The following is a 57,671-nucleotide window of genomic DNA, read 5'->3' on the forward strand; positions in this document are numbered from 1 at the left end:
ACGTGTTACTCACCCGTCCGCCGCTAATCTCAGGGAGCAAGCTCCCATCGATTCGCTCGACTTGCATGTATTAGGCACGCCGCCAGCGTTCGTCCTGAGCCAGGATCAAACTCTCCGAAGAAATGTTTGACTTGCTCATTTGCTTTTTTGATAGTGTGTGCTCACTTAAAATTTAACGTTGGCGCTTTGTTTTGTTCAGTTTTCAAAGAGCAATTTCACATTCGTTCTTTCGAACGGCTGTTTATTCATCATAACACCTTATTGATTAGTTGTCAACTTCTGCGAAGTTTTTAACTTATTTTAAATCGCTGTGTTTTTCAGCGACCATTTCATCTTATCATTTTCATAGTAAGAAGTCAATAGTTATTATTTCTTTCAGCAATCAGCCAAAAGGCGATGAAGTTTTTCGTTTGTCTTAGTTGGTGCTTATTTATATTAATCCCATTTCAGTTTAAAGTCAACTCTTTTTTCCTTTTCTTTTATTTATACCCTGCAACCGGTTATTTTAGCTTCTTCTGTTTATCAACAATGCAAGGACAGTACTTATATAATGGGAAGAATGGCAACAAACACGGGATAGACCTAATAAGTATCTTTGTATCTTTTTTTAATGCCTGTTTATAATGAAATTTGGCATATAACCAAGTTGACTTCATAATTTTCATTATGATATTATATAACCAAGTAAAATAATCGGAATAGTTAATTTAAATTTTAGCATAGCTAATTAAAGGAGATGGGATTATGACAGCAGCAATGGTAATACCAGGTGCGGAACCTTTTTTCTTACCCGGCAATTCTATCGGCATTCTTATTTGCCATGGCTTTAACGGAACGCCACAAAGCGTAAGATATTTAGGTGAAAAATTTGCCGCCAAAGGCTTTACTGTCTTCGCTCCTCGACTGGCGGGCCACGGGACGGATGAATATGAAATGGAAACGAGTACTTATCAGGAATGGATACAAGATGTTGAAATGGCTTATGCAAAATTAAAACGAACCTGCACCCATGTATTCGCCATCGGACAATCAATGGGAGGCGCCCTTGTTCTCGATTTAGCTACAAAAGTGGCTTGTGATGGAATTCTCACCATCAATGCCGCTCTCGAAGTTCCTGAATATGAAATATACCGTAACCAATCGGTTCCACGCTTCGTTCCTGAGGGCAAACCTGACATAAAAGACGATACAACTAAAGAAATCACAAATGACCAGGTTCCGTTAAAAGCGATTAATCAATTGCTTGATATAATGGAACATACCAGTCAAAAACTAATAGACGTTTCGTGCCCGATTCTTATCTTCCATTCTCCAGAAGATCACGTTGTACCAGACTCATGTTCCTACCAGATTTACGATACGGTCATGTCCGGGGATAAAGAGATGGTGCCCCTTGAAAATTCATATCATGTTGCCTCGTTGGATCATGACAAGGATCATATCATTGAACGGTCATATCAGTTCATTCAAAGGTTAAGCAAAAGGGCTATAATCGCTTCTTAAACTCCTTTTTCTCCATATAAAACAGGTTTATCCGTACACTTCATGGGTATATACAGTATATAAAGAAAAAGGAGGTAACATGATGAGCGGTTTATCAGACAAAGTAAAAGGTGCTGTAAATAAAGTTAAAGGTGAAACGAAAGACCAAGTCGGAAACGCGAAAAATGATCCTCACTTACAAGCAGAAGGTAAAGTCGATAAATTAAAAGGCAATCTCCAAGATGGCATTGGTAAATTAAAAAATGACCGTTAATTGCAAATAGCCGAATATATGATTCACTCTCTTAACATATCCCCCCCCTTTTATAGAGAAGAGGCGGCAGATAATCTGCCGCCTCTTCCTTGTTCAATTTGCTTGAATAACAACAACACACATATCATCCGGTTGATCTTGCTGCATTTCCGGGGACATCAAAAAATCGATAGGGGGAGATTCTTTACAATCGAACCATCTCGTCGAGACCGCTTCTTTTATTTGGCCGAGTCCTTCCGTCCCTTCTCGATCTATCGCTTCCATGACTCCATCCGTAAATAGCATGAGCTGAATCTTCTCTTCATAATGAATGACTGACTTCTCTATTTTCATTTCGGTGAAGAACCCAACAGGGCATGTCCCTTTTGAAAGCGAGGCCACTTTTCCATCGTCCATTAAAGCAAAGCCCGGAGGATGTCCGGCATTCACATATTCCACAGTCTTTTGCTCTGTATCAATGACCATATAAATCGCGGTAAAATAATAATGCACTGGATTATCTTCTTTATTAAGGGTACTCATCCAGCGATTCATTTCGTTTATTACTGCCACCGGATCAGTATGTATCCTGATGGCATCCCTCAATACGGAGGAAATGAACATGCACACAAGTGAGGCGGATATGCCATGCCCCATCATATCCAGCAGGATGATCCCATACCGACTTTCATCGATGCGATGCCAATAGTACATATCCCCTGCCAATTTATTCGCAGGTAAGTATGATGCCCTTATGGTTAAGTGATCATTTATAATGGGTTCACTTAATAAACCGCTTTGAACCTGCATGGAAAGATCCAATTCATTGCGGATTTTTTCATCCTGCATTTTATGCCAATCTTTTTCATATTTAAGTCTTAACCCCACGCGAATCCTCGCAAGTAAATCTATTTTATTGATAGGCTTCATAATATAATCAATTCCGCCAACATCAAGTGCCTCGGCAACCTTGTTTGAATCTTCAAGGGCGGTCACAAAAATTACGGGTATATCTCTAAGGTGAGGAATGCTTTGAAGTCTCCTGCACGCCTCTATCCCATCGATCTCCGGCATCATGATATCGAGCAGAATGATATCAACTGAAGTCTCTTTAGGTTGCGGACTATCCACCTGTAAATATTCAAACATCTCAACAGCTGAAGTTAATGATAGAAAATCCGTATAGCCAGCTCGTTTTAGAATTTTCTCTATAACGAAAAGGTTAACCTGGTTATCATCTACGATTAAAATCGTCATTCTTTCATTCCCCTTTTGGCTTATATCGAGCGGCAACATTTATCTTTTTGATATGGATCAGTACTTTCATAAAGCTCCCTTAATAGGGATTTTCCTATTATATTATAACGAAGTTCAGTCTCTTTTAATAATAATAAACAACGGCAGTTATTCTATTTGGAGACCAACTCATTATTTATACCCCTTCTTCCGTTACCTTAAACATAGAAATGAAAAAAAACCGAAAAATAATGCACTAAATTAAAAAGAAAGAGTCCGCTTATATGCGGACTCCTTCTTTTTACAATTTCCGATAAATTCGTTCCTTTGAGTCAAAGTCCTCATAATCTTCCGAAAAGGATGATGTATGAAGTGTTTCCTTGCTGCCAACCGCAAGAAAGCCGTCTTTACAAAGGCTGTCATAAAACAACTGATTAACATAGGTCTGCAATTCACCGGTAAAGTAAATCATCACATTCCGGCACATGATGATATGAAACTCATTGAACGAACCATCAGTAACTAAATTATGCTGGAAAAATACAATGTTTTTAAGGAGATTCGAATCAAGATAAGCGTTTTGATAATCGGTTGTATAATACTCCGAAAATTCCTGGTTGCCTCCAGCTTGCAAATAGTTTTTCGTATAAGACTGCATTCTATTTAAAGGCAATATTCCTTTTTCCGCATGACGGAGGACTTCATCATTCATATCAGTGGCATAAATCCTCGCCTTATCATAAAGTCCTTCCTCCTTGAGGATGATCGCCATGGAAAAGGCTTCTTCACCGGTTGAACATCCCGCATGCCAAATTCTAATTTCCGGAAGTTTTTTCAGGAGCGGTACAATATTTAAACGAAAGGCTTTAAAGAAATCCGGATCGCGAAACATTTCAGTGACATTTATTGAAAAATCTCTCAAAAGCTTCTCGACATACCCTTTTTCATATAAAACCATTTCAATCATTCCGCTGATCCTGCGAACATGGTCCAGTCTCATTCTATTTTCAACTCTTCTTTTTATTGAAGAACGCATATATTTGCGAAAGTCAAAGCCCGAAACGGAATAGACGGCCTCTAACAATAATTCGATTTCCAAGTCTTCTCTTTCTTCAATCGTTAATGTATCCTTCATGCAAAACCTTCCTTACCCGTACTATCAATCAATTAGTCAGCCATACCCTTAGGACTGATAGCAACTGATCCAATTTTAACGGCTTGCTGACATAGTCGGAAGCGCCGGCCTTCAGGCACTTTTCCCTGTCGCCTTTCATCGCTTTCGCAGTTAGCGCAATGATTGGAAGATCCTCGAACTTACTTTGCTCGCGAATTCTGGTCATCGTTTCGTAACCGTCCATGCCTGGCATCATGATATCCATCAAAATGACATCTATATTGTTTCCTTTTTCAAGGAGTTCCAAACATTCATAGCCGTTTTCAGCTGTAAGGATTTCCATCCCCTCATGCTTCAGCGCATTCTTCAGGGCAAATATATTACGGTGATCATCATCGACGACCAGTACTGTTTTATTGCAGAATGGTTTGGCCTTATCTCGATCTTCTTCATCCACTATAACTACATCCGGTTCTCCCTGACCGTCAAAAGGTGCGGCGGCAGAATCATCGTTGTTGGCTGCTGCCACTTCTGGAGAAGCAGCCATTGCTTCGCCGATATTTTTGAAGCCTTCTGGCATGCTTGGAATAAAGAAAGTAAAGGTACTGCCTTGCCCTTCCTCACTATCTACAATGACCCAGCCTCCCAGAAGTTTGGCGAACTCCCGGCAAATCGATAGCCCTAGTCCTGTACCGCCATATTTTCTCATTGTAGCTCCGTCACCTTGCTGGAACGCTTCAAAGATAAGTTTTTGCTTCTCTTTAGAAATTCCGATGCCCGTATCCGTCACCTTAATTTCAACCCAATTGCTAGCTCCTTTTGTCTGTATCCATTGTGCTACATTTTCTTCATCAGCTTTTTTGATTTGGACAGTCACAGAACCTTTTTCCGTGAATTTAAATGCATTGGATAATAGGTTTTTCAGAATTTGCTGGAAGCGCTGTTCATCCGTAAAGAAAATATCCGGAACGTTTTTACTTTTTTCTATTATAAAGTCAATGTTCTTTTTCTTCGCTACATGATCGAAATTACGGTGCAATTGCTCTGGAAGCTCACTCAAATTCATTTCGTCAAAGACTACTTCAAGCTTTCCGACTTCGACTTTCGATAAATCCAAAATGTCATTGATCAACGTTAATAAATCTTGACCTGATGAGTTAATGACCCGAGCGAATTCCTGTTGCTCTTCGTTTAATTTACTATCATTCGGATCTGAAAGCATTTCTGATAAAATCAGGATACTATTGAGCGGTGTCCGCAATTCATGGGACATATTCGCCATGAACTCCGATTTATATTTGGAACTTAACTTTAATTCCTCCGCTTGTTTTTCAAGATTCAATTTTGCGACTTGAAGCTCTTTCGATTTTTCTTCAGTTTCACGATTTCTTTCTTCTAATTGTTCATTGATCATTCGCAATTCCTCAGCCTGTGTTTGCAGTTCCTCCGATTGGGCTTGCATTTCCTCTGACTGTGATTGCAATTCTTCCGATTGAGCCTGTAACTCTTCGGTCTGTGCTTGTGATTCTTGCAATAAACGCTCTATTTCCATCCGGCCCTCAACATTATTAATCGTGATGCCCAGAGTATCAAGAACCTGGTTCAGGAAAGTTTTTTGCAGCTTCGTAAAGCTCTCCAAACTCGCCAGTTCGACCATCGCCACCACTTCATCCTCAAAAACGACCGGCGCAATGACAATGCTTTTCGGGTTTACCTCCCCTAATCCTGTCGTAACCAATTGAAAATCTTCAGGAATATCTTCAATGACTTTCGATTCCTTTTCAAGGGCGCATTGTCCAATTAAACCTTCGCCAAGACGGAATTCACGCCTGCCTGAATCTTCGCCATCTCCCGCAAAGCTTGCAAGCTTCACAAAACGCATATCCACGCCCTCGCCCCGTTTGACGTAAAAAGCTCCAATTGAAGCTCCCATCATCGGTGCAAGTCTTGTAATGAACCGGTCAGCCAGCACCTCCACATCAACAATGCGCTGATACATCGTAGCTATATCTGCAACACGGGTCTGGATCCAGTTCTGTTCACTGATCTTTTCGGTGAAATCTTTCTCTTTTTGATTATAGATTTCAAGCGATCCCGCCATTTCGTTGAAAGATCTCGCTATATCACCAATTTCATCAGTAGTCCGAACCGGAACTCTCGGTATGACCGATAAATTTTTATAATCGATATTTTTGATGACCTTCGTAATCGATTGTAGATCTTTCGATGTACTGCGAATCATCCAAACAACCGTTACTGAAATAACCAAAATGCTGAGAATAACCGCAAAAATCACAAAACCAATCATATCTTCATAGGTTTGTTTCGAATTGTTTAAGGTATCGTTCATGACACCTTCCTGGTAATCCTTAAATTCATCCATCGTACTGATGACTTTCGTCCGTTTTTCCCTTTGGTCCTCCATCAGGCTTGAAAGATCATCCGAAGAGTTTCCCGATTTTATCTTTTGGATGATTTCAGCCTCCGTTATGGAGTAAGAAGCATATTGAGTCTCGAACTCTTTCAATAATTGCTTTGCTTTCGCCTTATTTAACGAACCTGATAACCCGGCAATTTTTGATTCAATCAAACTATGATTCTCATTGATGATTTCGAGGCTCTCTGCTCTTTCTTCTTTGTTTGCATCATTAGCTGCAAACAGGATCTCACGGTCCGACCTGGAAAAAAGCTGACGGATTTCCATCGAAGCTGAAACTTTTTCATAGCGATTTTCAACTATCTCAGTCATGCTGCTCTTTAAATTGTTAAGCGTAACCATCATGAAAGAAAGTAAAATAGCCAAAAAAAGCAAGATCAAACCAAATCCCAACATTTGCTTCTTCTTAAAACCCATTTTCCCGCCCACCTTCAATACTTATTTATACCAGCCATAAATAAACGGCATGCAAAATAAATCTTAATGCTATCATTAGTATTACTTTTGAAGAATTTCCTTATATTCTTTGAAACTTAAAATGATATATAGATAGATTCATTGCTCAAAGTCAATTTTAACATTTTCCAAGCTAAAATAGTTACCTACAGTGTTATTTTTAATGAATTCATTTTCCAATTAAGTAACAGTCTGCCTTGACCATTGTTCTAAACACCGAATAGACATCTTCGTACATAATAAAAGCCGAAAGTTTCCACTTTCGGCTCTTGTTGTAATCCTGTTTTATTTAATCTTCTTCACTTCAACATATAAAACATGGTGGCCGTCCATTTCCTTTACAGTAAATTCATATCCGGCGTATTCGATTTTATCCCCGACAGCAATCTCGAACCTGCCTGTCAGGAACCAACCTCCCAATGTATCGATATCTTCCTCCGGCAAATCGATCGCAAGGGTATCATTGACATCTTCAACCAATGTTTTTGCGTCGAATACATAATGCCCTTCATCAATCTTTTGTATGAGCGGACGTTCATCCTGGTCAAATTCATCACGGATTTCCCCGACGATTTCTTCAAGTATGTCTTCAACCGTAACAAGACCGGCAGTTCCGCCATATTCATCAGTCAAAACAGCCATATGGATCCGTTCCTTCTGCATTTTCAGCAGCAAATCATGAATGGCGATCGTTTCAAGAACACGGATAATGGGTGTTACAAAGGAATCCACCGTCAAAGCTGTTACATTATCTTCTGTAATCGTCGCTGTATAAAGTCGCTTGATATTGACCATTCCCACGACATTATCTTTATCACCGTCTATGACCGGATACCTTGTGTATTGTTCTTCCTGAATCAGTTCAACAACTTCCAATAATGGCATGCCCTTTTCGATAACGGTCATTTCCGTACGCGGAACCATGATTTCATTGGCAATGCGCTCATCAAATTCAAATATCTGATTGACATATTTATATTCTGATTGGTTGATCTCACCGCTTTTATAGCTTTCCGATAAAATGATGCGCAGCTCTTCTTCGGAATGGGCCATTTCGGACTCGGACGCAGGCTTTAATCCGAACATGCCCGTCAGGAGACGTGCAGAACCATTTAGTAACCAAATGAATGGGTACAGAATGCGGTAAAAGAGGATTAACGGCTTTGCAAATAGCAAGGTTACCTCTTCTGCCTTTTGAATCGCAACAGTTTTCGGTGCAAGTTCGCCGACAACAACATGAAGGAATGTTACAGAACCGAAGGCGATCAGGAACGAGATGATGTGACTTACGGACTCCTCTAATCCCCATTTAGTGAACAATGGTTTTAAGATGGCCTCGACCGTCGGTTCACCCAATACCCCTAAACCTAAGGCGGTTACCGTAATCCCCAATTGACAGGCAGATAAGTATTCATCGATATGTGATGTCACTTTCTTGGCTGCAAGGGCATTTCTATGCCCTTCCTCAATCAATTGATTGATTCGGGAACTTCTGACTTTCACGATTGCAAATTCCGATGCAACGAAAAATGCGGTTAATGCTATTAATACAGCTACTGCTAATAATTTTATAAATATCTCCAATATGTGCGGGTTCGCCATATTGTGCCCATCCTTCTGACCTTCGGATTAGACATGTACGGCTAAATCCCAAGCACCTCCTGTATAAATGGTTATTTTCGTTTCAAAAAGCGATTTTTGCCTAATCAAAACCCTTTAGCCTATTTCGTTAATATGCACCTTTGTGCAAAAAACTATAGGGATAAATTTTAATCATACCAGCAACACTAGCAATGATTGGATTAAGGCCATGCTTTCGCGGGATATCTGTTTTTTTAGAAGAAGCTCACTTTTTCCGTCCTTTTCAATCAAGCTAATGAATTCCTGAAGTTCCTCGTTCAGGCCATCCATTTTATTCTTGAGTTGAAGACCTTTTTCCTCAATTGCTGATGTGTCTTCCTTATCCTTCTTAAGTAATTCTTTAATATCTTCCAATGAAAGGTTTTCTCTTTTGTATCCCTCGATACGGCGAAGTCTTTCAAGTTCACCGACTGAATAATAACGGTAATTAGAGGCGGAACGTTCTGCTTTAAGCAAGCCTAGGTTTGTATAATAATCTACAGTTCGTTTCGTAACATTCGCCATTTCCGCCAACTCGCCAATTTTTAAAGTCTCGTTCCCAACATAACCCCTCCTAACCGTCACGTGATGGTTTGACAAACTGAAAGTATGTCTTGTCTTTTTCCTCCATGACGTTTTATTCTATTCCCTAATCGTACATTATTTTAATTGAAATGGAAAATATTTATTACCTCTTTACCCTTCATTGGAAAAACAAAAACCGATTAATTGAATAATCGGTTCAGACTGTAGACAAACTTGATATTAATTAAGTTTGCCTGCATTTTGAGAGTGTATAAAATATGAACGTTGATTGGAACGTAGGGCACTCGCTTTCCGCGGGCGGTCCGGGAGCCTCTTCGGTTTGCCTGCGGGGTCTCCCTGAGCACGCTTTTCCCGCTGGAGCCTCGAACACCCGCTCCAATCAACTTTGTATGAAAAATTAATATGGAACCCCTTTTGTCTACAAACTCAAACCGATTAATGGTTTAATTTATGATCTATTCCACAGATTTATTTTTTTGTTTTAACTGAGAATTGATTGCTCAATATCTTAGGACCGCATTGGCAAAGGGCAGAATGCTTTAGCTTTTTTATTGGTGTTCCGCATGTTTCACAAACTTTTGCTACCATTTATACTGTCCTCCTCACTTTATTTGCTTGTTATACATATTATACTACTTTATTAATGATAATCAATACTAAATTAAAATTATTATAAATAAGGTTTTATCTTTAATTTGTTAGACTTCACATATGATTAATATAAAGATAAAATATAAACAAAACATATCAGGAAGGTTGGTATTAGTATGACGAGTGAAATCCGTTCCATTCCCCGTCCTTTAGTACGAACGAATCAATGGGTCATTTTGTTAAGCGTAGCCACCGCCTTATTAACGGGACAAATGTGGATATTAGTGATTCCTTTAACTGCAGGACTTTTAGGTCTTCTCTTTAATTTCAATCCAGTGATGCGTCTCGCCAAGCTCTTTCTTAAAAAGAAACCCTCCGATTATATTCCTGAAGATCATTCACAGCAACAGTTCAACCAAGCAATAGCTGTCGTTTGCTTAGGACTTGGATTCATATCTTTTTTGCTGGGTTGGGATGTTACCGGTTATATATTCACCTTGATGGTCGGATTGGCTTCTCTCATAGCCATCCTTGGATTCTGCATCGGCTGCTTTATCCTTTATCAATGGAAGCAATATTCCTATCGCCGATCTATTCGCTAATACCATACACAAATGGGACTGACATGCATCAGTCCCATTATATTATTCGGTTGTACGTAAGGAATTACTCTTTTTGACCCAAATGGTCGCCAAAACAATCAGCAAAATTAATACAGCTTGCGGCACCAGCGTTTCCATTGTTGGATAAAGACCTATCGTTTCTACAAACGGAAAGGAACTGATCGTATTTGTCTGTATCACCTGTGAAACCTGAAGTGAATGAATGGAGACTCCAAGAATCTTGAAAGCCAAGGCATATATGAGTACCGTTGCCGCTTTAAAGAATAGGGTCATCGGTAATTTCACACTATAGCGCAGCATGATGAAACCAATTACCACTAAAATGAGGAAGGCAAGGAAAATCCCGCTCAGCAGCTGCTTTAATTCCATATAAGGAGCCATACCGGCATAAAAGATAATCGTCTCGGCCCCTTCACGGAATATGGATAGAAAACTGATCAAAGCGAAAGAGATGATGCTTCCCGTAGCAATGGCTTGGTTCATTTGCTTGTCGATATACTGGTTCCATGCATGAACATTCGATTTACCATGAAGCCAAAGACCAATTGTCAACATCATCGATACGGCTATTATCCCAGTGATTCCCTCAATATATTCCCGGCTTGACGCAGCCGTGATCTGAGAGAAAACGATATTGATTATGACCGCCAATATGGAACTGGCAACTAAACCCGCACCAACCCCTGTCCAAATCCATTTTTGTTTGTCCGCTTGCCCGATTTTCTTTAGGAAAGACAGCAATGTAGCTACAATTAAGAGTGCTTCCAACCCTTCCCGCAAAAGGATCGAAGCGGCATCCCATGTCGTATATCCCGTATCATTAATTAAAGGGAGTAACCTTGTGTTTAAGTCGGAAACGATTCCCTTCGCTTCCTCCGCCTTTACCTTTTTCGATTCTAATAGGCTGATTGCGGTCGGGACTTTCGTTTCCATATCGCTGTAAAGCTTGCTGTCCCTTGTGGAGACCTCCCCTTCGACATTAGGCCAAATTGTCAAGATCTCATTTAGCTGATCAACGGCAGAATCGATGTCACCCTTTTCAATATCCGTTGCACTTCCTTGTAAAAGTTGCGTTACATCCCCAAGGGAATAGGTATTCTCCTGGCTTCCCTCTTCAACTTTACCAGCAAGGAAATCCTCGATTAGGCCCTTCAATTCAGCTAGATTTTTTTGGGCTTTTTCCGAATCAGGTGGGTCTTGGGTAATCGCTATCCGCACAAAGGCCATTTTCGTTTCAAATTCACCATATGCAGCAACACTTTTCTCCCTGACAATGACCTCTGCTTCGGTCCATTGACTCAGAAGGCTGGTATATTGAACTTTAGCTTGATCAAAGTCACCTTCAGTTATCGAAGCTTCCAACTTATCTATTAAAGGAAGTATTGCTTCTAAGCGTTCTTCATAGTCCGTCTTGTCAACAGGGTTTTCGTTGGTATCATAAATAACAAGAGTACTGGATAATGCCGATAATCGCTTCTTGATTTCATCTGTGGAGGCTTGGTCTCTCACAGCACTTTTTACCGCAGACAGCCTCTCGTCGACTTCCCTCGCACTCTTGCTGTCCGTTTTTATCGTTTGCCAATCTTTCTCGAAAAGATCGATATTTTTCGATACTTCCTCAAGTTCTCCGGATTTTACCTTCATTAAACTATCGCCAATATAAACAAAAAGCTGATCATGGTTTTCACCCGCCGAAACAACCCTTACAGCCGTCGAAAGAAATAAAAGGCTGACGATTAAAACCAATATACCACTCTTCCATTTAGAAACGGTCATACTGGTCCCTCCTTATTCATGAACTAAAATCGCCAACTGGATAATTTCCATGCTGGCGATTTTCACGTCCTCATTTGAGATTATATTTTTCCAAAAAGGGAATCCCCAATATAGCCACCCTTTTTCACACCTGGTAAACAAGCGAACATGGCACTGCCCTTGTGAACGATATATTCGTTGAGCTTATCATTTTTCGCCAGTCGCTCTTGTATGGGAATGAATTGTTTACTTGGATTTCGCTGAAAACAAATGAATAGCAAGCCTGCATTGAAGCTCCCTGTTTTAGGATCCATTCCATCTGCATATGAATATGGACGCCTCAATATCTTTGCTTTTCCGTCCCCCCTGGAGAGACTCATATGCGAATCTTCCGGAATGACCCGATTTCCATTTGGATCTTTAGCTTCAAGGTCCACGGTATCGAACTCATTCTTCATTCCTAATGGAGCTCCACTGTCACGATGACGGCCAAACGTATTTTCTTGTTCTTTCAATATTGTCCGGTCCCAAACTTCAATGTACATCTGGATTCGGCGCACCACCATATAACTGCCCCCAACAAGCCAGTCAGGACCGTCCTCACCCTTCACCCAAACATGCTCATTCATTTCATTGTCATTATTCGTATCCGGATTGACAGTCCCATCCTTAAACCCGAAAAGGTTACGAGGTGTCGTTTTTTGTGAATCGGCTTGCTTAGTCCGTTGAAAACCTGTTTGTGCCCAATGAATGATCGTTTTCCCTCTTCCGATCCTCACTAAGTTCCGGACGGCATGAAAAGCCACTTGGAGATCATCTGCACATGCTTGAATACAAATATCCCCACCGCTCCATTCTTCTTCTAAAGCATCTAAAGGGAATTGAGGCAGATCCTTTAATTCTGCAGGCCTTTTCGATTTCAAACCAAATCGATCTTTGCCATCCTTCGAAAACAGGGTCGGACCCACTCCAAAAGTGATCGTTAAATTGGAGGGTGATAATTCTTTCGCTTCCCCCGTATCCTTTGGGGGCATATTCGTATTATGTGATGCTTCACCAATCAAATTCCCCTCAGTCATCTGAGCCGCAGCCTCTGTCCAATCCTTAAATAACTGGATTAGGTCTGACCTTTTATCTGTGGTTACTTCCAATGATGCGAAGTAAAGGTTATCTTGCGCCTCAGTGGTGATACCGGCTTGATGTGCTCCATAAAAAGGAACGATATCCTTAGTTTGTCCCTTTGCCCTTTGTTCAGAAAGTGTCAGCAGCCCGCCAAATCCAGAAGCCCCTATCACGACTCCGATTCCACCAACTCCTGCCGTTTTCAACATATTTCGACGACTCACTTTTTTTGTAAAAAGTCCGGTTTCATCTTTAGGCGTATGTTCTTTCAATTAAGATTCCTCCGTTACAATCCCTATTTGCGAAAGTGGTTCAGCCAATGCATCAATTGCTTGACTTAACTCCTTGACTTCAGATTTCTTTAAATCCGTATATGAGATGTAGCCATCCCCTTCTTTATGCTTTTCAAGCAAGCCGTATACATCGTCAAAACGTTGTTGGATTTCCTCAGCAAGCTTCGCGTCCTTTTCTTTCAGCGCTGGAGTAAGCAGTTCATAGATCTTTTCTGCACCTTCAACATTTGCAACGAAATCATACAGGTCGGTATGGGAGTATCGGTCTTCTTCTCCTGTCACTTTGCTCGTGGAAACTTCATTCAATAAATCCACCGCACCCGTGATCAACAAATCAGGTGTTACCTCAACCGTTTCAACTTTGGCTCGAAGCAAATTGACGTCACTCATTAATTGTTCTGCATACTTTTCGTAGCCCTTCGTTGTATTTTCTTGCCATAGCCCCATTTCAATCCTATGGTAACCGCCCCAGTCTTCATCTTTGACATCCCCTTCACGCGCATCGATTTTGGGATCAAGATCCCCAAATACTTCAGCGATTGGTTCCGCTCTCTCATAATGCATACGGGCTGGTGCGTATAATTCCTTCGCTTTTTCAATATCACCGGCAGATACGGCCTCAGTGAATTCTTCCGTTGCGTTTACGAACTCTTCTATTTCACCGATGGCATATTCCCGGTACTCGCTAGATACATCATCAAGCTTACTCGCACTTGCTTCTTTGGCATTATCATCTGCCGGCTTGGCTTCTTCCTTTTCCTGCGCACAGCCAAATAATAGGCTGGTTGATAGTAAGACCGCTAATGACGCCTTTGCTTTTTTCATAGTGTATTCTCCCTTTGAAATGATTTGTAGATTCATATTAGCAGATAATGAAAATCATTATCAATATATATTTTACTGGAAACGTGACATTGTTCATTCTTTTTTAAATAAATTTCACTCTACTCCTTTTATTATTGATAAGAAACTGCCAGCTGGCTAAAAATAAAAAAGGCAGCCTGCATACCGGCTACCTTTCCCGCTCACTCATTAATTTGTCATTTTCTTTGTCCATGATTTTTGTGATATCCTCAACAAATTGATTGATCAATATTAGCTCTTGTTCATTATAAGATGAACATAACTCCTTGGTGGCCATAGAAAGCGATTGATAGTGCGATTTGATCTGTTCCTGCCTTTCGGGTATCGGTGCAATCATTACCCGTCTTCCGTCCAATTGATCTCGTTCTCTTTTAACATAACCGGATTTCTCAAGGCGATTGATCAGTGCCGTGACCGATCCCGTGCTCAATCCTGTAATTTTGGATAATTCACCGGCCGTAATCGGTCCAGTTTCATTCAATATTTCAGCACTCTTTAAGTCCGTATGGGATACACCTATTTTGTGGGCCATATTTTGTTGAAATAATACGGATCTCATTCCATACCGCTGCAATCTGTGTGTTAAGCTCTTTAGCAGAGCTCCATTCACCTTATTATCGCTTGACATAAAATGCCACCCCTTTTACACTTAAATTTATCTTGATTTTCAAGATAAATGTTTTGTTTCATCTTAACGTTTACCCTTCAACCATGTAAAGGAAATTCATGAGCTGGTTGATACGAAGGAGGAAAATAAATGAACGCTCAAAAAAAACAAAAATTCATTGTTGCCGGTTTACTATTGGGTATCTTGATGTCAGCAATGGATAATACGATTGTTGCGACTGCAATGGGAACGATCGTTTCTGATTTAGGCGGATTCGATAAGTTTGTATGGGTGACATCTGCCTATATGGTCGCCACGATGGCAAGTATGCCGATATTCGGTAAGCTTTCCGATATGTATGGAAGAAAGAGGTTTTTTATTTTTGGACTTATAGTCTTTTTAATCGGCTCCGCATTATGCGGCATGGCCCAGAGCATAGTGCAGTTAAGTATCTTCCGTGCAATCCAAGGGATAGGCGGAGGCGCTTTGATGCCTATAGCCTTTACGATCATTTTTGATATTTTCCCACCTGAAAAACGGGGAAAATTAACTGGACTTTTCGGTGCTGTGTTTGGGGCATCAAGCGTATTGGGACCACTTTTAGGCGCTTATATCACTGAATATTCCAGCTGGCACTGGATTTTCTACGTCAATGTTCCGATTGGGATCATTTCTTTATTTTTCATCTGGAATTACTACAAGGAGTCACCCAACAACCAAGAGCAAAAAATTGATTGGGGTGGCGCAGCAACACTCGTCATTGCCGTTATCAGCTTAATGTTCGCTCTCGAACTGGGCGGGGAGTATGGCTGGAGTTCCTCTCCCATCATAGGCCTGTTTGCCAGTTTTTTGGTTTTCTTCGTTGCATTTTTCTTTTTCGAAAAAAGGGCAAAAGATCCAATCATTTCATTATGGCTGTTTAAAAGGCGATTATTTGCCACTTCTCAGATCTTAGCCATTCTTTATGGCGGTACATTCATTATATTAACCGTCTATATCCCGATTTTCGTGCAGGCAGTTTACGGTGGTTCTGCAACAAATGCCGGATTGATCCTAACTCCCATGATGCTTGGTTCTGTATTCGGCAGTGCAGTTGGCGGGATATTCAATACAAAGACAAGTTTTCGCAACTTAATGACGGTTTCTGTCATCTGTTATTTTGCAGGAATGCTTCTATTAGGAACCATCACCCCTGATACCAGCAGGACTTTATTAACTTTGTATATGATTCTGACTGGCTTTGGCATGGGCTTTTCCTTCTCCCTTTTGCCTATTGCGTCCATTCACAACTTGGAACCTAGATTCAGGGGGTCGGCCAACTCAACAAACTCATTCCTCCGTTCATTTGGGATGACACTCGGTGTAACGATTTATGGAGCGATTCAGACCAATGTATTCCAAAGTAAAATGACGGATGCATTTAAAGGAATGCAAGGAGGTCCGGATACAGTCGGCTTGATGGATGACCCACGTCAGCTCTTCCAATCGGATGCACGTGCCGAGATTCCGGACTTTATCCTGGATAAAATCGTTCATGCGATGTCCGATTCGATATCATTGATATTCACCTTGGCTCTCATTCCGATCGGTCTTGCAGCAATCACGGTATTCTTCATGGGTAAAACAAGAGTGGAAACACCTTCAAAAAAGGAATACTTACAATAAACAAAAAGCGCTGCGTTTGCAGCGCTTTTTGTTTTTCATCTCCCTTCTATAATAGGAAGTGAAGATAGCCGAAAGATCATACCGAGGTGAGAAGTTTGAAGGACGTATGTTTTGGAGACAGTTAAACCAGAGGCATTTCTTATATTAGGGTATATTATCCGAACTCTTAGCTAAGCTAACAGAACCTTGCCATACTCAGTGATCTGCACAAGCATATGGAAGAGGATATGCTTGTGCAGCCATAAAACAGTAAAAAGGCAAAGCATGTCGCTTTGCCTTTTTGCCTTACAGACTTTTCACTTCCACGTTTTCCGGAAGCTTGAAAGGGTTTTCGGTGTTGATCCGGTCATAAAACATCATCCCGTTTAAATGATCTAACTCATGTTGAAACACGATTGCAGCAAAGCCCTTCAGCCGCATCTCTATTTCCTCACCATTACCATCCAAAGCTTTGATTTTAACCCGTTCATAACGAGGTACATACCCCTTAATGTCACGGTCGACAGAAAGGCAGCCTTCACTTTGCGGTAAATAGATCATTGTGGCAGAATGGCTGATGATTTTCGGATTCACAAGGGCATATTCAAACAGCTTCCCTTTTTCATCGGGAAAATACATGACGAACATGCGTTTATTCAAGCCTATCTGATTTGCAGACAACCCAACTCCTTCACGTAAGTTGTACTTCTTTTGGAGTTTTGGGTCCTGGCTGTTTTTCAGGTATTGCATCATGCATTCCAACGTTTCACGATCTTCATCCGAAATCGGCAGGCTAACTTCATCCGTTACCTGACGCAGAATGGGATCACCTTCTCTAACGATATCCTTCATCGTAATCATATAGTCTTTTATAAATTTACTCATAGAACTTCACACTCTTCTACCATTTTATTTTTTCATGACTTAGACCATTTCACTTTAGCATTTCGCATTTAAAAAGTCTAATATGCCGGTTAGATTAAATATTACTAAATTCCGGACTGTTTAAACTTTCGTAATAAATATTATTTCTTGACTTTAACATTATTTACCTTTAATTTAAGGCATAAAGACCTATAGATAACATGTTTAAAAATTTTATACTGAATATATATACTTAAAGGAGATGAAAAATTGAACTCGAACTCTAAATTAGTTTCGAAATTGCTGCCGTTCCTGACGGCTCTCATTGTGATAATTTCTGGAATCAGTTGGTATGTTGTTACTCAGTCAAAGGATATGGTCATTCCTTTTTCCTCGGTGGAAAAGACGATTAAAGCCCAAGATGGAGCCCTTGTCACCATTGAAGAAAAAAGAAATGGCACTCTTCACATCTCCACACCAGATGGAGAATACGTTTCCAGTATTCCTCCCAACAGTCAAATGATCAATAAACTTGTCGAAACTTATAACGTTCAATATTCTTTTTCATCAACTAATAAATCAGCATTATGGATTTTAGGCGGATTAATGGCGGCTCTCGTCACAACCGCTGTCATTATACAGAAAAAATCAAAGGGCGGATTGCGGATCGGCAGTAAAAAACAAAGCCTTTCCACCCCAAAGCCCCTGCCAGAGATAACTTTGGATGATGTAGGCGGTTTGCAATCCGAAATCAAACAGGAAATCCTGCAGACACTCACTACACTAAAGGAACCTGAGCGTTCAGCTAAAATTGGAATTAAGCCGCCTCAAGGCATTTTATTATACGGCCCCCCTGGAACGGGGAAAACCTTGCTTGCACAGGCAATCGCAAAAGAGCTTGGTGCAAACTTCTTCTCAACGAGCGGTTCAGCCTTCAACGAAATGTTTGTTGGAGTCGGTGCAGCCCGTGTCCGCAGCCTTTTCCAAAATGCACGTAAGCAATCGCCAGCTGTCATTTTCATCGATGAAGTCGACGCATTGGCTGGTAAAAGGAAAGCTCATGGCGGTGAAGAAGGCGAAAAAACGTTAACTGAACTGCTAGTGCAATTGGATGGGGGCCATCCAAATGAAGGGATTTTATTCATTGCAGCGACCAACCGGAAAGATATGCTCGATGAGGCATTTCTACGTCCAGGCAGGATCGATTTCTCTTTCCAAGTTCCACTTCCGGATACACAAGGAAGAAAGGAAATCATCAATATCCATACGAAGGGTAAGCGTCTGGCGACAGATGTCCTTGCTTCCCTGGATGAGTTGGCTGAAAGTACATCCGGTTTCTCCGGTGCTGACTTAAGCTCCCTGTTCGATACTGCATCACGTCATGCCCTGAGGAATGAACAGGATATGATTCGTAAACAGGATCTTGATTACGCCATTGATCGCACGATACTTGGAGCGACATCACGTACCTTGAATGATGTGGATACGAAGCGGCGCGTGGCCATCCATGAAAGTGGACATGCCCTGATCGCAGCTTTGACAAAGCCCGGTTCCGTTCGAAAGGCAACCATCATTCCGCGTGGAGAAGCCCTTGGGTATGTAGCGCCAATACCTAAAGAACTCCATCTGGCAACAGCCAGTGAATTGCTTGATCAAGTCAAAATGATTTTAGCAGGCGGCGTGGCGGAAAGAATGTATTTAGGAGAACATAGCATCGGTGTAGGCGGGGATGTGCAGCAGGCGAAACATCTACTTGAACAAATGGTCGATACCGGAATGCTTCAAGATGGATTTACCCTCACCTTTAATAAAGGCGAGAAGGAGCAAAAGATGCAGGAATTATTCACGAAAGCGATTTCTGAAACGGAAATGTTGATTGACTCGAATCGCCTACAGTATGAAGAGCTTGTTGAAGAGTTATTGAAAAAAGAAACACTTGAGGGATCTGAAGTTCAGCGTATCGTTGATGCAGCAGAAATAACCAGCATATGCTCGAATGCATAATACTCTTTTCCGCTGAGTCTTAAGACCTAATATTTAGAGCCTGTTTTCAATAAAACAGGCTCTTTTTTTCATATGTGGTAGTGAGCCGCAAAACCAATCTTTAATTAATATTTTATGTAGGCATTCCCTATACTGCTAGCAAAATGAAAGGGAGGTCACTGGCAAAAACACATTGGCCTTCCTTTACCAGAAACCTAACCGAATGAGTTACTTATCCGCTTCTGACCTGTTTTACATCAAGGGATTTAGCCATATGCTGTTTCGGTATCTTGGCCTTAAAATCATCCTTTTTCAAACGCATTGCAAATAATAGGGCTATCACGAGCAAAGCCACAGAACCTAGGAGAGCAAATTGATAGGATATTAAATTAACATGCTGCTCACCATTCGTTCCTATCGAGCTAGTGCCCACTTCCCCCAGAATGCTGGCTAGGATGGCCACACCAATGGCAGAGCCAATCCGGTTTTGGACATTGAACAATGTGGCTGCCATTCCCATCGAAGCAGAGTTGATATTGGTGAAAGTGGAAAACTGTACGGCTACAACAGTATGTCCCAAACATATACCTACGCTAAATAATAAGGCACGAAGGAACCAGGGGTTGGCTGTCGGCCCGACAATGCTAATCAATGTATAAATGATGATTGTACCAAGCAGCCCTATCCGGATCACCTGATGTATGCCCAGTTTCTTCGTAGTCCAAGGCATCATCCTGGATGCCACCATCAAACCTATAGCTTCCGGGAAAGTGGTCAGCCCGCTTTCTAAAGCTGAAGCATGAAGCGAACTTTGATACATTAACGGGAACACGAAGAGCATCCCCAATAAGCCCGCCATTGAAAATAATGAAATGATGCCCAATGTCCGAAACAATCGATCGGATAATAAACGCAAATCAAGCATCGGTTCGTTCACACGCAGCTCCAATAGAATAAATGAGAGAACAAGAATTGCACCGATACAACCTGTATACATAATCACTGGGGAGTCCCATCCTTTAGATGGTCCTAAGCTCATTGCATACATCAGCATGGAAAAGCCTGCAGCTGACATTAAGAATCCTGGAAGGTCCAATCTGCCAGCAGTTGGTTCTTTATGTTCTTTTAAAAACCATACACCGAATAACAGGACCATAATTCCGAAAGGGACATTTATATAAAATGCCCAACGCCAAGACAGCTGCTCCGCAAGGAATCCGCCAACGATCGGACCAACAGCTGGTGCGAATGCAATGGGGAGCACAAGGGAACGGGAAACCTTTGGGCGTTCTTCAACAGAGAACGTTCTAAATAATATGGCCATTCCAACTGGTGTCAGGATCCCGCCTCCTGCCCCCTGCAAAACCCTGAACAAATTCAAGGTTTGAAGATTATTAGCGAATCCGCATAAAAAGGAGGCGGCCGTAAAGACACCCAATGCCATCAAGAAGATTTTCTTGGTTCCAAAACGATCCCCAAGCCAACCAGCTACCGGAAGGAATACAGCCAGGCTCACTAAATATCCAACATTAATGCCACTGGCTGAAGAGGGATCGAGGTTAAATTCATTACTGATAGTTGGCAGGATCACATTGACAATCGTCCCGTCCATCGAAACCATGAACATCGCTATGACATAAACGATGCTCACTACTAATTTAGGGTCCATTTGTATCCTTGTTTTCATTTTGTTCCATCAATGCTAGCAACTAGTTTTATGTATTTCCAGCAGTCCTCTCGATATATCAATGATCCGCCTTCTGGAATAACCAAAAAGGCGGGACAAAGGGAATGCCGACCTTCTTCATTTATAAATCCATTGTAGATGCCAGTTTCATTCACGAAAAGGTTGGTCATCAATTATTGTCCTCCTTAATATTTTTTTCAAATTCTAGATATTGGATGTTTGTTAGCAATCTCCTGGCCAATTTCAGCACCCTGCATTCTCCAACTAACAATGATAATCATTATCAATACAAATCTACAGGTAATGATATATACTTATAACTTAATGGTCAAGTGCCCTCCACGGATTTACTGAGAAAGACCTATTTCTTACCAGACACATTTCTCTTCAAAGCAAAACGTAAGGCCCTGTTAATCAAAGGCGGCAAAACAGAAAGATGCCCTTCCCCTTCAAACTCCTTGAATTGAACGTTCACTCCACTATCAATAATGGATAAACGTTTTGATAATTCTAATGCATTTTCATTCATGCCACTTTTATGGGTGCCCTCCAGCTCCCCCACGCCAAGCAATAAGGAAATATCACCATTTCCTTGATTTAATCGGGAAAGAAACCTATCCTCCTCCTCACGGAACCACTTTTTGTTCCAATGGAGAGATGGGCTCCCAGCTATGTATGTTTGGAAAGCATACGGATTTTCAAAAAGAACATATAAAGCGAAAAGACCGCCAAGGGAATGCCCGAAAAGCGTTTGGCTATTGTAATCGACCTTATACCTTTTACCGATTTCCGGTTTTAAATCGTCTTCTATGAATTTCAGAAAGTTTTCCGCCCCTCCATGTGAAGGCCATGGACTTCCGTCTGGTCTTACAGGTAACTCGCTAACCTCAACGGGCAGAGTGAAATCATAATAACGTTCAGAAGAAAATGGTTCATTGGTGGCATATCCAATACCTACAATGATAACCGGTACCACTCCTGACTTTTCCGGCCGGCGTGATTGCAATCGTTCCGCCTCGACCATCGTTCCAAATACAGAATTGGCATCCAGCAAATAAATGACCGGATATCCCGTAGGTGGCGGCACTTCCAAAGGCTTTGATACAAAGATTTGGTATTCACGTTCCCCGGTACTCGAATGCATGAGAAAGTGTTGAGTTCCTTTGATCGTAACCTCTGAACTGGCAACAGTTTTGTCCATTACGCTTTTGTCCATTTTTTTATGCATCATCTAAATGAATTCCCCCAACCTCTAATACTCGTAATCTTATTCATTGTTTACTTCTCAAATAATTTAAGCTCTTTTAATATCAAAAGAATATAATTGTGAAAGATTACCACGATATCGATAATGATAATCTTTCTCAATGGATATATCAACCATACATCAATAATTTCCCCCTATCATTTTACAGAAAAGAGCTTTCCCTTCCCTTTCTGCCCTTATTTCCAAAGCATTTTTGGATGAATTTTAGTTCACCAAAAATACAACTTTGGAAAATTATTCTTGAACTAATAGGAAATTAATTATATATTTAATAGCATGTTAAATTGATAATGATAATCGTTATCAAATAAAATGTAGAAAAGCATATCTTTTTTGGTGGCTATGCTATTTGTTGAAGGAAGTGAAAAAGCATTTACAACGAATAAAGATTTGTCTGTGGAGACCATGAAGAAGCGATAAATTTATATACTATATATCCAAAAGGGGAATCGACTAATGAAAAAGCAATTATTCGTACTTGGAATGGCAACAGTATTCAGTTTAGGACTTGGAGCTTGCGGTAATGCCGAAAAGACTTCCGAGGATGCTTCACAGAAGAGCAAGGTGACAGATACGGCGAAAAAAGAAGCAAAGACCCAAACCGTCACATATCTGGATAAGGAGTATACAATCCCAGCCAAAGTCACCAGTATCGCCACTGCTAGTTTAGAATCAATGGAGGATGCAGCCATATTAGGGATTAAACCTTCTGGTGTTGTTACTGTAGGTGGAGAAATACCTGAATATTTGGCTAAAGACCTCGAAGGTGCTAAGTCGATCGGTGAAAAAATGCAGCCGAACTATGAAACTCTTCTTGGGATGAAACCTGATGTGATCATGTGGTCTTCTAAATCCCCAGCTAATGTGACGGAACAATTGGAAAAAGTGGCACCAACATTCCCTTATTCACATATTTCGACAAATTGGGAAGACAACCTGCGGTTAATGGCCAGCCTAGCCGGAAAAAAAGATCAAGCTGAAAAAATCATCACAACCTATAATGATGACGCCGCAAAAGCAAAACTGGAAATTGGTGAAAAACTGAAGGATAAAAAGGCTTTAGTGGTGAGAATCCGGAACGGCAGCCTATTCCTATATCCTGAGGATGTATATTTCAACCCAGTAATTTATAAAGATCTAGGCTTGGCTGTCCCTGAAGAAATTAAGCCTATTAAAGCACAAGAAATGATTTCAATAGAAAAATTTGCAGAACTGGACCCAGATTATGTCTTCTTGCAATTCTCGGAAAGTGAAAATGCACAAAAACCGGAAGCGTTAAAAGATTTGGAAAACAACTCCATTTGGAAGAGCATCACGGCAGTAAAAGACAAGAAAGTGTTTGTAAACTCGGTTGACCCCCTTGCCCAAGGTGGAACGGCTTGGAGTAAAACAGCTTTCCTGAAGGCTGCAACGGAAGAATTAGCTAAATAAACAGTAAGGTGCGTTGATTGATATGGCAAAAACAAATTCATTACCAATAATAATTCTTTGTATGGCACCTCTATTGATTTGCTTCTCCATCGTATTATCGATTTTATATGGTGCCAAAAATATAGATTCCATAACGGTATGGAATGCCATTTTCCACTATGACTCTAGTAACGTTGACCATACGATCATTATGGCTTCTCGCTTGCCTAGAGTTTTGGGTGCCCTACTCGTCGGGGCATTTTTAGCCATATCAGGAGCACTCATGCAGGGGATGACAAGAAATTATCTTGCATCCCCTTCAATCATGGGAGTGACGGATGGCTCTGCTTTCGTAATTACACTTTGTATGGTATTTGCTCCAGGTATGTCTTCATTCCAAATGATCCTCTTTTCCATGTTAGGTTCTGCATTGGGAGCCGGAATTGTCTTTGGTTTTGGGTCGCTGCTTCCAAATGGATTATCACCCGTTCGATTAGCCATAATCGGAACTGTGATCGGGACATTTTTAAGCAGTATTTCTGCTGCCATAGCATCCTATTTCCAAATTTCCCAAAATGTAAGTTTTTGGTATAACTCAAGATTGCACCAGATCGATCCCAATGTACTAAAATTGGCGATACCGTGTGGAATGGTGGGAATCATCCTCGCCCTATTCATCTCAAAATCCATTACGATATTATCTTTAGGCGAAGAAATTTCCATCAATTTAGGTCAGCGCACAAAAATAGTAAAAGCTGTGGCCCTCCTTTCCGTCATTTGCTTAACGGGAATCGCAGTGGCGCTTGTAGGGAAAATCGGTTTTGTTGGACTTATCATCCCCCACATCACCCGGTTTTTAATTGGGATAGATTATAAGTGGATCGTTCCATGTGCTGGGGTAATCGGTGCGGTTTTTCTAGCTCTTTGCGATGTCTTGAGCCGGTTTGTTAATTATCCATTCGAAACCCCCATAGGAGTCGTTACTTCCCTGATCGGCATTCCTTTCTTCCTGTACTTAATTAGAACGAGAGGAGGAGAAAAGAATGGATAAGAATACTCGGTGGCGCTTCACCATCACGATGACCATCATTTTATGTTTAATCGTTATTACAAGTTATTTTAGTTTGATATCCGGTACATTCGACATGACCGTCAAAGCTGTCCTTCAGACATTATTCAGGGTGAATCCAGTTTCCGATTTTGATTTGGTCATCTTTGATTTCAGGCTCCCCCGCATTGTAATCGCCGGTTTGGTGGGAGTGAGCTTAGGAATTGCAGGGACTGTCATTCAAGGGGTTACGAAAAATGGCCTAGCCGATTCCGGTATTCTCGGTATTAATGCCGGTGCTGGTACGGCCATTGTCATTTTCATGTTTTTCTATCAAGGTCAAAGCAGCGGCTCGGACTGGTTCTCCATTATGAGTTTTCCGCTATTCGGTTTGGTGGGCGGACTTTTGGCAGCCCTATTGATTTTCCTTTTCTCTTGGAAGAATGGCACCCTGGACATGGGCCGCCTTTTACTGACCGGAATCGCCATAGGCTCGGCATTTGGTGCCCTTTCCTTATATTTATCATTAAAAATGAAGTCAACCGATTTTGAAATGGCAACGGTTTGGCTTTCAGGAACGATATATGATGCGAACTGGAAATACATCGCATCGATGTTACCATGGATGATAGTCCTGATTCCGATTATTAAGAAAAAGGCGTATTTACTGGATTTGTATCAGTTGGAAGAATCGAGCGTTAAAAGTTTGGGGGTTTCAGTAGAAAAGGAAACGATCATCCTTTTACTCTGCAGCATCGGATTGGTGGGCGCCTCCGTTTCAGTATCGGGAAATATCGGATTCGTAGGTTTAATGGCTCCCCACATAGCAAAGCACCTTGTAGGTATCCATCACAATCAGGTAATTCCAGTATCGGGAGCAATTGGCGCATTGCTGGTGATCGCATCCGACTTTATCGCAAAAACCGTTTTTGCACCGGCAGAATTGCCAGTTGGGATCGTCATCTCAATTATTGGTGTCCCATATTTTCTTTATTTACTAATTAAAGCTAAAGCGTAGAAGGAGAGATGATCAGTGAGTATTCTCCGCATGGAAAATCTAGAAACGAATTACGAGAAATTCACGGTGTTCAAAGACTTGAACTTGGAAATAAAAGAAGGCCTGGTCACTACCATCATTGGTCCTAATGGCTGTGGTAAATCCACATTACTGAAAACGATAGGCCGCATTCTAAAGCAAAAGAGCGGAAGCGTTTTTTTACAAGGTCAGGATTTACATAAGATCCATACGAAGCAGATTGCCAAGCACTTGGCTCTACTTCCCCAAAACCCGGTTGCTCCAGCCCAATTGAAGGTAGAGGAGCTTATTTCATATGGAAGGTATCCGCACCGCAATAATGTAAATAAATTAACGAAAGAAGATAAAGAAACGATTGAATGGGCCATGGATATCACCAAAACCCTTTCATTTAGAAACCGGGAGATCACAAATCTTTCCGGTGGTCAAAGACAAAAAGTTTGGCTAGCAATGGCTTTAGCACAGAAAACGGAGATTTTATTATTGGATGAGCCGACCACCTACCTTGATATGGCTCATCAACTGGAGGTTTTGCAGATAGTTGAAAAGCTTAATAAAGAACAAAAAATAACGACTGTCATGGTGCTGCATGATATTAACCATGCGTCCCGGTTTTCACATGAAATCATAACGATGAAGGAAGGTGAAATCGTTAAAATCGGTACCCCCACCGAAATCATTACACCTCCCGTTTTAGAAGAAGTCTTTCGTATTCATGCAAGGGTCATGATGGATCCTGCCAATGGGGCACCCGTTTGTTTTGGTTATGACAATTTATCACAGCAAGAAGTATATAAAGAAGCCGTTTCATCCAATTGAAAGGGTGTGCTTTCATCAAATGATATTCCCGAATCAACTGACCCAAACCAACTCCTCAAGTTTGGTTTCCATCTGAATTTTAAAAACATAGTTGATTGGAGCGAATGTGTGAGACTCAGCAGGCGCAAGCCAAGGAGGCTCCACGATCGCCCGCGGAAAGCGAGTTTCTTGAGCGGAAATCAACATCCAAATTGTACAAGCCATAAAAAAAACTGCAGGCAAACTCGCTTTTCTTTGAGTTTGTCCACAGTCTAAAGGGATGTCGACAATGTCGACATCCCTTTTTTGATAAATTTATAGTTTTTCCAACTTGATGATATCAGCTGTATTTTGTTTCTGGATCCCTGACTTTTGCAATTTCACTGCCGTTCCTTCAGGTAAGTTAGTGAATATAATAGGAGTGACCGTTGATGGGGCATTCCGTTTTATGAAATCTAAATCAATTTCCAAAAGAGGTGTTCCTTTTGTTAGTCTTTGACCCTCTTGTACAAGAGATGTAAACCCTTCTCCATTTAATTTAACCGTATCTAAACCAACATGGATCAAAATTTCCAGACCATTATCCATTTTCAATCCCAGTGCATGATTTGTCGGGAAGATACTTAGCACTTCCCCATCGATTGGGGATACTAGTTTTCCGTTGACTGGCTCGATAGCAAAGCCATCCCCCATCATTTTCATAGCAAACACTTGATCGGGAACTTGTTCTATCGGTAAAACCGTTCCTTCAATTGGAAGGACAAAGTCATTTGCACCCAAAGCTTGGTTTTCCTCTACTATATCCTCTGCCACTTGTGCAGATGGAACTGCTTTCACTTGGCTTGGGTCGACGCCATTCTTGACAAGTTGTTTCATTGCATTTGCAACGAATTCAACATTCGTTCCAACAATGACCTGCACACTCGATTTATTCAACTTCATGACACCGCGCGCACCATGCCGTTTTAAGGCTGCTTCATTCACATTTCCTGAATCGGCCACTTGTAAACGCAAGCGTGTTGCACAGTTATCAATTAGCTTTATATTCTCTTTACCGCCAAGATCTTGAATGAAAAGCGATCCCATATCGGTATATTTATCCCCTGTTTTCACAATAGTTTCTTCTTCCACTTCTTCCTCATCGTCTTCACGGCCAGGTGTTTTTAAATCCATGACCTTGATGACAAAATAGAAAATCACGAAGTAAACTGCCGCGTATACTAAGCCAATCGGTATTAACCATAGCGGTTTTTGCGCAATACCAAAGTTCAAGAAATAATCAATGGCTCCTGCGGAGAATCCAAAACCATGATGGATATCCAATATAACAGCAAGTGCCAGGGAGACCCCGGTTAAAAGGGCATGTATTACATATAACACCGGTGCGATGAACATGAACAGAAATTCAATCGGTTCAGTGATTCCTGTAAGGAAAGAAGTGAAAGCTAACCCAACAAGCATCCCCGTCACCAATTTACGTTTCTCTTTCTTTGCAGCTGCAATCATCGCTAATGCCGCAGCTGGAAGACCGAACATCATGATCGGGAAAAAGCCGGTCATGAAGGGCCCAGCAGTCGGGTCCCCTGCGAAGAAACGATTTATATCACCTGTCGCTCCATTGTACTCACCAAAGACGAACCAAACCATACTATTCAAGACATGATGCAGGCCTACTGGAAGCAATAAGCGATTCAAAACGCCGAATACGCCGGCACCCAATGCCCCTGCACCTGTAATCCAGTCACCAACACTATTGATTACATCTTGAATCGGCGGCCAAACAAAACCGAATATTGCCGCAAGTATAATCATCGCAAGCGAAGTGATGATCGGAACGAATCGTTTCCCTGAAAAGAATCCAAGCCATTCAGGGAGTCTTATGTCGGAGTATCTATTATATAGAAGAGCGGCAACTATACCGGATATAATACCGCCTAAAACAGCCATGTTGATATCTTTATTAATCGCTTGTGTACCATTCGTTAAAACAAAGTAACCAACAAGACCTGCCAATGCCGCAGCACCACTTCCATCTTTGGATAATCCAATCGCTATACCTAAAGCGAACAATATGGCAAGATTATCAAAAATGGCTTGTCCCGAGGCAGCCATAAATGGAATATTGAGTAAATCCGGTTGCCCTAAACGAAGCAATAAAGCCGCTGCTGGCAAAACAGCAATCGGTAACATTAAAGCCTTACCTATCTTTTGTAAAAAATTTAACATCGAACTCATCTCCCTTGTTCCTAACTTCTTTTGATTCAGCAGAACGAAAAGACGTATAAAGCGTTTTCATTTTATCAATATAATAACTTTTCTTTGGCTTATACTAGCACAGAAAATATATAGATGTCTATACCAATTCACTTAAAAATATACTATTTTCTTCGAAAAAAAAGCAAAAAATGCTTTTTTAATCCTGATATACCCCAACTGGTCTAGACAACTTTTAATAAAAACGATAAAATGAGGGCAAAATATATTGACTCATTCATTAAGTTTTACTTTCATAAAGGAGATTATGTATGAAAACATTCATTATTAATAATCTAATAGTTCATAGCGAAAAGGAAACATACAAAAATGGGTATATTAAAGTCGTGGATGGAAAAATTGCCGAGGTTGGTCCAGTCAGCCAATACAAACAGGACGATGATGCCGAGGTAATTACTCTTTCACCGGATTATCAGGTAATTCCCGGTGCGATCGACATCCACATTCACGGAGCATCCAATTCCGATGCAATGGATGCCACACATGAAGCATTATCCACAATGGCAGAGACTCTTCCCAAAGAAGGAACCACCAGCTTTCTGGCCACTACAATGACTCAAACTGCCGAAGCCATTGAATCAGCACTTCTTAATGCTGGTAAATATATCGAAAATCAATCACAAGAACACGCTGAAATAATTGGAATCCATTTAGAAGGTCCTTTCATATCACCGGTCCGTAAAGGAGCACAGCCTGAAGAGCATATCGTTGACCCTGATGTCACTCTATTTAAAAGGTGGCAGGAAATGGCCGAAAATCAAATCAAGCTTGTAACGCTTGCTCCTGAACAACCAAACGGATTAGATCTTGCCGCTCACTTAAAGGCAACTGGCGTCGTCGCTTCCATTGGACATTCAGATGCAACATATGACCAAATCGATGAAGCAATCCAAGCAGGGACTACCCACGTTACACATCTTTATAATGGGATGCGGGGACTCCATCACCGTGAACCCGGTGTTTTGGGAGCTGCTTATCTTCGAGAAGAGCTATATGTTGAACTTATTGCTGACGGCATTCATTGCAGGCCGGAAATGATCAAGCTGGCATATAACCAAATTACCAGCGAACGAATGATCTTGATAACGGATTCGCTTCGTGCCAAATGGCTTGAAAAGGGAACCTATGATTTAGGCGGTCAGCCTGTGTATGTTAACGAAACGAAAGCAACGCTTTCAGATGGTACACTAGCCGGCAGTATATTGAAAATGAACGATGCCATCAAGAACACAATGGAATATACCGATTGTTCCATGACTGACATTATAAAAATGACGGCGGAAAACCCTGCCAAACAACTTCGGATTTTTGACAGAAAAGGAAGCATCCAGGTCGGCAAAGACGCCGATCTTGTAATATTGAATGACCGCTTGGACGTTGAAATGACGTTCTGCAGAGGAAATATAGCTTTTAAAAAGGAGAATGTATAATGAATATCATACAAGTGCAGGACTACATGGAAATGAGCCGGACAGCCGCAGAAATAGTGATCGGAAAGGTCAAAGGAAATCCTAATATCAAATTGGGCCTTGCAACAGGCGGTACCCCTAAAGGAATGTACGATAATTTGATTGAAGATCACGTGCGCAATCATACATCTTATGAACATGTAACGTCTTTTAATCTTGACGAGTATATCGGCTTAAAACCAAATGATCCAAACAGTTACCATTATTATATGAATGACTCCCTATTCACTCACATCAATATAAATAAAGAGCGCACTCACCTGCCAAATGGCACAGCAGATGACACGAACGGAGAATGTAAACGGTATGATGAAATGATAGATTCCGTCGGAGGGATCGATCTTCAGATACTTGGCATTGGGCAAAATGGCCATATTGGTTTTAATGAACCTGGAACTTCCTTCACATCAGGAACACATGTCGTGACACTCGAGGATTCAACGCGCCAAGCGAATGCACGTTATTTCGATTCCATAGACGAAGTTCCTACACATGCCGTTACGATGGGCATTTCAACAATCATGAAAAGCAAAGAAATTCTGCTGCTGATATCTGGTGAAGAAAAAGCCGAAACACTGAAGAAATTGATACACGGTGACATTTCAGAGGAATTCCCTGCATCTATCCTAAAAAAACATAATAATGTTACAATTATCGCAGACCAAAAAGCGTTATCCGGAGTATTAATACCCTAAAAGGAGCGAAAGTCGATGATTGATAAAAACTCACCTCTTCCGATTTATTTTCAAATCGAAGAACAAATAAAAAGACAAATAGAAAACGGTGAGTTCCAAGCGCACGATGCCCTTCCATCTGAACGTGAATATGCCGAGCAATTCGGAATTAGCCGGATGACCGTCCGGCAAGCCATAAATAATTTGGTGAATGACGGATACTTATACCGTCAAAAAGGAAGGGGAACCTTTGTCGCCGATAAGAAGTTGGAGCAGCAGCTCAATGGGTTGACCAGTTTTACCGAGGACATGAAAGCCAGGGGTTTGAATCCAAGCAGTAAGCTGCTGAGCTTTGAAATCATTCCGGCCGATAAGAAGATTGCCAGTGAATTGCACATTTCCCTTTATGCTCCCGTTTATGAAATAAAACGCATTCGGTTGGCTGATGATGTTCCAATGGCGCTCGAGACCGTGTACATGTCTGCCAATTTAATTAAAGGATTAACGGAAGAAATCATTAACCTTTCTCTTTACCAATATGTGGAGAACTACGTTAAACTTAAAATAGACTATGCTACACAAACGTTGGAATCATCGATTGCTTCTGAATTAGAAGTCACCCATTTAGCGATTCCAAAGCACTCACCCATATTATTCATTCAAAGGCATACGTTCCTGATAGATGGAACTCCCCTTGAATATGTTAAATCGGCTTATCGTGCAGACAGGTATAAGTTCAGTATCAAAATAAGCAGATAAAATTGAATATTTTCAATCGGAGGGTGTCACATATATGAACTCATACTTTGAAGAAGTGCAGGCTTTACTCACAATTGTGGAAGAACAGGAAAAGCAATCAATTAAGGAATCTGTGGAACATATCGCAAAAGCAGTGATGTCAGATGGAATCATCCATTTATTCGGAAGCGGGCACTCTCATATTTTGACCGAAGAGGTATTCTACCGGGCAGGTGGGTTAGCGGCAATTCGTCCTATTTTCGTTGAAGATTTGATGCTTTTTAAGGGTGCTTCAAGATCATCCCAACTTGAACGGCAGAATCACCTATCAGAGAAATTCATGCATGATGAGGATATCCGTCCTGGTGATGTCTGTATCGTCATTTCATCATCCGGCGTAAATCCCGTTCCCATAGATGTCGCCACTTTCGCAAAAGAAAAAGGGGCCTTCGTCATTGGACTAACATCACCGGAGTATGCAAAAAGTTGTCCTTCACGGCATAAACAGAAGCATTATCTCCACGATGTCGTTGATTTGGTCATAGACAATCATATTGCCAAAGGTGACACATTACTGAAATCAAATAATATACCTTTTGGTTCTGGATCGACCGTGGTCGGGGCCGTTCTCCTCAATATGATTTTCACGCAAGTCATCCAAACTATTATTGAGTCAGGGGAGACCCCTCCCGTATTCCTAAGCAGTAATATCGAAGGGGCAGATGAACACAATCAAAAGATCATCGCGAAATATAAAACAAGAATCCCCCAATTATAAATCGATTTAGCCAAAAAAGAATACATAATTAAAGAAGGCATCCATGCGGATGCCTTCTTACTGTAGACAAACTCGAAGAAAAACGAGATTGTCTGCAGTTTTTTTATTTGAATATGTTTCCGGAGCCGCAGTTATTCGTCATCCGGAGCTTTTTTCGGCCGTCCACGCAGCTTTTCGTCCTTCAACACACTTTTTTTGGCCGTTCACGATTTTATTCGACCTACCCCGCTCTTTATTCGACCGTTCACGATTTTATTCGACCTACCACGCTCTTTATTCGACCGTTCACGATTTTATTCGACCTACCACGCTCTTTATTCGACCGTTCACGATTTTATTCGACCTACCACGCTCTTTATTCGACTGTTCACGATTTTATTCGACCTACCCCGCTCTTTATTCGACCGTTCACGATTTTATTCGACCTACCCCGCTCTTTATTCGACCGTTCACGATTTTATTCGACCTACGCATTCCGAAGCATTTATTTTGCGGAACACTCATTAAATTCGCTCCTTTTCACCAACTGTCTGCCAAGCCCTCATCAAAGCAAGCAATCTAGCGGAGTTATTCGGCCAGGAGTGTCGCAAATTTATTCTATCTAGGGAGGCTCCATCCATTCAAGAACCCCCATTCAGTCGAAAAAACTGAAGGCATCCATTCGGATGCCTTCTTTAATTTAAGTTTATTCCTTATTTTTCAAAAACGGCCACCAATTCGCGTTTCCGAACGTCGCAACCATCACTGGAATAAACAATGGTAATATGACAAACGCATATAAAGCAAGCCCCACCAATATTAAAGTGGCTATCTCCAAGAGCGATAAAACTCCTGCTGGCATCATGGCAGCAAAGGTTCCGCCAAGAATTACGGCTGCCGAGATGATCACCGTTCCCATTTTTCTCATGGACAGTAACATCGCTTCCTTGACCGGTTTATCCTTCCATTCGTTAAAGCGATCCATCAAGAAAATGCTATAGTCAATGCCAAGAGCAATCAAGATGACGAAAGCAAAGAAAGGAACTGCCCAGCCGATGCCGGCGTAACCGAGAATATTAACAAAAAGCAACTCGGTAATGGCTGCCGCTGTATAATAAGTCAAAACGAGCGATACAATCAAATAGATCGGCATGACCAGGGATCGCAGCATGAAAAAGAGAATGATGGCGATACCCGACAGCATCAAAACGACCGTCCGTGAGAAATCCTCCTCAGACATCATGCCCAAGTCATGATGTGTACTTGTGATTCCCCCTATCGCCACTTGCGCATTTTCTAGCTTTGTATCTTTCGTTACTCTTTCAACGGTTGCCTCGATCGAATCAATTTGCTCGATTGCTTCATTGGAATATGGATTCGCCTTGAACACCACATCCATGGTCATGGTTTTACCGTCTTCAGATAAATACGCGTTCAATGCTTCCCCAAATTCTTCGCTTTCGACTACTTCTTTGGGAATATACATGCCTGTTACCGTTTTATCCGTTTTTGCCAGCCCTGATAAATAACCCTGTGCGGACGATAGTCCATCATGGACTTCATTCAGGCCATCGGCACTTTCATTTAAGCCATCTGTCAAATCAGTAAGTTGCCCGCCGAGGCTTGAAAAACCATTTAGGAGTTCTTGCTGCCCATTACTTAAGCTGGTAAGGCCGCCTTTAAATCCTGACAGATTATTTATGACTTCCCCCTGACCATTGGCCATCGTGCTTAGACCTTTTTGTAAAGTGTCAACACCTGAAATCAATTGGTTCAGGCCCTCCCCGAGAGATGTTTGACCGTTTACGATTTGTGCCATATTTTCGTTCGCCGTATTCAAACCGCCGGACACTGAACCAAGATTCCTATTTAGCTCGGCAAGGCCTGCTGCCATGGGCTCCAAGCCACCCTGTGCCCCTTGCACTGTTTGCTTGATCGTTTGATAGGACTGATCCACCTGTAATTCTGGATGAGTGGCTTCCATTTGCTCAAAGGAAGGATTTAAGCCAGCAAGGCTTTGTGATACGCCCGTAATATTAGTTTGAATCTCTTTGTATCCACCTGTGAGCCCACTTAGCCCATTAGCTGATTGTTTATAGCCTTCGAGGAGCTGTCCGCTTCCGGTGGCGAGCTTCTCCAAGTTTGCCTTGACCTCATTCAGTCCATTTTTTATATCCCCAGTCCCTGAAGAGCCATCGCGAATGCCTGCTTCAATGCTTGTTAACGCCTTCTCCACCTGGCCTACACCGCTCTTTAATTCATTGGTCCCGGATATTAGACCCCCTATTCCGTCCGTCGCTTGCTTCAACCGCGGTCCTGAATCTGAAAGCTCACTGCCTGCCGTTTTTAATCCATCACTTATTTGTTTAATGCCTTCATTTCCTTCTCCGATTCCCTTCTCCAAAGTTTCGGCCTGGTTCGCTACAAATAAATCCTTAATCGGTTCACCTGCCGGGCGGGTCATGGATCGAACTACATCGACTTCATCCACCTTGACGACTTCCTGGCTGATTTTTTCAGCAAGTGCGACGTACTCTTCCGAATCCATGCGTTCGTCATTCTTTATGACAATCTGTGTTGGCATGGATTGTCCCGGTCCGAATTCATCGGAAATGATATTAAATGCCATGATGGAAGGAACATCATCACCCGCTTCTTCAAGGGAGTTATATGAAATCTTCCCATCATACATAAACAAAAAGGGAACACAGACGATTGCAACGATCATCAGCGCCAACAATGGGCGGTTCATGGAGAAGTTACCGAGAATTCCCCATAGTTTACTTTCACTGTGCTCAAGTTTCCCTTTTGCCGGCCAGAATAGCTTTTTGCCAAGAACCGCCATGAAAAATGGAACGATCGTATAGAGGGCGATCATTAAAATGAAAACCCCTATGGCAACGGCCGCCGCAGATTGATAGAGCTTAAAAGTAGAAAAACCGATTGCCGCAAAACCAATCATTACGGTCAGCCCACTGAAGAAGACCGTCTTACCCGCAGTTCGGTAAGTCGCAACGATCGCTTCAGGCAATGACTCCTGTGACGATAGCTCTTCCTTGAAACGACTAAGCAGCAGGATGCAATAATCAGTCCCGATTCCAAATAAAATACCTACCAGGAATATTTGGGTGTAAGACGAAATCGGAAAGTCCCATTTATCCACCAGGAATGAGACGATGGATTGTGAGCATAAATAAGTGAAACCTACCGTTACCAACGGAATGATCGGTGCCACCACTGAACGGAAGACTATCAGCAATACAGCCAGAATGAAGACAACCGTGATGCCTTCAGTTTTCTTCAGCCCTTCTTGGGAATTGGCATTAAGATCTTCATCGATCATCCAGCTACTTGTGTAATAATGCTCGACATCCACTTGCTCCAGCTTTTTATAAAGGGCATCGATCACTTCCTTAGCTTCTCGGTCCCCCTTGACCATCGTGATGGATGTCAAAACCGTCGTTTCATTCTCCGAGACCAACTGACCTTTTAGCGAGGGCTCTTTAAAATGGGTCATGACCTCTTTGATGCCAAGCTCTGCTTTATTCTTTTCAAGGTTTTGGATCGCTATCTCAATCTCTTTCAATTCCGAGGAAGACAGCTTCTTATCACCATGAAATACGAGGGCCACTTGTGACTCATCCTTATCCTGGATCTCTTTCATTAGCTCATTGGCCATCCCAGAGGAGTACTCTGCCGGTACATCCAGCTGCCCCTTATTCCGGACAAGGTCCGCCATATTCGGTGCCGCAAACAATAGACCTGCCGTAATTGCAACCCAAGCGATAATGACCAGCCATCTTCCCTTTATGATCCCCCTCATTATATTTCCTCCCATTCCTCATTCTTCATTTGTATGAAAATTTGTGCAAGCTTCTCATATGTATCAAGGAATCTAACGATCTCTTCATAATCGAATTTCGTCATGATGCTCTCTACCAACTTATGAATCTTATTTTCCGTTTCCTGTAATAATGCTTCCCCCTCTTTTGAAAGCTTCAAGTGAAAGACCCTTCGGTCAACCAGGTCCTGTTCCCGTTCTATCAATCCTTTGCCTTCCAGCCTATTGATGTTGGATGTGACGGCACTCTTATTAACATAAAAGGCATCACTGATTTCCGTCGATGTACACAACCGCTGTTGTTGAATGAACCGTAAAGTATAGTATTGTTCGTTCGTCAGCACATCACAAATCTGGTCTTTTATTAAAAGCTCCCCCATCTTATTGACATAGAAGGAAACCTTCATATATCGATCAATCAATCCAGTAACTTTTACATTAGTCATCGTTGCACCTCTCAAAAAGTAGTTCAGTCATTTAACTATATGTAGATTACTATTGTTTTATTTATTATGTCAATCCCATGACAGTTTATTATTTCCAGTTTAACTTATGGTAAATAAGGGAAAACCCAAAGTAAGCATACAATCTACTATTCTAAAGGAGGAAATATAAATGACTCAATCAACTATCGAAACTCAAACGAATAGCAAACTTTTAAAAGGGATTCTAATCGGGGGGCTTGTTGGTGGTGCGTTGACCTTACTTGACTCCAACACAAGAAATAAAGTAAAGCGTTCAGCCGTCCTTTTAAAAGACAACTCCATGAATATGATTGAACAGGTCAAGGAAAATCCCGGCGAAATGAAGGAACAGATGGTATCAGGAGTCAAAGGGGCAACCGAGACGATTAAAGAGGCAATCAATGACGTCGAAACACTATATGAAACCGTCAATGAAGACGTGGTGGGTAAAGTATCAGAAGTAAAGGATATCTCCACTGATGCCCTTGGTACAGCGAAGGAAGCAACAAGTGAATTAAAAGACATCAGTTCAAAGGTGGTCGTAGCCGGTAAACAGCTGAAAGAAACGCCAGCACAATCATTGAAATCCGATATTGATAAAGGTGAAAAAGAGAGTGATGAAATCGTTAAAAAATCAGGATTATCCAATCAAAAGTCCATCTCATCCAACTTCTAATATATAAAAAAGCTGAGGCATTATGCCTCAGCTTTTATTATGGCTTGTACAATTTGGATGTTGATTGGAACGTAGGGCACTCGCTTTCCGCGGGCGGTCGTGGAGCCTCCTCGGCTTGCGCCTGCGGGGGTCTCCCCTAGACGCGCTTTTCCCGCAGGAGTCTCGTACCTTCCGCTCCAATCAACTCTGTATAAAATTTAGACAGAACCATACCTATGGAGTTGAAGGTGTTGCTTAGGGCCAATTGGATGGGGGACATCATTCGATGAAAGGTACACCATTACCCTTTTGTTTTTTCATATATCCTTCACTTGATACCTTAGTTAGAGTCCTCCAATTTATTCGTTATCTCATGGTCTTTTTTCACTTCAGCTAACCAAACGGGATATTCCTCTTGTAATCTTTCAGAAAGAAGCGTTTCTTTAATTACATCTTTACTGTCTTCTAAATTAGCTTTTTTTGCTTCCTTCTTACCGGTTACTTTTATGATATGGTATCCATATTCGGATTTGACTGGATCACTGACTTTATTTATATCAAGATCAAAGGCAACATTTTCAAACTCTTCCACCATATCGCCTTTCCCAAAATACCCCAGGCTTCCACCGTTATCCGCCGTTTCGGTATCAGTGGAATATTCAGCTGCCAATTTAGCGAAATCACCGCCATCTGCGATTTCTTTCGCAACCTTTTTAGCCGTTTTTTCGTCTTCGACTAAAATATGACTGGCTTCCACTTGTTCCGCTTGAGCAAATGTATCTTTGTTATCTTCAAAATACGTACTGATTTCTTCATCCGTCACGGTAATTCTCGGTTCTACCAGTTTTTTCGTTTGCAGATAAACTACGATGTCCTTTTTTAAGGCTTCCATTGAAGAACCGCTTGCTTCCAATTGCTCTTTTAGCGACTTTTCATCACCATAGGACTCTACCATAACATCGATTTCTTTCTGGATTTCTTCATCCTTAATTTTAATCCCTGCTTTTTCAGCTTCCAATTCAACCAATTTATTCGTAATCAACAGGTCTAAAGTATCTGCTCCGTATCCCGCAACAAGCGCGTCATACAGCTCATCCTTATTGATTTTCTCGCCATCGATACTCGCCATTGTCTTATCCGTGGATGAAATCATCGCAAATGCCATGATCCCGCCAATGATTAAAATGCTCCCTGCCCAAATATATGCCTTCGTGCTCCTTAATAGTTTCATGAATACTCTCCCTTAATTTTTCTATAATGATAGCTTGGAATTATTAATTAATCCTTAAGATTTTAGTTCCACCTTCAATATGCACCAACACAATCATTATACTAACATACTTATATACCTACATATATTTTAGAGTATTTCCTTCTGCTACCATTTTACATTGAGACTTTGGTAGATCATTACAAAAAAAGATATTATACCGTTATTTCGCCTTTTGATAAATAGGTAACAGAGTGCAATTCGGCTTTCACTCGTGGATTTGGAGTAAATACTCGTGAAACACATAATCGAAAAAGCATGGTGTACGGAGGGAATTCCTACACCATGCTTTTTTTGTGTGTTATTTACGATGCATCTTGAATTCAAGGAAGAGTTCGTTGTAATGGGCTAAGTTTTTCTTCCCCAGGTTTTCGTAAACTTCCAGTTTCTTTGTCAGTTCCGGAGATGGATAGAAACGTTCATCCTTCACCACTTCTTCAGGCATATATTTCAGTGCTTCTTTATTAGGTGTCGAGTAACTTACATATTCCGCGTTCTGTGCTGCAACTTTCGGGTCCAGCATGAAGTTGATGAACTGGTGAGCAGCATCGACATTTTTGGTTGTTTTCGGGATGACCATATTATCAAACCATAAATTGGACCCCTCTTTTGGAACAACGTATTCGAGATCTTCATTTTCAGCCATGATTTCAGAAGCGACTCCCGACCAAACAAGGCCAATCGCCGCTTCCTGGGCTTCCAATAGCATGCGGCTTTCATCTCCGACAATCGCTTTAATGTTCGGGGTGAGGGCATCTAGCTTGGATTTTGCCTCTTGAAGGTGTTCTTCATCTATATCATTCAATGAATAATTCAAAGAGTTCAGGCCCATGCCCATCACTTCTCTAGCTCCATCCGTCAAAAGGATTTCATTTTTTAAATCTTTATCCCATAAATCTGCCCAGGCCGTTATTTCCTTTCCACCGAGCATCTTGGAATTGTAAACAATTCCAACCGTTCCCCAGAAATACGGCACGGAATATTTATTCTCCGGATCGAATGGCAGATCGATGAATCGCTCATCGATATTTTTCAAATTCGGAAGCTTGGAATGATCCAAGGGAACGAGCAAGTCTTCTTGCCTCATCTTATCGATCATATACTCAGACGGAATGGCAATATCATAAGTCGTACCGCCCTGTTCGATCTTTGTCATCATGGCCTCATTCGAATCAAATGTCTCATAAATGACCTTTATGCCCGTCTCTTCTTCAAAACGTTCGATTAGATCGGTATCGATGTAATCTCCCCAATTATAGATGGTAAGCGTATTACTGCTCGTAAATCCCTGCGATGAATTCAATCTTGAAATCGCATATAGAAGCAAAGCCGATACGAGGGAGATGATCAAAAACATTTGGACAAGCCTTTTCATCGTTTCCCCCCCATTCCCGTTTGCCTTACACGTTGAGTTATAAAGTAATAAACGACAACCAACAGCAGTGTCACGACGAACAGCAGTGTCGACAGTGCATTGATATTCAATGAAATTCCACGGCGTGCCAATGAATAGATTTCCACAGAAAGAGTGGAGAAGCCATTACCGGTCACAAAGAACGTAACCGCAAAATCATCAAGTGAATAAGTCAATGCCATAAAAAAACCAGCAAAAATACCGGGGAGGATGTATGGAAGGATGACCTTCGTCAATACATCCCACCGGCTTGCCCCTAAATCCCGTGCCGCATCAATTAAAGTAGGGCTCATTTCCTGAAGTTTCGGAAGGACCAGAAGCACAACGATCGGGATACTGAAGGCGATATGCGACAACAGTACCGAGTAGAATCCAAGCTTGATCCCGGCCATCGTGAATAAAATCAGGAAGGAAGCACCGATGATCACATCGGGACTGACAATCAATACATTATTCAATGACAATACCGTATTCTTAGCTTTGCTGCTCGTAAAGGACCGAATTCCAATTGCCCCTATCACCCCGATGATCGTTGCGATCAGTGCAGATAATAAAGCAATCACAAGTGTATTCAATACAATGATCAACAGCCTTGTATCTTGGAACAGCTCCTTGTACCACTCCATCGTGAACCCTTTAAAGTCATACATCGTTCCACCGCTGTTAAAAGAGTAAAAGACTAAAAAGAAAATCGGTGCATAGAGTATGAGAAAAATCAAAACGAGAAACGCTTTTGATATTGGTGATAATTTATTGCCCAATTTACACACCCTGCTTTCGGTTACCCGTTACAAACATAATCAGGAACATTATAATAATCAAAAATACCGCAATTGTGGAACCCATTCCCCAATCCTGTGTTACAAGGAAGTGCTGCTCGATAGCCGTACCTAGCGTAATGACGCGGTTACCGGCAATCAGTCTTGTAAGCATGAACAATGAAAGTGCCGGGATGAAGACTACCTGGCATCCCGTCTTTACACCATCTATCGTCAATGGAAAAATGACTCGGCGGAATGTCATCCATCTGGACGCCCCCAAGTCATTGGCCGCATCCAGAAGGGTTGGATTCATTTTATCAAGCGCATTGAATATCGGTAAGATCATGAACGGGATGAAAATATAAACCGAAACGAATATGAAGCTGAAATCGGTAAAGAGAATTTGCTGCTTTCCGATTCCTACCGCATCCAGAAAACCATTTGCCACACCATACGTGCCAAAGATACCAATGAAGGCATAAGCCTTCAAAAGTAAATTGATCCAGGAAGGCACGATAATCAGCAAAAGCCATAACTGCTTATGCTTGGTTTTCGTTAACAAATATGCTGTCGGATAGGCGACTAAAAGGGATATCCCCGTAATCAGGAACGCATACCAGAATGAGCTTAAAGTCATTTTTAAATATACTGGCGTAAAGAACTTTTGATAGTTAATCAAAGATAAATTGCCTTCAATATCAAAGAAGGAGTAGTAAAGGATCAACAAAATGGGTGCGATAACGAATAAAGCAATCCATAAGACATATGGTATGAAGTAAATATTACGGGATATTTTATTCTTCATGACTTTCCCCATCATGATACGCTTCCAGACGCTTATCGAATTCCTCTTCAGTTTCACCCAATCGCATGACATGGATGGATTCCGGATCGAAATACAGACCTATTTCATCCCCAACTGCCACTTTTCTCGTTGATTGGACAAGCCATTCATTTCCATCATGGTCATAGCAGCTGATTTCATAATGAACTCCGCGAAATAGCTGGGAGTCCACACGAACTTGCAGTTTCCCGCGATTGATGGAAGTAATCTCTAAATCTTCCGGGCGGATGACAATATCGACAGCCTCATTACTGTTCAATCCTTGGTCGACACATTCGAACTGTCTGCCGACGAATTCCACGAGGTAATCTTCAATCATTTTTCCTTTTACAATATTGGACTCGCCGATGAAATCGGCAACGAATCGATTCAGCGGTTCATCATAAATATCCGTAGGGGTCCCGCTTTGCTGGATTTTCCCTTTGTTAAGGACAAAAATCTCATCTGACATCGCTAATGCTTCCTCTTGGTCATGAGTGACGAAGATAAACGTGATTCCAAGCCTCTGTTGCAGCTCCCGCAATTCATATTGCATTTCTGTACGCAATTTCAAATCGAGGGCAGATAGCGGTTCATCAAGAAGGATGACTTCCGGTTCATTAACGATCGCCCTGGCAATCGCCACCCGTTGCCGCTGACCGCCGGACATTTCCCTGATCTCCCGTTTTTCATAACCCTCCAAATTAACAAAGCTGAGGGCTTCCTTCACCTTTATTTCCACTTCCGAGTTTTTCATTTTTTTAATCCGAAGACCAAATGCTACATTTTCAAACACATTTAAATGCGGAAAAAGTGCATAATCTTGAAATACCGTATTCACTTGCCTTTTATTGGCTGGCACATCATTGATCCTTTTTCCTTCAAAGTAAATATCACCTTTGGAGGCTTCCGTAAATCCGGCAATCAAACGAAGGATCGTAGTCTTCCCGCATCCGGAAGGACCCAAGAGCGTATAGAACTTCCCTCTCTCGATTTCAAAACTAACATTATCGAGAACTACCGTATCATCATCGAATTGCTTCGTAACCTGATCGAAGCGTATTATATTCCCGTTTGCCATAGCTCTTCCCTCTCTCCATTACCTTACTCATCAATTTTCAGCGATTGCATTTGATTTGAATTCTATAAGTATGATTCCGTCACCACGAGTAATAAATCGGAAGGACCTTCAAAATCATTGATGATTTGATGTTCATCTGAAGCATGAAAATAAATCGACTCCCCTGCCTTGACGAAATACGTATGTTTACCAAGCTTTACAATGACTCTTCCGTTTAATACATAGCCGAATGTTTCCGACAAGGATGGTTCAAATTGTTTGAACTCCCCCTTTTCCTGGAGAGTCAGTCGAATAGGTTCCATTTCCTTCTCATTCGATTCAGGCACGAGCCACTGGATTTGATACCCGCGTTCTTCATCGATGAAAAACGTTTGTGCCTCTTCTTCATACACTACCTTTTGGACTTGATCCTCTTCATCGAAGAACTGCTTCGGCGTGCAGCCAAGCACTTCTAAAATATTGAAAAGAGTTTCAATTGATGGGGAACTAAGATCCCTTTCCAACTGTGAAATATATCCTTTGCTTAAATCCGTTCTTTCCCCCAATTCTTCCTGGGTCAATCCTTTTTTCAAGCGAAGGTTCTTTATTTTTTTTCCAATTTGCATCATATTTACCCTCAACAGTTTACTTATAGTAAACCCACAGTAGATAAAGTTTTATATAAGTAAACTTTCAGTTTAATTTTACGAATATCATTATACAGGAAATGCCGGAAACTTCAAACGGAATTTCCAGCATGCATAAAAAATGGACTGCCACCTGGCAGTCCATTCTGATTTACTATTGGAAATGAAATGAATCAGGTATAGAGAATAGGTAACCTCTCGTGAATCTTCCATTTTTTTGATGATCTTCTTTCCGTACATTGTACTAAAAAAATATCCTCAAATATGTTTGGTGGCCTCTTCTAATCACGTTTTCAAAGAGACTCTAGGATATTATTATCATACCTGGTGTTACGATCGTGACGATTACAAAATCGTTCTATTGATCAATTGATCTAAAGTAATCATTTCAAGGATTTAGCGGAAATGTTTTAGAAAGTATTTTTATCACCTTAATTTTAAAACTAGGCAAAAGGGTTCTAATTAAAAGGGAAAATAAAGTTGATTGGAGCGTAAGGTACGAGACTCCTGCGGGAAAAGCGCGTCCAGGGGAGACCCCGCGGAGGCTCCCGGATCCGCCCCCGGCAAGCGAGTGCCTGGAGTGGAAATCAACGTTCCAATTTTACAAACACTCAATTTCCCTCGAGTTTATCTACAGTCTGAGACCGCCATCTGGCAGTCCCCCTTTTACAACTTCAGACATATTTCTTGTGCTTTCTTTTCCCCATCAGCAATACAATCCGGGATTCCGACACCATTGTATGAACAGCCCGCAAGTAAAACATTCGGATAACTCTCGGAGATTTTCTCCTCCAGGGATTGAACGATTTGAGGATGTTTAATATGGTAGTTCGGCATATTTTCATGCCATTTCGTCACTTCACTCGTAATTGGATTACCAGAAATACTTAGACTGTTTTTAATGTCGCATAAAGCCACGGAGATCAATTCCTGGTTTGTAAGGGACCGTAATCGTTCATAGTCCGGACTTGAGCTTTTATAAAAAAGCCTTACCAAAAGCTGACTGTTTTCAGAAGTATGCTCCCATTTCCGGCTTGTCCAAGTACATGCATTGCAGATCAAATCACTATTATCACCTGCAATGAAACCTGTCCCGTCTTTAGGAAGCATGCTGTCCGGGATATCTAACCCAAGATAAACGCTAATCATCGAACTATTGATCAAGCTGTCGAAGTCCTCATCCAGCTCCCGATCTCCCAATAATTTCTGGGCAACAGTATGCGGTGTACTCAACACGATAAAGTCCGTTTCGAACGTTTCACCGTTTGCCAATGAAATGATATACCCCTCATCATTTCTTCCAATTTCATTTACACGGACCCCTTTTAAAATCTTGACCATATCGAGGCTTTCCTCAATTCGTTCAACCAATGTTGATAAGCCATTTTTAAACGAAAGGAACTTCTTATTTCCCTTGCTTTGGTATTTCTGCTTATTTTCCGAAAGACCTCGTATTATACTGCCATATTGATTTTTATAATCCAGCATCTCTGGCAGTGTTTTGGCAATGGTCAATTCATTTAATTTTCCTGAGTAAACACCCGAAAGGACAGGCGATATCTGCTTTTGCACCAATTCCTTGCCTAAGAAGCTTTCAAGAAATAAGCCGATGGAGTCATTTTTCGTAAAGGTCTCATTTTTTGTATAGAAATCCTTTAAAGCGTCAACCTTGCCTTGGGCAGAAACCAGATCACTTTTCGCCAGCGACTCCAGGCTCATTGGTATTCCAAAAAGGGCATCTTCGGGGATTCCCTTCAGCATCCCGTCTGTATGGATGAATGACTTTCCCGTCGCATTATAGACAACTTGATCCTCCAGGTTCAATTCTTTAAGAAATGGTTGTATATTTTGTTTCCTGGCGACAATCGAATCAGCACCCGCTTCAATTTTAAAAGGTCCTTCGTGCACAGTCCTTATTTTACCGCCAAGCTCTTCATTTCCTTCTATTAATATCAATCGTACCGGGAGACTCCTCGCTTTAACTGTTTTTTGTAAATAATACATGGTTGATAAACCGGTAATGCCCCCACCTACGACTACGACTGTTTTCATTAGGACTACACCTCGATTAACGAATTTTGCATTAAGTAAAGTGTACCATAAGGCAGCGGGATTATTAAAAGCAGCCCTTCTAAATCACTGGTTTAATAATGAAACCTGTAACAAATTGGACAAAAAAAGACCTCCCCTTTTGGAAAAGTCTAATCCCTTACTCCATATCCTTGTTCATCGTAATCTAATCTATACTCCATTATTTCCATCAACCCGCATCTGCCTTCTTTTTGAATCCCTGTATCCTGATACCCCACTTTTGCATAAAGCGTTTTTGCAATCACGTTCATGGCGTCCACTGCCAGAATGATCGAATCCTTGTTTGGAAAAATCCCTTTTGCGAATTCCGGAAGGATTTGCAGGGTCTTCTTCGCAATCCCTTTGCCCTGATGTTTTTGATCAACAAGTAATCCACGGAGTAATATCGCTTTTTCATCGCTGGTGAAAGGGGCGATGTTTTCGCCAATGTGTAAAACGAAAAAGCCAACAGGGGTACCATCGGCCAATATTACGATAGGGTGCCTGTCGCAATCTTCCCGGCAATATTTAAGTGACTCTTCCGGCAAAGCGGAAAAAGGGGTTTGTGTACCCGGTAAATAAAACTGGGAAAGCTGGTGAAGATGTTCCGGTAAATAAGGCGTTAAGGTGATGGTCTCGATTTCCATTTCCATTAAGTACAGCCTCTTTCATCAATTATTGGATACATTAATGATTCGATGCCCCTTCCGATATTTCCTTCACAAACCGGAAGGAGCACTGCCGAATTTATCGGCAGTGCTCCTTTTGTTAATCAGTGTGTATTTTCATTGATTGTCAGTGCTTCCCGTAAATTGATTTGCTGGCGGAGTATGTTGGCAACATCACGGGAGATTTGTCGTTTTTCAAACATATCCTGCACTTCGTCCCGTTCTGCCTGGATCGCTTTATAGAACAGCTCTCTTTCATATTCGACCATTTTACTCGGGGTACGGCCTCTATTTTCACGTTTGCATTTTAAAATCAACACTTTATACTCGTCTATGATCATCGAGGATGTCTTATGATTATCGGATGTAATTCCGGCTTGTATCTCTTGGATGGCAGCTTTATACATCCTGATTTTAAGATCCCTGACCTTTTCCAATCTCTCAAGATTGATTTTTCTTATTTCACTTTTATTAGGGAAAAATAATTTTAAAACCCTCAGCATACTTCTTCTGAACAGCGTTACTGACCTGAAAAAGCGGAACTTCAGTCGATTTGTTACCGCACCTTCCATACGCTGGATGTATTCCTTGCATATATACGCCGTTTCCCGGTCCACTTTTTCATCCTTAATAAGTTTATCCAAGAATCTTTGCTCTGCTTCAAGGGCCTTGAAGCGAAGATCCTTCTCTTCTTCCCTTAATGCCGCCGGTTCTTTCTCCTGTTCTACATAGGACAGTTCATTGATCTTGGTACAGTACCTGGAAATGATCGATAAAGCCGCTTCCCGGTTTTCATCTGTCATTTGGGACTCAATCACCCGAATAGCAGCTTGATGTGAGTGAATGGCAGCAGCTTTCGTTTTGTCAGACTGCTTGTCCACCACTTCCTCTTCTTCTGACCCTGCCACGATTGGAAGAAATACACTCGCAACAATCAGTGTCAGCAATATGACACCTGCTGCAATGAAAATGATTAACGAACGCTCAGGAAAAGGACTTCCATCTGCCAACACATATGGAATCGAGAACGAACCTGCTAAGGTTACAGCTCCGCGAACACCGGAAATGGTAATGATTCCAGCAGCTTTGAAGTCTGGTTTTTGGGCTCCCGCTTTTTTCGTCATCCAGCCAATCGACCAGGCAGCCGTAAGCCAAATGAATCGTAAAGCGAAGAGGAAAAGTGTAATGATCACGATATAAAGGATCACTTGTCCATTATTGAAGGCTGGATCTTGAAAGATAGTTTTCGCAACGCTTGGGATTTGCAAGCCAAGCAAAACGAATACAAGGCCATTCAATACATATAAAATGACGGACCATGTACTCTTTGAAACGACTTGAAGTTCTACAGTTGGTGATATTTCCCGATCTCGTTCAATGGCATGGACAATTCCCCCAGCCACGACTGCTAAAATCCCAGAAAGGTGGAAATGTTCCACAGCGAGGAAAATAATAAAAGGAGTTAGGATTTGGATCAGCATATGCATCGTGACGTCTTCCATCCCTAAACGGCGAAGAAATACACGAAGCCTGATAATGATGAAAGCTAGTATCGCTCCACCTACAAACCCACCAATTGCAATCCATATGAAACTGAAGGTTGCGTCGACTAGGGAGAAAACACCAGTGACTGTAGCTGCAACGGCAAACTTAAAGGCAACTAAACCTGAGGCATCATTCATTAGCCCTTCGCCTTCGAGAAGGTGCATGATGCTCTTCGGTAACTTGACTCGACTCGCCAAAGCGCTTACTGCCACTACATCCGTAGGTGACAAAATGGCCGCTAAAGCGAACGCTGCCGGCAATGGTATCGAAGGGATCATCCAATTAATTAAATACCCACCTGCCCAAACCGTTATGAATACCAGGCCTAGTGCAAGCATCAAAATGGGTGCTCTCAACTTCCATAGTGCTGTTCGTGGTACATTTTTGCCATCATTGAATAATAGGGGTGCGATGAATAATAGCAAAAATAATTCCGTCTCCATCTCAACATGCATACCCAGGGGTAAAAGTGCCAATATGACACCCAGTGCTATTTGTATTAATGGTACAGGTATAAAAGGTATAAAATGGTTAATTACATTAGACACTCCAATCAATATAAGAAGCGCTAATATAACAAGAAAAAACTCCATACAAACATCAAACTTCCTCTCTCATCTATAATCATAACTATAAGCGTAACATATTTATAACCAGTCATTCATGCATTAACTATTCTAACCTGGAATCCCCCTGAATAATGATACCTTTTATAAAAGCGAAGGAGCTTACGTTGTGCACGATGAACACCGCAAACCACTCCATCAATAAGCCTTGGGTAACCGCATAGAAAAAAAGCTGATTGGCTAACCCATGATCAGCTTTTCCCAGTAAGACAATGAACCCACATAACAAGCTATTTAGTTCCCGGGACAAAGAGACGAAGATGTTTGTGCAGTACATTTGCCTGGAAAGGAAGAAGAATGCCTTCATCTCCATCGATATTGACTGCAAGATCATCCGAAGTAGTTAAATGGAGCTTGGATGTTTTAATATATTCAACTTCGTCATTCCCCATGATCTCCCCCCTAATCAAACTGGGAATGATCTTGACGATGAGAGGAAGAGATAAATCCTTAATGATGAATGTGTGCAGCTTTCCATCATTCACTTCCGCCTCTGGTGCAAGTTGTTCGAAACCGCCGACAGAGTTAGTCATTGTTGCAATTAGTAAATGAGCCTCGCCCATCCACTTTCCCTGATCATGTTCAACCGTTAAAGGAAACGGAGTCTTTTTAATGATCGCTTTTGCTCCTTCAATGAAATATGCAAAAGAACCAAGACGGGTTTTTTGTTCAACGGTAACATTATAGGTGGCCTCTGCGATTGCCCCAACTGCCAACACATTCATGAAGTAACGGTCATTGATCTTCCCTATGTCCGATTCCTTAATATTCATATCCTTCAAAATCTCGATGGCAGCATTGGGATTCAATGGTATTCCCAAAGATCTAGCAAAATCATTGATGGTTCCTAGTGGAATGATTCCGAAAGTAGGCCGATGCTGCTGCTCGCCCAAACCATTCACTATCTCGTTCACCGTTCCATCCCCACCCATGGAAATGACAGCATCGAACATATCTGCACAGGCCTCCTTAGCAAAACCCGTAGCATCCCCCTCTCCTTCCGTTTTACGAACGCATACCTCATCAAAAATTTCACCAAGTGCCTTTTCCGCTTTCGGCAAAATCTTTCCTGCTTTTTCCTTACCTGAAGATGGATTGACGATAATCATCGCTTTCGACATATGCTACCTCCCATTTTTGTACTTCTACTAGCAAGTTACCTCTTTACTGTTGTATTAAAACCACACAGACAGGAACTTACACATAATCGCTGCTGCTTGAATTTTGCTGAAATTTTAGAACAAGCTCTGATATGTTACATCGACTGTGAAACAGGCATTCATTGATCACTGATTTTCCTGTTTCTCATCTGTTACATTAATGCCTATCACAACACATTGAAAATTGTCTGTCCGTTTCGTTCCCTCTTTGTTTTTTCGTTTTATAAAAAGCGTCATTTCTTCCATTTCCTACTTGCCATGAAGGTAAATTCAAAAATAAACAGATGATAATTCCCTTACCTATAGGGTTTTTAGACAATCAGCGAAAAAAATTTCAAATTTTCTGTAAAATACCTATACATTTTCCAAATTCGGGTATATACTGTATTATAACAACAAGCAAACAACAAAAACTGTACTATAAAGAGGGGGAGCGAGACATGCAAGCAAATCAATCAGATTTACTCATAATCGATTCATTTAAACATTGCCCGGAATGTGGTGAAACACATGTGGACCACTCAGATTCCTATCTGATGGAATGCGATCGCTGCCTTTCCAAACGTGAAGAATAAAGCGATCGGAAAATATATCTAACATTAAAAGGAGGAAATCATCATGCAAATGAAAAAATCCATTGAGTTTTTTAACAATATCCCTGCTAAACATTGCCCCGAGTGCGGTGACCATATTATCGAGCATGCTGAATCCTACTTAATGGAATGTGACCGCTGCCTTTCCAGACGCGAAGACTGATTAAACCAAATCAAAAAGGAGGAACCATCATGCAAACTATAAATCCACTGGAATTCTTCAGGACACTGCCGCCTAAACAATGTACGGAATGCGGAACCCATATCACTGAACAAGCTGAATCCTACTTAATGGAATGTGACCACTGCCTTTCCAAACGTGAAGACTGATTAAACCATATCATAAAGGAGGAATCATCATGCAAACCAAAAACCCATTGGAATTCTTCAGGACACTGCCGCCTAAACAATGTACGGAATGCGGAACCCATATCACTGAACAAGCTGAATCTTACTTGATGGAATGTGACCACTGCCTTTCCAAACACGAAGACTGATTAAACCAAATCATAAGGAGGAATCATCATGCAAACTAAAAACCCATTGGAATTCTTCAGGACACTGCCGCCTAAACAATGTACGGAATGCGGGACCCATATCATTGAACAAGCTGAATCCTACCTCTTGGAATGTGACCGCTGCCTTTCCAAAAAAGATGAATATTAATATAAGATGCTGACATCAAGATGCTATATAAGCCATTTTGATGTCAGCATTTACCTTGTTTTCTGCCTCCCTTTCCTTGCATTCAAAAAAGGATGTCCTTGGGACACCCTTTAGTCTTACTTATCTTCCAATATATTTGTCTACATATTTCCCTCTGATCTTCCTGCTGCTGTATTGTAAGAAGTCCAATGCAAAAATCATGAATTCTAGGCCCAGACGCTTATCTGAACGCATAAAATCAGAACCTAGCAGTTTCTCCAATTTTTCAAGTCTATGATATAGCGTTTGCCGGACAATGAATAGTTGTTTCGATGTTTCCTGTTTAGAACCGTTACAGGCAAGGTAGGTCTTTAAGGTAGGCATTAACTCACCATTGTTTTGCTTGTCATATTCAATGACAGGACCTAAATATTCGTACACCGTTTCCTCCAAATTACCATGCTTATTTATGAGCGATATCATGCGATGCATATGTAAGTCCTGATAAAAGATGCTCCTGTTATCCTCCGGTAACGTATCCTGAAGCAGCAAAGTTTCACGGGCCGTTTCATAACTTTTATAAATCTCACTTAACCTTTGAACATGCTTACCAAACCCAATGGAAAGCAGACCCATACGATTACGCCCGCTTACATCCATTTTCATGATTCGATCCACCGCGCTTGTAACCCTTGATTTCCAATCTTCAGATGAACGATTATCACCTAAAATAAAAACAAGATGCTGATGTATTTCCATGGAAAATATCTGAAAGCCGTACTGTTCAAAAACAGTTCTAAACATTATCTTAAAATAGGTTCCATCTAATTTTGCGGAGTTTTTATTATACTTTGGGTGTTGTTTGCAAATGCAAACAATTCCGCCATCCAAATGCATTTTCGGATCAATATAGGCAAGCCTCTCCCGGATTGCTTCGTCACTATATTCACCTTCAATCCAATTTGTAAGCCATATACTTTCTTCCGACATTTTCTTTTCTTCAATATATAACTCCCTTAATAGATGCTGTGCCAATGCGGTAGCCGTTCGATCCAAAATCAGTGAATCAAAATCAGTCAACTCTCTGCCGTTGCTGCATATGAGCAATTCAGCATAATTTTCACCAAGCACTCGAATCGGCTGTCCAAGAACGGTTTTATCCATGTTCCGCTTCTCTTCGTATATGTCCGCCATCATTTGATAAGTTGTTTTTTTCTTTATTTTTGGAAAGCTGGCTATATCATTTTCATTAAAGATAAGAATAACCTGTACATTTAAATAGCTGTGGAGAAATTTTAGAATTGGTTCATAATGGTCAATTTCGAGGAGATTTTTATTTAACTGCTGGGAGTAGCTTTCTAAGTTGGAGATCATCTGATATTGTTTATTGATGATAAGGGAATGTATATCCTGCGTGATTTCTACGAAAGGGACTTCTTCATGAAATAGGATGATAGGGAATTGCCGTTCATTTGCGAGATCGATGGCACATTGCGGCACTGCCATGGTGTTGGCGCCAATCTCTATACAGAGTCCAGCTGCATCGCATTCAATTAACTGTCTTAAGTAGGATAGAAATGTGTCATCGCAGTCTTTCCACCCTAAACCGGTAGTCAGTATCAGTTCGTTTCCATTTAACAAATGGCTGATTTGTGTGACTTCCATGCAGTGGACCCACTTCACTTGACGCTTTATCCCACTTCTACCTGCAATTATATCCGTCAGATCAAAATGCTTGCGTGTTAGAATTTCCTCGATTGTAATCGATGTATTCATCCAGCCACATCCTTTTATAAAACTGCTTTAAAATCTATTATAAACGGACAACCCTTAAATCTCCAGACACTTGTCAGAAAATCTAACGTCAAAATTCTACAAAAAACTCGAACAAAAAGGGCCCATTCGTAAGGAATAGGCCCGGTACATGACGATTTCAATTCAAATTTTTTTTGAAAAGCAATGTAGAGAAGTATTTCCTTCCTTCCGGGGTTTTGATGTTCAATTGCTTCCATTCCTGCTTCGTTCCTTCAATCAGTTCAAAATCGAGAAAGGCTCCACTTAAACTTTCGGAAACCCGGGTGATTCGATATCCTCTTTCAAGTAAAAAATCGATTTGTTCCCTTTCTAAGCGATAGTCTTGATATTCGGACATTTCCATTCCCCCTTTTTCAAACGTTCTCCTTGCCGGTCGTAAAAGCCATCTCTTCCTCAAGTTCTGGACCTTTCCCAATTATCCAATCCCTGCCGACGGAAATGCCTAAATATTTCTCATCGCTCGGATCAATGATTTCAGCTTGTTCATATAGCTTGAACCACCAATACTTAGCTAATATAAAATAACTTGCACCGCCGAGAAGAAAGCCAATAATAAACGAATAATTTGAAAAAATCGTTGCACCGATTCCTCCAATCACCCAAGAAATGATTCCTGCCCAATTCACTCCATTCAAGTATTTATACTGGCCTTCACTTTCATAGAGTTCTTGTACATTCACTCTCCGTTTACGAAGGAAATAGTAATCCGCTACCAGGATGCCGACAATGGATGCCAGGATTCCGCCTATTATTAATAAAACTTCTATTATGATGCCGAACAGGCTCCATGGCTGAACTACTATCCCAATCACCCCCGCTACAACGACTCCCGCCCAAAATGGCATTTTAGGACCCATGACATTGGAGAAAATGGTAGCTGCGGGAATGACATTGGCCGTAGTATTCGTCGACCATTGAGCAAATACGATCATGATCAAAAGGACGCCGAGGGCAATTCCACTTGCTGATCCCTGTATGGCAACTACAGGATCATAATTGGAAACAGCCATATAAGAAACCGCCCCGATAATCACCATGAACGTTTGAGTGATGGGATAGGTGATAATATTCCCAATTATTTGCCCCTTATTGCGCTTGAACCAATTTTTTTCATTTTTTGGTGCCTTTATATAGCGGGAAAGCGTGGGCATATCTGCAGTCAACGTGCCCCAAAATCCCATATTTGCCATAATGACGACCATGAAAGCCGTTGCGGCGGCCCCGCCAGTGACCGGACTTTCAATCCAGGACCATACATCTCTTCCTTGGGCTACAGCCTGATCGGATAGGGTGAAATACATCCAGCCGGAAATTAATATGATGACGGGCGCCGCCAAGTCGGCGAATCGTTCTATCGACTTTATTCCCATTGCCGTGTTGACTAATTGTAAAACGGCAAAAATGAGGAAGCAGATAAACCAATTATCAAAATCAAAAAGGGTTGTGAAGATAGCGTTCATTGCAGTGGCTCCAAAGTAAGTATTTAAGCCGAACCAGCATGACGCTACAAAACCGCGTACAACCGAAGGGATGTGGGTGCCAATCGTACCGAACGGCGCCCTCATATAAACAGGGAATGATATTCCATGTTCAACACCTATATCCCCTGTCATTGTCATCAAAAAGCCGAGAACCACACAGGCAATGACCGTTGCAAGAACGACCAAGCCTAAGGATAAACTTTGGACACCGTTCCCACCGATTGCGAAGGCAGCCAATACTACAGCCATGCCCACCCAAATGAAACCAAATCCGGCTGCACTTATGTTTTTCTCACTATGAGGTATAGGCAGCAAATCGGGAGACTTTAAATAATCTTTCTTCTCACTCATAGAAAATCCCCCTAATTTAATTTGCAAGATTCCTTACCAAAGTTAGACTGGAAGCTTTTTCCCTGTATCCGGCTTCAGCGCCGCATTATATTTTGCCCGTTTCAGGAATTGCCCTTTTCCAGCTTCGCCTACAAATTGTTTGTCTTTAATGACGAATTGACCTCTCGATAAAACGGACACCGGTTCACCTTTAATTCCCATACCTTCAAAAGCATTATAATCTACAGCCATGTGATGGGTTTCTGCAGAAATGGCTCTTTCAACTTTCGGGTCAAAAATGACAATATCAGCATCCGAACCTACCGCAATCGTTCCTTTCTTTGGGAATAATCCAAATAGCTTGGCGGCACGCGTGGATGTCATGTCGACGAATTGATTCAAGGTAATACGCTCTTTCATGACCCCTTCAGAAAAGAGGATACTCATGCGATCCTCAATCGTTGGCCCGCCGTTCGGTATTTTCGTGAAATCTTCACGTCCAAGTTCCTTCTGTCCCTTAAAATCAAAAGAGCATTGATCGGAGCCGATCGTTTGCAGCTGGCCCGTTTTCAAAGCATTCCATAGCACTTCCTGGTTTTTCTTCTCCCTTAACGGCGGGGACCATACATATTTAGATCCCTCGAAATGGGGCTTTTCAAGATAAGATTGGTCAAGAACCAGATATTGCGGACAAGTCTCCCCCCAAATATCCACCCCTTTATTTCTTGCCTCAGTAATCTTTTCAACCGCATCTTCACAGGTGACATGAACGACATAGAGCTGGCCATTTGCCATTTCCGTAAGTTTGGCAGCCCGTCCAGTTGCTTCCCCTTCAAGCTCTGGAGGCCTTGTTAATGCATGGTAAATTGGATCGGTGTTACCTTCAGCCAGCGCCTGCTTCGTAAGATAATCGATGACATCGCCATTTTCAGCATGAACCATGACAAGTGCCCCAAGTTCCTTTGCTTGCAACAGAGTGCGGTATAGCGTGGCATCATCAGCCTGAAAAACATTCTTGTAAGCCATGAACACTTTAAAGGAAGAAATCCCTTCATTATCGATGATGCTCGGCAGCTCAGCCAATACATCATCGTTAATCTCACTGATCATTAAATGGAAACCGTAATCTATGGCCGCTTTTCCAGTGGCCTTTTCATGCCATGTTTCTATCGCTTTCTTTAACGGCACCCCTTTTTCGGTCAAACAAAAGTCGATGATCGTTGTCGTGCCTCCATATGCAGCGGCAATCGTCCCCGTTTCATAATCATCCTTTGTCGTTGTCCCGCCAAACGGCATATCGAGATGTGTATGCGGATCAATGCCCCCCGGAAAAATATAAGCGCCTTTTGCATCAATGATTTCAGCCCCCTCAGCCGGGAGGTCCTTGCCAATCATTGCAATCTTCTCATTTTCAATCAATATATCGGCTTGATACGTATCTGCAGCCGTTGCAATCGTTCCATTTTTAATGATCTTCTTCATATTAGACCCCTCCATCATTTTACGAAATCAACACTTTCACTGCTTATGCCCCCAAGGAACGATTGGCGTTCATTCCACGTCATTGGCGATAATTCATTTGTCAATTCGATCATATCGATCGCCCCATCGGCCGGACAGACGATCGAGCATAGATTACAGCCTACGCAATCTTCTTCGCGCACTCTCAAAAAGGAGCTGCCTGACGTGTCCTTGAACATATCTATACATTGATGAGAAGTATCTTCACATGCAATATGGCATTTATTGCAGTTAATGCACACATCATTATTAATGCGCGCAACGACCTTATAATTAAGATCTAAATTCCCCCAGTCGGAATAGCGCGGTACGGACTTACCGACAATATCCATCACGGAGGATATCCCTTTTTCATCAAGGTAATTGGAAAGTCCATCAATCAAGTCTTCTACTATTCTAAAACCGTGATGCATGGCAGCCGTACAAATTTGCACGCCAGTCGAACCCATCAATAAAAATTCCACCGTATCCTGCCAATTTGAAATACCGCCTATTCCGGAAATGGGAACATTGATCTTATTATTCCTTGCACACTCTGCCACCATATTCAAAGCGATCGGCTTCACAGCGGGACCACAATACCCTCCGTGAGCCCCCTTGCCGCCAACATGGGGAATCGTATTCCATGAATGGATATCCACTCCTGCCAAGCTGTTGATCGTATTGATCATGCTTATTGCATCCGCACCGCCGCGCACCGCCGCTTCAGCCGTAACCGTAATGTCGGTTATATTCGGTGTAAGCTTGACGATGACGGGTTTGGATGCAGCTTCCTTGGCCCAGTATGTTTGCTTTTCCACAAGTTCAGGAACCTGTCCCGAAGCAGCTCCCATCCCACGCTCTGCCATACCGTGCGGGCAGCCAAAGTTCAACTCGTAACCATCGACCCCTACATCTTCTATGCGCTTGATGATTTCATGCCACTTTTCCTGTTGCGGCTCCACCATCACCGATGCAATGATTGCATGATCAGGGAACCTTTTCTTCGTTTCATATATTTCTTTAAGATTCACTTCAAGCGGACGATCCGTAATCAATTCTATATTGTTGAACCCGGCAACTCTCTGTCCATTAAAGCTGACCGCTGCAAAACGTGATGAGACATTCAGGATTGGGTCACCCAATGTCTTCCAAACGGCTCCTCCCCAGCCAGCTTCAAATGCGCGCTGGACTTGATAACCTGAATTAGTAGGTGGTGCTGAAGCAAGCCAAAAAGGATTGGGAGATTTAATACCTGCAAGATCAATTGATAAATCAGCCATGATAAGCCTCCTATTTTTCATAGTTATTAAGCAATATCCACCGCTTCGCCCATCAAAATCGAGTCAATTTCATAGGCTGTCTTTTTCCCTTGCTGGGCAGCTGAAACAACCATTGCCTCACCTTGGCCTTTTCCGAAGATCACGTCACCGCACGCAAAGATCTTTTCATGCGATGTCTTATAGGAATCACCATCCAATGTAACGACACCATCATCATGTTCAATGCCAAACTGTTCAATCAATCCTACATACCTGGATTGGCCTATAGCACGAATGACCCCATCGACCGGTATGACGAACTCCGACCCGGGAATTTGGACTGGACGGCGCCGCCCATCTTCCCCTGCCTCGCTAAGCACCATCTTCACGCAC

The 57,671-nt window shown here is 41.6% G+C and carries 51 protein-coding genes and 1 rRNA gene (1 of these 52 running past the window's edge); 19 read left to right on the top strand and 33 right to left on the bottom strand.

Annotated features, from left to right (window positions below):
- Positions 1–121 (bottom strand): 16S ribosomal RNA (locus LQ188_RS24420); the annotation flags it as partial.
- 623 nt (positions 122–744) lie between these two features.
- On the opposite strand from LQ188_RS24420, the gene LQ188_RS24425 reads away from it, so the two are divergent.
- Positions 745–1,503 carry an alpha/beta fold hydrolase gene (locus tag LQ188_RS24425; protein WP_230178668.1) on the top strand — a complete coding sequence of 253 codons (759 nt, stop codon included), beginning with the start codon at positions 745–747 and terminating at the stop codon, positions 1,501–1,503.
- An 82-nt stretch (positions 1,504–1,585) separates the two neighbouring features.
- Positions 1,586–1,756 carry a CsbD family protein gene (locus LQ188_RS24430; RefSeq protein WP_098866101.1) on the top strand — a complete coding sequence of 57 codons (171 nt, stop codon included), beginning with the start codon at positions 1,586–1,588 and terminating at the stop codon, positions 1,754–1,756.
- Between the two features lie 93 nt (positions 1,757–1,849).
- Here LQ188_RS24430 and LQ188_RS24435 read toward each other — a convergent pair whose 3' ends face one another.
- From LQ188_RS24435 to LQ188_RS24455, 5 genes are all read right to left on the bottom strand, one after another.
- Complete coding sequence (locus LQ188_RS24435) at positions 1,850–2,992, bottom strand: fused response regulator/phosphatase (protein WP_230178670.1); 1,143 nt, start codon at positions 2,990–2,992, stop codon at positions 1,850–1,852.
- A 280-nt stretch (positions 2,993–3,272) separates the two neighbouring features.
- On the bottom strand, positions 3,273–4,106 hold the full coding sequence (locus LQ188_RS24440) for a protein-glutamate O-methyltransferase CheR (protein ID WP_101225713.1): 834 nt from the start codon (positions 4,104–4,106) through the stop codon (positions 3,273–3,275).
- 28 nt (positions 4,107–4,134) lie between these two features.
- Positions 4,135–6,939, bottom strand: a complete 2,805-nt coding sequence (locus LQ188_RS24445) for a response regulator (RefSeq protein ID WP_230178672.1) — start codon at positions 6,937–6,939, stop codon at positions 4,135–4,137.
- A 324-nt stretch (positions 6,940–7,263) separates the two neighbouring features.
- Positions 7,264–8,562 (bottom strand): hemolysin family protein, encoded by a 1,299-nt coding sequence (locus tag LQ188_RS24450; protein WP_137019314.1) that lies wholly within the window; start codon positions 8,560–8,562, stop codon positions 7,264–7,266.
- Positions 8,563–8,751: 189 nt separating this feature from the next.
- The gene (locus LQ188_RS24455; RefSeq protein ID WP_286141468.1) at positions 8,752–9,183 is read right to left on the bottom strand and encodes a MerR family transcriptional regulator; all 432 of its coding nucleotides are present in this window, start codon (positions 9,181–9,183) and stop codon (positions 8,752–8,754) included.
- Positions 9,184–9,911: 728 nt separating this feature from the next.
- On the opposite strand from LQ188_RS24455, the gene LQ188_RS24460 reads away from it, so the two are divergent.
- Positions 9,912–10,337 carry a DUF4395 domain-containing protein gene (locus LQ188_RS24460; RefSeq protein WP_101225711.1) on the top strand — a complete coding sequence of 142 codons (426 nt, stop codon included), beginning with the start codon at positions 9,912–9,914 and terminating at the stop codon, positions 10,335–10,337.
- A 42-nt stretch (positions 10,338–10,379) separates the two neighbouring features.
- Here LQ188_RS24460 and LQ188_RS24465 read toward each other — a convergent pair whose 3' ends face one another.
- The 4 genes from LQ188_RS24465 to LQ188_RS24480 form a co-directional block, all read right to left on the bottom strand.
- A complete protein-coding gene (locus LQ188_RS24465) occupies positions 10,380–12,134 on the bottom strand; it encodes an FTR1 family protein (protein WP_230178675.1) in 1,755 nt (584 codons plus the stop codon).
- A gap of 80 nt (positions 12,135–12,214) precedes the next feature.
- Positions 12,215–13,507: an iron uptake transporter deferrochelatase/peroxidase subunit gene (gene efeB / locus LQ188_RS24470; protein ID WP_230178677.1), complete on the bottom strand. Its 1,293-nt coding sequence runs from the start codon at positions 13,505–13,507 to the stop codon at positions 12,215–12,217.
- Entirely contained in the window at positions 13,508–14,353 is an 846-nt protein-coding gene (gene efeO / locus LQ188_RS24475; protein WP_101225708.1) for an iron uptake system protein EfeO, read from the bottom strand.
- 187 nt (positions 14,354–14,540) lie between these two features.
- Positions 14,541–15,020 (bottom strand): MarR family transcriptional regulator, encoded by a 480-nt coding sequence (locus LQ188_RS24480; RefSeq protein ID WP_230178679.1) that lies wholly within the window; start codon positions 15,018–15,020, stop codon positions 14,541–14,543.
- A gap of 129 nt (positions 15,021–15,149) precedes the next feature.
- Between LQ188_RS24480 and LQ188_RS24485 the strand changes: the two genes are divergently transcribed.
- Complete coding sequence (locus tag LQ188_RS24485) at positions 15,150–16,664, top strand: MDR family MFS transporter (RefSeq protein ID WP_230178681.1); 1,515 nt, start codon at positions 15,150–15,152, stop codon at positions 16,662–16,664.
- Positions 16,665–16,949: 285 nt separating this feature from the next.
- Here the strand turns inward: LQ188_RS24485 and def are convergent, their stop codons facing one another.
- Positions 16,950–17,528: a peptide deformylase gene (gene def, locus LQ188_RS24490; RefSeq protein ID WP_101225705.1), complete on the bottom strand. Its 579-nt coding sequence runs from the start codon at positions 17,526–17,528 to the stop codon at positions 16,950–16,952.
- Positions 17,529–17,777: 249 nt separating this feature from the next.
- Here def and LQ188_RS24495 point away from each other — a divergent pair, with 249 nt between their 5' ends.
- Entirely contained in the window at positions 17,778–19,511 is a 1,734-nt protein-coding gene (locus tag LQ188_RS24495) for an AAA family ATPase (protein WP_101225704.1), read from the top strand.
- A 211-nt stretch (positions 19,512–19,722) separates the two neighbouring features.
- Here LQ188_RS24495 and LQ188_RS24500 read toward each other — a convergent pair whose 3' ends face one another.
- The 3 genes from LQ188_RS24500 to LQ188_RS24510 all read right to left on the bottom strand — a co-directional run bounded on the left by LQ188_RS24500 (position 19,723) and on the right by LQ188_RS24510 (position 22,408).
- Positions 19,723–21,177, bottom strand: a complete 1,455-nt coding sequence (locus tag LQ188_RS24500) for a DHA2 family efflux MFS transporter permease subunit (RefSeq protein ID WP_311736001.1) — start codon at positions 21,175–21,177, stop codon at positions 19,723–19,725.
- Positions 21,174–21,347, bottom strand: coding sequence for an MbtH family NRPS accessory protein (locus LQ188_RS24505; RefSeq protein WP_230178741.1), 174 nt, complete (start codon positions 21,345–21,347; stop codon positions 21,174–21,176). Before LQ188_RS24505 ends, LQ188_RS24500 begins: the two co-directional genes overlap by 4 nt.
- 191 nt (positions 21,348–21,538) lie before the next feature.
- On the bottom strand, positions 21,539–22,408 hold the full coding sequence (locus LQ188_RS24510; RefSeq protein WP_230178683.1) for an alpha/beta hydrolase: 870 nt from the start codon (positions 22,406–22,408) through the stop codon (positions 21,539–21,541).
- A 492-nt stretch (positions 22,409–22,900) separates the two neighbouring features.
- Between LQ188_RS24510 and LQ188_RS24515 the strand changes: the two genes are divergently transcribed.
- The 4 genes from LQ188_RS24515 to LQ188_RS24530 are packed head-to-tail and all read left to right on the top strand — an operon-like array spanning position 22,901 to position 26,757.
- Positions 22,901–23,875, top strand: a complete 975-nt coding sequence (locus LQ188_RS24515) for an iron-hydroxamate ABC transporter substrate-binding protein (protein ID WP_230178685.1) — start codon at positions 22,901–22,903, stop codon at positions 23,873–23,875.
- Positions 23,876–23,897: 22 nt separating this feature from the next.
- Positions 23,898–24,905: an iron ABC transporter permease gene (locus tag LQ188_RS24520; protein WP_101225699.1), complete on the top strand. Its 1,008-nt coding sequence runs from the start codon at positions 23,898–23,900 to the stop codon at positions 24,903–24,905.
- Complete coding sequence (locus LQ188_RS24525; RefSeq protein ID WP_230178687.1) at positions 24,898–25,920, top strand: iron ABC transporter permease; 1,023 nt, start codon at positions 24,898–24,900, stop codon at positions 25,918–25,920. Before LQ188_RS24520 ends, LQ188_RS24525 begins: the two co-directional genes overlap by 8 nt.
- A gap of 15 nt (positions 25,921–25,935) precedes the next feature.
- The gene (locus tag LQ188_RS24530; protein WP_101225697.1) at positions 25,936–26,757 is read left to right on the top strand and encodes an ABC transporter ATP-binding protein; all 822 of its coding nucleotides are present in this window, start codon (positions 25,936–25,938) and stop codon (positions 26,755–26,757) included.
- Between the two features lie 294 nt (positions 26,758–27,051).
- On the opposite strand, the gene nagE is transcribed toward LQ188_RS24530, so the two are convergent.
- Entirely contained in the window at positions 27,052–28,962 is a 1,911-nt protein-coding gene (gene nagE, locus LQ188_RS24535; protein ID WP_230178688.1) for an N-acetylglucosamine-specific PTS transporter subunit IIBC, read from the bottom strand.
- Positions 28,963–29,261: 299 nt separating this feature from the next.
- Here nagE and nagA point away from each other — a divergent pair, with 299 nt between their 5' ends.
- From nagA to LQ188_RS24555, 4 genes are read left to right on the top strand one after another with little or no spacing between them, the layout of a single operon-like run.
- The gene (gene nagA / locus LQ188_RS24540; protein WP_230178691.1) at positions 29,262–30,440 is read left to right on the top strand and encodes an N-acetylglucosamine-6-phosphate deacetylase; all 1,179 of its coding nucleotides are present in this window, start codon (positions 29,262–29,264) and stop codon (positions 30,438–30,440) included.
- Positions 30,440–31,174 carry a glucosamine-6-phosphate deaminase gene (nagB, locus tag LQ188_RS24545; protein ID WP_230178693.1) on the top strand — a complete coding sequence of 245 codons (735 nt, stop codon included), beginning with the start codon at positions 30,440–30,442 and terminating at the stop codon, positions 31,172–31,174. Before nagA ends, nagB begins: the two co-directional genes overlap by 1 nt.
- A 15-nt stretch (positions 31,175–31,189) precedes the next feature.
- The gene (locus LQ188_RS24550; protein WP_101225693.1) at positions 31,190–31,912 is read left to right on the top strand and encodes a GntR family transcriptional regulator; all 723 of its coding nucleotides are present in this window, start codon (positions 31,190–31,192) and stop codon (positions 31,910–31,912) included.
- A 34-nt stretch (positions 31,913–31,946) separates the two neighbouring features.
- Positions 31,947–32,669, top strand: a complete 723-nt coding sequence (locus tag LQ188_RS24555) for an SIS domain-containing protein (RefSeq protein WP_230178694.1) — start codon at positions 31,947–31,949, stop codon at positions 32,667–32,669.
- A 685-nt stretch (positions 32,670–33,354) separates the two neighbouring features.
- On the opposite strand, the gene LQ188_RS24560 is transcribed toward LQ188_RS24555, so the two are convergent.
- A complete protein-coding gene (locus tag LQ188_RS24560) occupies positions 33,355–36,471 on the bottom strand; it encodes an MMPL family transporter (RefSeq protein WP_230178695.1) in 3,117 nt (1,038 codons plus the stop codon).
- Complete coding sequence (locus tag LQ188_RS24565) at positions 36,471–36,935, bottom strand: MarR family transcriptional regulator (RefSeq protein ID WP_101225690.1); 465 nt, start codon at positions 36,933–36,935, stop codon at positions 36,471–36,473. The genes LQ188_RS24560 and LQ188_RS24565 overlap by 1 nt, the downstream gene beginning before the upstream one ends.
- Positions 36,936–37,104: 169 nt before the next feature.
- On the opposite strand from LQ188_RS24565, the gene LQ188_RS24570 reads away from it, so the two are divergent.
- Positions 37,105–37,629, top strand: coding sequence for a YtxH domain-containing protein (locus LQ188_RS24570; RefSeq protein ID WP_202190656.1), 525 nt, complete (start codon positions 37,105–37,107; stop codon positions 37,627–37,629).
- Positions 37,630–37,948: 319 nt separating this feature from the next.
- Here the strand turns inward: LQ188_RS24570 and LQ188_RS24575 are convergent, their stop codons facing one another.
- The 10 genes from LQ188_RS24575 to LQ188_RS24620 form a co-directional block, all read right to left on the bottom strand.
- On the bottom strand, positions 37,949–38,839 hold the full coding sequence (locus tag LQ188_RS24575) for a peptidylprolyl isomerase (protein WP_101225689.1): 891 nt from the start codon (positions 38,837–38,839) through the stop codon (positions 37,949–37,951).
- Positions 38,840–39,179: 340 nt separating this feature from the next.
- Positions 39,180–40,253 (bottom strand): ABC transporter substrate-binding protein, encoded by a 1,074-nt coding sequence (locus LQ188_RS24580; RefSeq protein WP_144480945.1) that lies wholly within the window; start codon positions 40,251–40,253, stop codon positions 39,180–39,182.
- Positions 40,250–41,053, bottom strand: a complete 804-nt coding sequence (locus LQ188_RS24585; RefSeq protein ID WP_034304873.1) for an ABC transporter permease — start codon at positions 41,051–41,053, stop codon at positions 40,250–40,252. The genes LQ188_RS24580 and LQ188_RS24585 overlap by 4 nt, the downstream gene beginning before the upstream one ends.
- 1 nt (position 41,054) lies before the next feature.
- Entirely contained in the window at positions 41,055–41,858 is an 804-nt protein-coding gene (locus LQ188_RS24590; RefSeq protein ID WP_230178696.1) for an ABC transporter permease, read from the bottom strand.
- A complete protein-coding gene (locus tag LQ188_RS24595) occupies positions 41,848–42,957 on the bottom strand; it encodes an ABC transporter ATP-binding protein (RefSeq protein WP_101225687.1) in 1,110 nt (369 codons plus the stop codon). The genes LQ188_RS24590 and LQ188_RS24595 overlap by 11 nt, the downstream gene beginning before the upstream one ends.
- 62 nt (positions 42,958–43,019) lie before the next feature.
- Positions 43,020–43,562, bottom strand: a complete 543-nt coding sequence (locus tag LQ188_RS24600) for an XRE family transcriptional regulator (RefSeq protein ID WP_230178743.1) — start codon at positions 43,560–43,562, stop codon at positions 43,020–43,022.
- Between the two features lie 687 nt (positions 43,563–44,249).
- On the bottom strand, positions 44,250–45,635 hold the full coding sequence (locus LQ188_RS24605; RefSeq protein WP_230178697.1) for a protoporphyrinogen oxidase: 1,386 nt from the start codon (positions 45,633–45,635) through the stop codon (positions 44,250–44,252).
- A gap of 149 nt (positions 45,636–45,784) precedes the next feature.
- Positions 45,785–46,306 (bottom strand): GNAT family N-acetyltransferase, encoded by a 522-nt coding sequence (locus tag LQ188_RS24610; protein WP_230178698.1) that lies wholly within the window; start codon positions 46,304–46,306, stop codon positions 45,785–45,787.
- Between the two features lie 119 nt (positions 46,307–46,425).
- Positions 46,426–48,459: a Na+/H+ antiporter gene (locus LQ188_RS24615; RefSeq protein ID WP_230178699.1), complete on the bottom strand. Its 2,034-nt coding sequence runs from the start codon at positions 48,457–48,459 to the stop codon at positions 46,426–46,428.
- Positions 48,460–48,722: 263 nt separating this feature from the next.
- Entirely contained in the window at positions 48,723–49,613 is an 891-nt protein-coding gene (locus tag LQ188_RS24620; protein WP_230178700.1) for a diacylglycerol kinase family protein, read from the bottom strand.
- Between the two features lie 479 nt (positions 49,614–50,092).
- On the opposite strand from LQ188_RS24620, the gene yhfH (LQ188_RS24625) reads away from it, so the two are divergent.
- Genes yhfH (LQ188_RS24625) through yhfH (LQ188_RS24645) form a run of 5 tightly spaced genes read left to right on the top strand, consistent with a single transcriptional unit; the run spans position 50,093 to position 50,911 of the window.
- Positions 50,093–50,227, top strand: a complete 135-nt coding sequence (gene yhfH / locus LQ188_RS24625; protein ID WP_137017534.1) for a protein YhfH — start codon at positions 50,093–50,095, stop codon at positions 50,225–50,227.
- A 43-nt stretch (positions 50,228–50,270) separates the two neighbouring features.
- On the top strand, positions 50,271–50,408 hold the full coding sequence (yhfH, locus tag LQ188_RS24630; protein ID WP_082162914.1) for a protein YhfH: 138 nt from the start codon (positions 50,271–50,273) through the stop codon (positions 50,406–50,408).
- Between the two features lie 29 nt (positions 50,409–50,437).
- Positions 50,438–50,575 carry a protein YhfH gene (gene yhfH, locus LQ188_RS24635; protein WP_082196596.1) on the top strand — a complete coding sequence of 46 codons (138 nt, stop codon included), beginning with the start codon at positions 50,438–50,440 and terminating at the stop codon, positions 50,573–50,575.
- A 29-nt stretch (positions 50,576–50,604) separates the two neighbouring features.
- A complete protein-coding gene (gene yhfH, locus LQ188_RS24640; protein ID WP_101225681.1) occupies positions 50,605–50,742 on the top strand; it encodes a protein YhfH in 138 nt (45 codons plus the stop codon).
- A gap of 28 nt (positions 50,743–50,770) precedes the next feature.
- Positions 50,771–50,911 carry a protein YhfH gene (gene yhfH / locus LQ188_RS24645; protein ID WP_072274044.1) on the top strand — a complete coding sequence of 47 codons (141 nt, stop codon included), beginning with the start codon at positions 50,771–50,773 and terminating at the stop codon, positions 50,909–50,911.
- A 120-nt stretch (positions 50,912–51,031) separates the two neighbouring features.
- On the opposite strand, the gene LQ188_RS24650 is transcribed toward yhfH (LQ188_RS24645), so the two are convergent.
- From LQ188_RS24650 to LQ188_RS24675, 6 genes are all read right to left on the bottom strand, one after another.
- Positions 51,032–52,666, bottom strand: coding sequence for a PucR family transcriptional regulator (locus tag LQ188_RS24650; protein ID WP_230178701.1), 1,635 nt, complete (start codon positions 52,664–52,666; stop codon positions 51,032–51,034).
- 157 nt (positions 52,667–52,823) lie between these two features.
- Positions 52,824–53,042, bottom strand: coding sequence for a hypothetical protein (locus LQ188_RS24655; protein ID WP_230178703.1), 219 nt, complete (start codon positions 53,040–53,042; stop codon positions 52,824–52,826).
- Between the two features lie 16 nt (positions 53,043–53,058).
- Positions 53,059–54,537 carry an NCS1 family transporter gene (locus LQ188_RS24660; RefSeq protein ID WP_230178705.1) on the bottom strand — a complete coding sequence of 493 codons (1,479 nt, stop codon included), beginning with the start codon at positions 54,535–54,537 and terminating at the stop codon, positions 53,059–53,061.
- A gap of 42 nt (positions 54,538–54,579) precedes the next feature.
- Positions 54,580–55,998: a dihydropyrimidinase gene (hydA, locus tag LQ188_RS24665; protein WP_230178706.1), complete on the bottom strand. Its 1,419-nt coding sequence runs from the start codon at positions 55,996–55,998 to the stop codon at positions 54,580–54,582.
- 14 nt (positions 55,999–56,012) lie between these two features.
- The gene (gene preA / locus LQ188_RS24670; protein WP_230178708.1) at positions 56,013–57,299 is read right to left on the bottom strand and encodes an NAD-dependent dihydropyrimidine dehydrogenase subunit PreA; all 1,287 of its coding nucleotides are present in this window, start codon (positions 57,297–57,299) and stop codon (positions 56,013–56,015) included.
- Positions 57,300–57,325: 26 nt separating this feature from the next.
- Positions 57,326–57,671 carry the 3' portion of an NAD(P)-dependent oxidoreductase gene (locus tag LQ188_RS24675; RefSeq protein WP_230178710.1) on the bottom strand. The gene runs 1,019 nt beyond the window's last position, so 346 of the gene's 1,365 nt are visible here — the last part of the coding sequence; its start codon lies beyond the right edge, outside the window; it ends in the stop codon at positions 57,326–57,328.

This window comes from Peribacillus sp. Bi134, assembly GCF_918698065.1.
Lineage (GTDB): Bacteria > Bacillota > Bacilli > Bacillales > DSM-1321 > Peribacillus.

Bases quoted from the DNA above. Each gene is read 5' to 3' on its own strand.
- LQ188_RS24485 (WP_230178681.1), top strand. From the start codon at position 15,150: ATGAACGCTCAAAAAAAACAAAAATTCATTGTTGCCGGTTTACTATTG.
- nagE (WP_230178688.1), bottom strand. From the start codon at position 28,962: ATGTTAAATTTTTTACAAAAGATAGGTAAGGCTTTAATGTTACCGATT.
- LQ188_RS24510 (WP_230178683.1), bottom strand. From the start codon at position 22,408: ATGATGCATAAAAAAATGGACAAAAGCGTAATGGACAAAACTGTTGCC.
- LQ188_RS24590 (WP_230178696.1), bottom strand. From the start codon at position 41,858: ATGAAGAATAAAATATCCCGTAATATTTACTTCATACCATATGTCTTA.
- LQ188_RS24425 (WP_230178668.1), top strand. From the start codon at position 745: ATGACAGCAGCAATGGTAATACCAGGTGCGGAACCTTTTTTCTTACCC.
- yhfH (WP_101225681.1), top strand. From the start codon at position 50,605: ATGCAAACCAAAAACCCATTGGAATTCTTCAGGACACTGCCGCCTAAA.
- LQ188_RS24620 (WP_230178700.1), bottom strand. From the start codon at position 49,613: ATGTCGAAAGCGATGATTATCGTCAATCCATCTTCAGGTAAGGAAAAA.
- LQ188_RS24460 (WP_101225711.1), top strand. From the start codon at position 9,912: ATGACGAGTGAAATCCGTTCCATTCCCCGTCCTTTAGTACGAACGAAT.
- def (WP_101225705.1), bottom strand. From the start codon at position 17,528: ATGAGTAAATTTATAAAAGACTATATGATTACGATGAAGGATATCGTT.
- LQ188_RS24570 (WP_202190656.1), top strand. From the start codon at position 37,105: ATGACTCAATCAACTATCGAAACTCAAACGAATAGCAAACTTTTAAAA.
- hydA (WP_230178706.1), bottom strand. From the start codon at position 55,998: ATGAAGAAGATCATTAAAAATGGAACGATTGCAACGGCTGCAGATACG.
- LQ188_RS24445 (WP_230178672.1), bottom strand. From the start codon at position 6,939: ATGGGTTTTAAGAAGAAGCAAATGTTGGGATTTGGTTTGATCTTGCTT.
- LQ188_RS24480 (WP_230178679.1), bottom strand. From the start codon at position 15,020: ATGTCAAGCGATAATAAGGTGAATGGAGCTCTGCTAAAGAGCTTAACA.
- efeO (WP_101225708.1), bottom strand. From the start codon at position 14,353: ATGAAAAAAGCAAAGGCGTCATTAGCGGTCTTACTATCAACCAGCCTA.
- LQ188_RS24605 (WP_230178697.1), bottom strand. From the start codon at position 45,635: ATGAAAACAGTCGTAGTCGTAGGTGGGGGCATTACCGGTTTATCAACC.
- LQ188_RS24655 (WP_230178703.1), bottom strand. From the start codon at position 53,042: ATGTCCGAATATCAAGACTATCGCTTAGAAAGGGAACAAATCGATTTT.
- LQ188_RS24430 (WP_098866101.1), top strand. From the start codon at position 1,586: ATGAGCGGTTTATCAGACAAAGTAAAAGGTGCTGTAAATAAAGTTAAA.
- LQ188_RS24525 (WP_230178687.1), top strand. From the start codon at position 24,898: ATGGATAAGAATACTCGGTGGCGCTTCACCATCACGATGACCATCATT.
- LQ188_RS24515 (WP_230178685.1), top strand. From the start codon at position 22,901: ATGAAAAAGCAATTATTCGTACTTGGAATGGCAACAGTATTCAGTTTA.
- LQ188_RS24555 (WP_230178694.1), top strand. From the start codon at position 31,947: ATGAACTCATACTTTGAAGAAGTGCAGGCTTTACTCACAATTGTGGAA.
- LQ188_RS24435 (WP_230178670.1), bottom strand. From the start codon at position 2,992: ATGACGATTTTAATCGTAGATGATAACCAGGTTAACCTTTTCGTTATA.
- LQ188_RS24660 (WP_230178705.1), bottom strand. From the start codon at position 54,537: ATGAGTGAGAAGAAAGATTATTTAAAGTCTCCCGATTTGCTGCCTATA.
- yhfH (WP_082162914.1), top strand. From the start codon at position 50,271: ATGCAAATGAAAAAATCCATTGAGTTTTTTAACAATATCCCTGCTAAA.
- LQ188_RS24615 (WP_230178699.1), bottom strand. From the start codon at position 48,459: ATGGAGTTTTTTCTTGTTATATTAGCGCTTCTTATATTGATTGGAGTG.
- LQ188_RS24610 (WP_230178698.1), bottom strand. From the start codon at position 46,306: ATGGAAATGGAAATCGAGACCATCACCTTAACGCCTTATTTACCGGAA.
- nagA (WP_230178691.1), top strand. From the start codon at position 29,262: ATGAAAACATTCATTATTAATAATCTAATAGTTCATAGCGAAAAGGAA.
- LQ188_RS24580 (WP_144480945.1), bottom strand. From the start codon at position 40,253: ATGAAAAGGCTTGTCCAAATGTTTTTGATCATCTCCCTCGTATCGGCT.
- LQ188_RS24595 (WP_101225687.1), bottom strand. From the start codon at position 42,957: ATGGCAAACGGGAATATAATACGCTTCGATCAGGTTACGAAGCAATTC.
- LQ188_RS24520 (WP_101225699.1), top strand. From the start codon at position 23,898: ATGGCAAAAACAAATTCATTACCAATAATAATTCTTTGTATGGCACCT.
- LQ188_RS24550 (WP_101225693.1), top strand. From the start codon at position 31,190: ATGATTGATAAAAACTCACCTCTTCCGATTTATTTTCAAATCGAAGAA.
- LQ188_RS24505 (WP_230178741.1), bottom strand. From the start codon at position 21,347: ATGACCAACCTTTTCGTGAATGAAACTGGCATCTACAATGGATTTATA.
- LQ188_RS24650 (WP_230178701.1), bottom strand. From the start codon at position 52,666: ATGAATACATCGATTACAATCGAGGAAATTCTAACACGCAAGCATTTT.
- LQ188_RS24560 (WP_230178695.1), bottom strand. From the start codon at position 36,471: ATGAGGGGGATCATAAAGGGAAGATGGCTGGTCATTATCGCTTGGGTT.
- yhfH (WP_072274044.1), top strand. From the start codon at position 50,771: ATGCAAACTAAAAACCCATTGGAATTCTTCAGGACACTGCCGCCTAAA.
- LQ188_RS24500 (WP_311736001.1), bottom strand. From the start codon at position 21,177: ATGAAAACAAGGATACAAATGGACCCTAAATTAGTAGTGAGCATCGTT.
- LQ188_RS24600 (WP_230178743.1), bottom strand. From the start codon at position 43,562: ATGCAAATTGGAAAAAAAATAAAGAACCTTCGCTTGAAAAAAGGATTG.
- LQ188_RS24465 (WP_230178675.1), bottom strand. From the start codon at position 12,134: ATGACCGTTTCTAAATGGAAGAGTGGTATATTGGTTTTAATCGTCAGC.
- yhfH (WP_137017534.1), top strand. From the start codon at position 50,093: ATGCAAGCAAATCAATCAGATTTACTCATAATCGATTCATTTAAACAT.
- LQ188_RS24565 (WP_101225690.1), bottom strand. From the start codon at position 36,935: ATGACTAATGTAAAAGTTACTGGATTGATTGATCGATATATGAAGGTT.
- yhfH (WP_082196596.1), top strand. From the start codon at position 50,438: ATGCAAACTATAAATCCACTGGAATTCTTCAGGACACTGCCGCCTAAA.
- nagB (WP_230178693.1), top strand. From the start codon at position 30,440: ATGAATATCATACAAGTGCAGGACTACATGGAAATGAGCCGGACAGCC.
- LQ188_RS24440 (WP_101225713.1), bottom strand. From the start codon at position 4,106: ATGAAGGATACATTAACGATTGAAGAAAGAGAAGACTTGGAAATCGAA.
- preA (WP_230178708.1), bottom strand. From the start codon at position 57,299: ATGGCTGATTTATCAATTGATCTTGCAGGTATTAAATCTCCCAATCCT.
- LQ188_RS24575 (WP_101225689.1), bottom strand. From the start codon at position 38,839: ATGAAACTATTAAGGAGCACGAAGGCATATATTTGGGCAGGGAGCATT.